Consider the following 55,757-nt stretch of genomic DNA (forward strand, 5'->3'; position numbering starts at 1 on the left):
CCTCCGTCGCGGCGGGCTCGTGGGGGGGGGCCGGGGGGGGGGGCTGGGGGGGGGGGGGGGGGGGGGGGGCGGGGGGGGGGGGGGGGGGCCCCCCCCCCCCCGGCGTTTCGATCCCGCCCTCCGGGGTGGAAGCCGGGGCGGTGGGTCATAGGTCTGATCTATGGGGCGACAGGGCGGACCCCCCTACCCGGGCAGCGCCGTGCCGCGAAGGGTGAGGCGGAGAGAACCGCCGATCCGGTCGAAAACACGATGGCCGAGGCCTGAGGCTCAAGCAGGAAGGACCAGCAGTGACGTGGAAATGCGCACTCCGCGCGGCGGCTGCCGCGCTCGCGACCGGAGTGCTGACGGTCGGCGGAACCGCGCCGACGGAGGCTGCCGCGGCGGACGGTGGTGCCGGGGGGACGGTCATCACGGCGGCCGAGGTCGTGGGACTCGGTGACTACATCCGGTTGGGCGAAGCGAAGGACGACGGGAGGATCGGGGGCCTGGTCAAGGTGACGACCGCCGACGGCGGCACGTTGTTCGTCTACTGCCTCGACGCCCGGACCGAACTGAACCCGGGTTCGGTCTACCGTGAGGGCGGTCGGTCCGACGTACCGACACTCCGGGCCAACCCCGATGCGGGGAAGGTCAACTGGATCCTGCAGCACGGGTACCCGGCGGTGTCCGAGGGCGAGCTGGGCGAGCTGGTGGGCGGCGAGATCTCCCCGCAGCGCGCGGCCGGGGCGACCCAGGCCGCGATCTGGCGCATCACCAACCACGTCACGGGCGTCCCGTGGGATCCGGTCGGAGCCAGGCTCGCCGACTACCTGGCGACGCATGCCGTCGACGCCCCTGAGCCGGCCGCTCCGCTCTCCCTCACCCCCGGCGCGGTGTCCGGGAGTGCCGGGTCGGTGCTCGGTCCGATCGGGATCACCTCCGCGGGGGATCCGGTGGACGTCTCGCTGGACCCGGCGGCGGTCGCGGCGGGCGTGGTGCTGACCGATCGGGCGGGGAAGGCCGTGTCCGACGGGGGAGGCCGGCTGAGTCCACCCGCCATGAGCGGGGACTCGGTCTTCGTGAAGGCTCCGGCGGGCGCCGAAGCCGGTAGCGCGACCATCAGGGCGACTGCGTCGGTCCCGGCGCCGGTGGGCCGGGCGCTGGTGAGCCCGGACAGTCAGGACCTGCTTCTGGCGAGTGGTGCCGACAAGGTCGTCACCGGCACCACCTTGGCGGTGAGTTGGACCTCGGCCACCTCCCCGCCGTCGCCCACCGCCACCCCGAGCGATTCGGCGAGCCCGAGTGCGGGCCCGACCGCGGGTCCGCCGCCGAGTACGGGTCCGACGCCGAGTACGGGCCCGGGCGTGACGCCGACTACGGGCCCGGGCGTGACGCCGAGTACGGGCCCGAGCCCGACGCCGAGTACGGGCCCGGGCGTGACGCCGGGTGTGAGCCCGAGCCCGACGCCGACTACGGGCCCGAGCGTGACGCCGGGTGTGAGCCCGGGCACGGCTCCGGGCGCGGGGCCCTCCGGGACCCCGGGGGGCGTGCTCCCCTCCACCGGCGCCAGCGGCGGCATCGTGGTGGCCGCCGGTGCCGGCATCGGGCTGCTGCTGGCGGGCGGTCTCGTGGTCGTGGTCCACGAGCGTCGCCGACGCCGCCGCAACGGTGTCTGAGTGCGTTCGCCACGGAGCGGGACGTCGCCCGGTTCGACTTCCCACTCCGTGGCGAACGCCCGACCGGACCCGGACTCCCCTACTCTGGCGGCATGCTGTCCGTGGTGGTGGCCCCCTGGGCGGGGGCGGAGCCGGTGTTCGTGCGTGCGCCGGACGAACTGCACGACGCCGCCAGCACGATGAAGGTGGCGGTGCTGGCGGCGCTCGCCCGGAGTGGGGTGGACCTCGACGCCGAGGTGTCGGTGGTGAACCGCTTCCGGTCCGTCGTCGGCGGGGAGTTCGGCAACGATCCGGACTGGGACAGCGATCCGCTGCCCTGGGAGCTGCTGGGCACCCACGTGCCGCTGCGGCTGCTCGCCGAACGGATGATCACGCACTCCTCCAACCTGGCCACCAACCTGTGCCTGGCGCGGGTCGACCGGGCGGCGGTCGCACAGGTGTGGCGCCGGGCCGGCGCGAGCCGCAGTGCGAGCCCGCGCGGCATCGAGGACTACGCGGCGCGCGACGCCGGGGTGCACAACCTGGTCAGCGCCCGTGACCTCGTGCGGCTCCTCCACTCGCTCGCCGGCGAGCCGGCGCTGCTGGAGCTGCTGGAGCGCAACTCCTTCCGGGTGGACTTGGCGGCGGGGCTGCCGCCCGGGACCCGGATCGCGTTCAAGAACGGGTGGATCCCGGGTGCCCGGCACTGCGTGGGCCTGGTGCACCCGCCGGACTGCCCGCCGTACCTGATCGCGGTCTGCTACTCCGGCCCGCTCGCCGACGGCAGCGACCGCGCCGATCCGGCGGCCCGGCTGCTGGCCCGGGTCTCGGCGGCGGTGTGGGCGCGCCGGCACGGGATCGGCGGCGCGCCGCCCGCGGGGCCGGTGGCACGAGGCCGGTGACGCGCCGCCGGCCCGGGCGGGCCGGCGGCGTGCGGGTGTGCGGCGGCCGCCGTCAGTACGGCTTGACGAGCACGTGGGCGGCGCCCGGGATGCCGATCTTCAGGAGCTCGTCCTCCTCCGCGGTGGTCGGCGTGCCGGTCTCCTGCTTGAGGACGGCGCGGGACAGCGACTGGACCCAGAGGGCGCGCGGGCGGCGGCGCTCCTCCCAGGCGGCGAGGGCGGCCGGGACGTCGTCGGCCGCGTCGAGGCTCTCGGCGAGGACGAGGGCGTCCTCGACGGCCATCGCGGCGCCCTGGGCGAGGTGCGGGGTGGAGGCGTGGGCGGCGTCGCCGGCCAGGGCGATGCGGCCGACGTGCCAGGGCTCCTCGACGGTGACCTGGGAGATCCGGGTGTAGACCACGGCGGCCGGGTCGGTGACCTGGGCGAGGGCCTCGGCGACGGGGCCGCCGAAGCCGTCCAGCCGCTCGTGGAGCTGCTCGTGGGCGCGCTCCCGGTCGGGGCGGAAGTCCTCGGCCTCGGCGAACACCGAGCCCAGGTACATCAGTTCCGTGCTGATCGGGGTGAGCAGCGCCTTGGCGCTGAGGTTCCCGGCGGACATCACCACGCCCTGCACCTCGGGCGAACGCGGCAGGGTGACGCGCCAGTTGGCGAAGCCGGTGTACTCGGGGGCGTAGGCGTCGCCGTACAGGTGCCTGCGCAGCGGGGAGCCGATGCCGTCGAAGCCGACGACGAGGTCGTAGCGGTCGTGGTGGCCGTCGGTGAGGGTGGCGTCGACCCCGTTGCCGTCGTCGGTGAGCTCCGCGATCGTCGTCCCGAAGCGGACGGTGGCGCCCGCCGCGGCGGCGGCGGTGGCGAGCACCCGGGCGAGCGCGGGGCGGGGGATGCCGTTGTTGGCGGGGGCGCCGTCCATCCGCGGCTGCGGGATCCTGGCGAGGGTGGCGCCGGCCGGGTCGCAGATGGTCAGCACCTCCCACTCGAAACCGGCGGCGAGGCAGTCGTCGAGGACGCCGATCGCGCGCATCACGTGCAGCGCGTTGGAGGGCTGGATGATGCCGACGCCGAGCGCCTCCGGGCGGTCGCGCAGTTCGGCGACGTCGACCCGGTGGCCGCGCCGGGCGAGGGCGGTGGCGAGCGTGAGTCCGCCGATGCCGCCGCCGTGGACGAGGACGCGCAGGGGTGGGGTCATGAGGTGGCTCCAGGGGGTGGCGGGTCAGCCGACGGGGGCGGCGGCGAGGTCCATCAGGTGGTCGACCAGGGCGAGCAGCAGGTCACGGCCGAAGGCGCGTTCCCGGACGTCGCCGAGCAGCATCGGGACCTGCGGGTCGAGGTCGAGGGCGGCCCGGATCTCGTCCGGGGTCCGGGTGTTGTGGCTGTGGAAGCAGTTGATGGCGACGACGAAGGGGATGCCGCGGCTCTCGAAGAAGTCGATGGAGGCGAAGCTGGTGTCGAGCCGCCTGGTGTCGGCGATGACGATGCCGCCGAGGGCGCCGTTGACCAGGTCGTTCCACATGAACCAGAACCGCTCCTGCCCGGGGGTGCCGAACAGGTAGACGACGAGGTCGGGGTTGACGGTGATCCGGCCGAAGTCCAGGGCGACGGTGGTGGTGTCCTTCTGGTCGACGCCGGACAGGTCGTCGACGCCGACGCTGGCCCGGGTCAGGTACTCCTCGGTGCGCAGCGGGGTGACCTCGCTGACCGAGCCGACCAGGGTGGTCTTGCCGACGCCGAATCCGCCGGCGATGAGGATCTTGACGGCGGCCGGCGCGTCGACGGCACTGCTGGAGTGGGGTGTCGCCATGGTTCAGAGTCTCCGGAGTCCTTCGCGAACGGCCGTGAGCAGGCCGAGGTCCACGCCCCCGGCGGCGCGGGCCACCGAGAGCGGCGCCCGGGCCCGCAGCAGGCCCTGGGCGACCAGGTCGCCCAGCAGGATCTTGGTGACCGAGACCGGGAGGTCCAGGCCGGCCGCCACCTCGGCGACCGCCGCCGGGCGCCGGCAGCGGTCGAGGATCGTCCGGTGCTCGGGCTGGAGGCCGCGGGCACCGGCGCGGCTGCCCCGCGCCAGGGCCCGGGCGGCCTCCTCCTCGACGGTGGTGAGCACGGTGATCAGGGTGAGGTCGTCGCGTTCGGGGGCGGTGCGGCCGCGGGTGATGGTGTAGGGGCGCACCATGACGCCCGACTCGTCCTCCGCGTCCTCGCCGGGCAGCTCGCTCCAGTGCGGTGCCCGGCCGTGCGCCGGCTCGCCGGCCCCGTGCGGTCCCACCGGCGTCAGCCCCGGTTCCGGGCCGCGAAGGCGTCGAAGGCGGCCGGGGCGCCGGGGCCGGCCGGGGCACCGGGGGCGGCGTCCTGACGCACCGGGGTGCTGAGCTTCTTGCCGACCTGCTGCACCAGGGTGTGCATGGCCACGGACATCACCTCGGCGTCCACCTCCTGCGAGGCGACGACGGCCAGGTGGGTGCCCTGGGCGGCGGCGATGATGAACAGCCAGCACTCGGCGAGCTCCACGATCACCTGGTGGACGGGCCCGCCGTCGAAGAGCTGGCCGACGCCGCGGGCGAGGCTCTGCTGCCCGGTGGCGACGGCGGCCAGGCGCTCGGCGTCGGCCCGTTCGATGCTGCGGGAGTGGCTGACGACGAGGCCGTCGTCGGAGAGCAGGACGGCGTTCCTGGTCCCGGGCACCGAGTCGACGAGTCCGTCCAGCAGCCAGTCCAGGTCCTGGTGGGTGGCGATCGTGCGGTTCATGACTGGTCATCCGTTCGTGTCGTTCGGGGGTCCGCGGCCGGCAGGGCCCAGGGGGAGGGGCCGGGCGCGGGCGTCGGGGGGCCGGCGAGGTCGGTGGGGGGAGCCGGCGGGGTCGCGGCCCGGGGCAGCGGGTGCTCGCCGCCGTCCTGGGCGCGGGCGGCGCGGGACTGGCGCTGGAAGGCGCCGATCGTCGCACCGGAGCGCCGGACGGGGCGCTGGAACGGGCCCCCGGCGGGGCCGCCGGCCGCTCCGGTGTCCGGTCCGGAGGCCTCGGGGCGGGGCCCGCCGGCCGGGTCGACCCACTCCTGCCGGGGCGGCGGCGGGACGCGCAGCTCGGCGGCCAGACTGGCCTGCCGCACCCGCTGCGGCAGCGGGGCCTGCCCGCCCTCGGCTGGCGAGAGCGGCACCGCGGAGGGGTACTCGCGGCGCCGGCGCTCGGCCAGCCGGTAGTGGTCGGCCGGGCGGTACTGCTCGTCGGCGTAGGGAGCCTCGGCGGCGGTGACCCGGGCGTAGGCGATGTCCGGGTAGGCGGGGGCGTCGTGCGAGGGGGCCCGCCCGGTGGGGGCCTCGGCGGCGGGGGAGCCGTGCTGGACGGGCCGTTCCGCCGGCTGCCCGGACGGCCCGAACAGCGGTGCGTCCGCGGCCTCGTCCGGCTGCCCGGCGGACGCGACGGGGAACGGCAGCGGCTCGGCGGCGGGGAGGTCCTCGGGCCGCAGGTACTCGACGTGCCCGAGCGGGTCGGCCGGGGCGTGGTGCGAGACCCCGGAGACCCGGGCGGCCGACGGGTCCTCCTCGAGGTCCGCGGTGTCGTGGGCGGGCCCGGCGGGGGCGTCCGGGACGGCCGCGGCCTCCGGCGGGTGCCCGGGCCGGTCGCCGAACCGCGCCCGGGTCCGCTCGCCGTACTGGGCCCGGCCGAACGCCTGGGCGTGCTCGCCGTCCGCGGCCCGGCCGAGCGGCTGGGCTTGTGACTGAGCCTGGGCCTGCGCCTGTGACTGGGCCTGCGCCTCGCCGAACGGCTGTGCCCGGCCGAACGGCCGCGGCTGCGGGCCGTCCTGGGCCAGACCGAAGGGGTCCACCTGCCCGAAGGCGTCCACCGGCCCGGGGGCGTCGGTGCCCCCGAAGGCGTCGACGGGGGCGACCGGCGGTCCGGTCGGGGCCGGCTCCGGCGCCTCGTCGGAGGCCGTCAGCAGGGCCTTGCGCGAGCGCCGCACCAGCGGGATCGGCTCCACCGGGGAGCCCTCGTCCGGCAGGCCCGCGTCGCCGTCGATGACGAGCTCGTCCGGGACGAGCACGACCACCCGGGTGCCGCCGAAGGCCGACGGCCGGAACTCGATCCGCAGCCCGGTGTTGGCGGCGAGCCGGGCGACGACGTGGAAACCGAGCCGGATGTCGTCCGCCCGGGCCAGCACGTCGGTGCGCGGCGGGCGGCTCATCAGCTCGTTGGCCGCGTCGTACTGCTCCGGGTCCATGCCGAGCCCGCGGTCCTCGATCTCGACGGCGAGCCCGCGCCCGACCATCGCGGCCCTGACCTCCACGGGGGTGGGGGGCTTGGAGAACGTGGTGGCGTTCTCCATCAGCTCGGCGAGGACGTGCGCGACCGGGCCGACGGCCCGCTCGGACAGCCACGGGTGCCCCTCGACGTCGAGCAGGATCCGGCGATAGTCCTGCACCTCGCCCTGGGCGGCGCGCAGCACGTCCAGCAGCGGGACGGGCTTGCGCCAGCGCCGCTGCGGCTGGCCGCCGGCCATGATGACGAGGTTCTCCTCGTAGCGGCGCAGCCGGGCGGTGAGGTGGTCGAGGTCGAACAGGCCCTCCAGGACCTCCGGGTCCTCGTGCCGGCGCTCCAGCTCGTCGAGCTTGCGCAGCTGGCGGCCGATCAGCAGCTGGGTGCGGCGGGCGATGCGCTGCAGCAGCCGTTCGAAGCCGCGGTGCTGCTCGGCCTGCCGGACGGCGGCCTCGACGGCGGCGGACCGGGCCAGGTTGAGCGCCTGGCCGAGCCGGGCCAGCTCGTCGGTGCCGTTGCCGTGCGGGCCGGCGGTGATGCTGCGGCTCTCGGCCTCGGCGTCGACCGGCTCGCCGCGGCCGAGGCGCTCCACCACCTCGGGCAGGGTGCGCTCCATCTCCTCGGCCTGCGTGTGCAGTTCCTTGATGCGGCGGCGCAGCGAGCGGCTGAGGCGCCAGGAGGCGGTGATCACCGCGACGACGGTGATCAGGCCGACCACCGTGGTCAGCACGACCCGGGTGAGCAGGGAGAGGATGGTGCCCTTGCCGACGTCGACGATTCCGCTGGTGCGGGTCTCGATGGCCTTGATCAGTTGCGGGTTGAGCTGGTCCACGGCCTGGCGCCACTGGTCCTGCGCGGCGGGGAGCCTGACGGTGCCGTTGGTCTCGGCGCCGGCGGGCCGGGTGAGCGACTGTTCGACGGCCGTCTTGGCCTGCCAGGCGGGGCTGTTCATCAGGTCGCGCCAGGCGGGCGCCTCGGCGTCCGGCACGTACGGGACGACCTGGACGGTGAAGAGGTGTTCCTGCGCGCCGATGGCCTGTTCGACCTGCTGGTAGTCGGCGGTCGCGAGCCGGCCGGTGGGCCAGCCGCGGGCCAGCAGGGCGTCCTCGCGGGCGAGCATCTCCTTGGCCCAGAAGGCGTTGACCAGGGTCTTGGAGATCCAGGTGACCTCGCCGGTGTCGACGTGGCTGAGCGCGGTGAACAGCCGCAGGTCGACGGCGATCAGGTCGGTGTAGTACGCGAACAGGGACTGCTGGTCGATCGAGCCCCGGTCGACGGCGGCGCGCTGCTCGGCGAGTCGGCCGAGGGCCTGGCGGGCCTCGGCGACGGCGGTGCGGACCTCTTCGGGGGCGTTGTCGGCGGTCTCGCCGGAGAGGGTCTGGAACTGGCGGACCGCGTCGTCGGTCTGCTGGCGCTGGCGGCGCAGCTGGTCGGCGTTGGCGCCGGGCCGGGCGAGCGCCTCGGCGCTGAGCCGGCGCTCCTCCTGGAGGTTGTAGTAGACGATGTTGGACGGCTGGCCGGCCTTCTGCGCGAGCAGTCCCTGGCCGGCCTGGCGCTGGAAGTCGAAGACCGTCTGGCCGCTGGTGACCGCCCACAGGACGGCGAGGGCGACGCTGGGGACGACTGCGAGGACGAGCAACGCCGTCCGCAGTGACAGGCGTGGACGCCTGCGGGGGGCCTTCGGCGTCGGGGGCCGCCGATTCGCACGCGCGCGCAGAGCAGACTCCTTGGGGCTGGCGGCCGGCCGGGTCGGGGCCGGGCCGTCGGGCACGGGCTTTTGACGAGGCGATACTAGTCATACCGTGTGATTGGAGTGAAAGTGTGTTCGCCGTCCGGACGGTCCACGCACACGCTCCCGACACAATGTCACCTGGTCGTTGACCGTGCGCACTCGAAGCATCCCAGTTCGCGGCCTGTTGACAGAGTGTCAGTGCTGGTCACCGCCCTGCGGGTGGACTCCGTGTGAAAACTCTGTGTCGTCACTTTCCGTGCCCGCCCCGCCATCACCCGCGGGGCCGCCCCGGAGAGGGGCCGCCCGCGCGGCTGCGGCACGATGGCGGCCATGACCGGCGAACCCCTGCACATCCCGACCGACGGCCTCCGCCGAGTCCTCGACCTGGCCCTGCGGCACGTGGAGGCCTCGACCGGCGACCGGGTGGCGCTCGACGAGGACTACTTCTGGTCCGTCCCCGGCGGCGAGCTCCACGAGGTGTACGCCGGGCCCCCGGCCCTGACGATCGGACAGCTCTCGGAGTCGTGGCAGCACCTGGAGGCCCTGCTCGCCGACCCGGACCGCGCCGTGGGCCACCACCTGGTCTGGCTCGCCGACGTCCTGCGCGCGATCGGCCGCGCCACCCCCTGACGGCCCGTGGGCTCCCCAGCGCCCCCGCGGGATCCGCACGTCCGGGCGCTCGCGGCGGAGGGGTGATCACCCCTCTCCACTCTCAACGTATAGCGCACGGGGGGTCTTGCGGCAAGGCCCCGGTGGTGCCGCAGAATCGCCGGGTCAAGATCGCTGCCTGGGGGAACGGGAGATTCACGGATGCGCGTGGTGCTGGCGACGTACGGGTCGCGGGGGGACGTCCAGCCGTTGGCCGGACTGGCGGTGCGGCTGCGGGAGCTCGGTGCGCAGGTGCGGGTGTGCGCGCCGCCGGACGAGGAGTTCGCGGCGCAACTGGACGCCGTCGGCGTGGAGATGGTGCCGACCGGCCTCTCGGTGCGCTCGCTGGTGACGGGGCCGCCGCCCGCGTCCTCGGAACTGCCCCGGCGCGCGGCCGACCTGGTCGCGCAGTTCTACGACGCGGTCTCCGCCGGGGCGGGGCCTGGGGACGCGGTGGTGGCGACCGGCCTGTTCCCCGCAGCGGCCGGGGCACGGTCGGCGGCCGAGAAGCTGGGCCTGCGCTACGCCTACCTGGCGCTCCAGCCGACCGTCCTGCCCTCCCCGCACCACCCGCCGTTCCAGTACCCCGGCCGGCCGTACCCGCCGGAGGTGACCGACAACGCGGAGCTGTGGGCGCTGAACGTCGGGACGATGAACGCGCTGTTCGGCGAGGCCGTCAACGGCCACCGGGTGTCGGTGGGCCTGCCGCCGGTGGACAACGTCCGTGACCACGTCCTCACCGCGCGGCCCTGGCTGGCGACGGACCCGGTGCTGGACCCGTGGCGGCAGGCGCCGGGCCTCGACGTCGTGCAGACCGGCGCGTGGATCCTGCCGGACGAACGCCCGCTCCCGGCCGACCTGGTGGCCTTCCTCGACGCCGGCGAGCCCCCGGTGTACGTGGGCTTCGGCAGCATGCCGATGCGCGGCGCGCAGGACGTCGCCGAGGTGGCCGTGGCGGCGGTGCGCGCGCAGGGCCGCCGCGTGGTGATCGCCCGTGGCTGGGCCGAACTGGGCCACGGCGACGGGCGGGACGACTGCTTCGTGGTCGGCGAGGTCAACCAGCAGGCCCTGTTCGGGCGGGTGGCGGCCGCGGTGCACCACGGCGGCGCGGGCACGACGACGACGGCCACCCGGGCGGGTGCGCCCCAGGTGGTGGTGCCGCAGATCGTGGACCAGCCCTACTGGGCGGGCCGGGTGGCCGCGTTGGGCGTCGGCGTGGCCCACGACGGGGCGACGCCGACGGTGGAGTCCCTGTCCGCCGCGCTCGGGGAGGCGCTGACCCCGGAGGTGCGGGCCCGGGCCGCCGCCGTGGCCGGCACCGTCCGCACCGACGGAACGGCGGTCGCCGCGGACCTCCTGGTCCGGCCCGGGGCCTGAGCGCCGCGGCGGAGTGGGAAGTCGGCGCGGGGTGGGCACCGCGGCGCGGGGCGGGGCTACTCGGTGAGCAGCTTCAGGCCGGAGTCCGGGATCCCGGTGCCGTCCTTGGCGAAGAACTGCCAGGACTGCACCTTCCGGCCCGGCTGCTCGGGCACCACCACGTGGCGGTACGGGGTGTCGCCGACCGGGACCAGCTGCGGTTCGAGGACGGTGCCGTCCGTCCAGGTCACCACGATCCGGCCGACGTTCGGGCCGGCGGTGACGCTGGCCAGCCGGATCGGGAGCGGGCCGGGGGTGCCGTCCTTGCTCCGGGGGCCGATGACGCCGCCCCCGATGTAGTCGCCGTCCCGCGGGTCGAAGTGGGCCGCGTCGGGGAAGCTGCCCTGGGAGTCGTACTTCTGGCGCACCCCGTCCAGCGTGGCGTACGTGTTGACCACGTCCTCCGTGGTCGACCAGTAGTGCTGGACGAAGTCGGTGGTCGGCTTCTCGACGGTCGGGTCGACGGCGTTGCGCTCCTGCCAGACGGCCAGGGCCTGCTCGTACGCCCGCTCCTTCGGGGCGGCCGGCCAGACCGCCTGCCACAGCTTCCACTCCTTGCCGTCGACGGTGCCCTGGCCGATGACCACCCGGACGGGGGTGAACGGGTCCTTCGCGGCGGGCGCGGTCGTCGGGGCCCGATCGGTGGCCGGGGCGGCCCCGGTGCCGGTGGCGGGGCCGGAGTTCGCCGCGACGAGCGGCTGCGGCGCCCCGCCGGGGCCCGGGTGCAGCGTGGCCGTCACGCCGCCGGCCAGCGCCACGGTGGCGGCCAGGGCGAGCGCGCCGACCATGGTGCGCCGGCGGCGCCGGATCCGCCGGCCGCCGGCCATGATGTCCGGCAGCGGGACGGAGCCGATCCTGGCGCCCGTCGCCGCGTCGGCCAGTCCGCGGCCGACCCACGCGTCGGTGCCGTCCGCCGCCGTGCCCGCGCCGAACGCCGCGTTGTCCCCGCCCGTGCTCATACCGCACCTCCGATGCGTGCCATGCCCTTGAGTTCCTTCAGTGCCGCGACCTCGCGCAGCTTGGCTATCCCCTTCGCCGCGTGGCTGCGCACGGCTCCCACCGAGCAGCCCATCGCGACGGCGGCCTGGCTGTCGCTCAGGTCCTCCCAGTGCCGCAGCACCACGGCCTCGCGCTGGCGGGCCGGCAGGGTGGCGAGCGCGGCCAGCAGTTCCCCGCGCTGTTCGGACCGCGCGAAGCCGTCCTCGACGCCGGGCGCGTCCGGCAGGACGTCGACGAGCAGTTCGGGCGGTCGGCGCCGCCAGCGGCGGGCGTGCTGGTTCACCAGGATCCGCCGCACGTAGGCGTACGGGTCCCCGGCCCGGCGGACCTTCGCCCAGGACGCGCAGGCCTTCTCCGCCGCGGACTGCACCAGGTCCTCCGCCGCGTACTGCTCGCCGGCCAGCAGGTAGGCCGTGCGGATCAGGCGTGGCCAGGCCCCGACGATGAAGGCCTGGAACTCCTCGTCCCGGTCGGTCTTCGTTTCTCCCATGAGCACCTCCTCACCCCCCTAGAGCCCGGGGGCGGGGGAAACCGCTTACTCCGGCGCCGGGGCGGGCCGGCGCGGCGTCGGCGGCGGTCCGGGGCCGAACCGGTGTCGGGGCCGGGGCAAGGCGGGGCGGGGCCCTTTCCCGTCCGCCCACCGGACGCGGGAGGAGCGTATCCGGGAACGCGAACGGCCTTCGACGCACGGTGGACACATTCCCGTCACACGGGCGGTCGGCGTCACCTCCGGAGGTGCGGGACGGGCGCCCGAATTGCCCGGGGGGTGGGGCTTCGTGGCGAATTCCCGGGCATGGCCACCTTCTCGTTCTCGACGGTCGCGAGTAAAACTTCGCAAAGAATGCACTCGGCCCGGACCGCCTCCGACCTGCCTCTTCAACAAAATGTTGCAGCTCAGAGGCGGGGTGATCACGCTTCGCCATACGGCTGTAACCGGTCGTGTGCAAGCATGTCGGCAATCCGCAGGAGTACGGTTCCGGAGGAATCGCCGGGCGGGGCTCGTGGGTAAGTCGAGCGGCTCGGAGGGATATTCGCCATGCCGTGGACTTTCGTAGCGGGAATAGATGCGACGTATGGGTCAGGAAAAGGGTGGGTCGGGGGATCCGGAGGTCGCCCGCCCCCGGTCGGTCGGATTGGTCGTCGAGGTACTGCGCGGCGTCGCCCAGGTCGATTTCATGCCGTCCGCCGTGTGCGGACTGTTCTTCGTGGCGGCGCTGTTCGCGGCCGGCTGGCGGTACGGCCTCTACGGCCTGCTGGGCAGTGCGGTCGCCACCGGCGCCGCGTACGGCCTCGGGCTGGCGCGGAGCACCGTGGCGGCCGGTCTGCAGGGGTACAACGGGTGCCTGGTGGCCCTGGCGTGCGCGGTGTTCCTCGGACCCGACCACCCGGCGACCGTGTTGGTGGCGGTGGTCGGGGCCGCCGTCGCGGTCGTCGTCACCGCGGGCCTCGGCGCGCTGCTCTCCGGCCGCGGCCTGCCCGCGCTGACCGCGCCGTTCTGCCTGGTCGCCGGTGCGATCACGGTCGCGGCGCCCGGCTTCCGGCGACTCTGGCACGGCGCCGCCGGCCCGGCGGCGCTGCCCGGCCCGGCGACCGGCACGACCGAACTGGGCTGGGAGGAGTTGTGGCAGGGGTTCTTCGCGAACATCGGTCAGGTCTTCTTCATGCCGCAGTGGTACGTCGGCCTGCTGTTCCTGGCCGGCATCGTCGCGGCCGACCGGCTCGCGGGCCTGCTGGCCTGCGCGGGCAGCGCGACGGGCCTGCTCACCGCCTGGGCGCTCGGCGCGCCCGCGGAGGCCGTCGGCCAGGGGCTGTACGGCTACAGCGGGGTGCTGACCGCGATGGCGCTGTGCGGGGTGTTCGTGGCCCGGAGCCGTTGGAGCGCGGCCTACGCCGTGCTCGGCGCGGCCGGCGCCACCGTCCTGACCCCGGCGCTCGCCGCGGCTTCCGCGCCCCTCGGTGGCCACGCCTTCACCTGGCCGTTCGTCCTGACGACCATGCTGTTCCTGGCGGCCGTCCCGGCCGTCCCCCGCCTGCGCAGGGCCTGACCGGCGACCGGCGGGGTCCGACCGCTCGTTCGCCGGGGATCGTCAACGCACCGCCAGCAACGCACCGTCAGCCACACATCTCAGCCACACATCGTTCAGTCGAAGACCTTCGGCCACGCGCCCGTTCGCCGAAGGCCCGTTCGCCATGGGCCCGTCCGTCCGGGCCGCATCCGGGAAGCGGAAAGGAAGAGTGGTTCCCCGTGAATCTCGCCCCGCGGGAGATGGACAAGCTCTACATCTACGTCGTGGCCGACCTGGCCCGGAAGCGCCGTGAGCGCGGCGTGAAACTGAACTACAGCGAGGCCTGCGCGCTGATCAGCGAGGCGATCATGGAGGGCGCCCGGGACGGCCGCACCGTCGCCGAGTGCATGGAGATCGGCAAGCAGGTCGTCGGCGGCGCGGACGTCATGCCCGGCGTCCGCGAGATGCTGCCGCTGCTCCAGGTGGAGGCGGCCTTCCTGGACGGCACGAAGCTGGTGTCCTGCCACGACCCGGTGGGTGCCTGAGCCATGACCCGACGCCACGCCGCGCCGGCCGCCACCGTGGTGCTGGCCGGCGGGCACGAGAGCGACGGCGGCCGGGACCTGGCCGCCCTGGTGGAGCGCGAGCCCACCGTGCACGCCGCGGCCGCCGTGGGCCGCCCGCTCGCCGAGGCCGTCCGCTCGGCGCTGGCCGCCGCCGACGGCCCGGTCTGCGTCGTCCCGATGACCCTCGGGCGTGACCCGGGGCTGGTCGCCGACGCCGCCCGGGCCCTGCGCTGGCTCGCCGACGGCGAGGTCCGGGGCCGGCTGGCCCTCACCGAACCGTTCGGCGGCCGGGACCACCTGGTCGGCTGGCTGCGGGCCGCGGCCGGTGCGCACGGCGCCGACGGACCGGGCCCCGGGGGCGCCCTGCTTGTCACCGCTCCGGCGGCCGGGCCGTTCGAGGACGCCGACCTGTTCCGGACCGCCCGGCTGGTCCGCCAGTACGGGCGCCACCGCTGGGTGGAGGTGGCCTTCGCGGGCGGCGACCCGGACCCGGCCGAGGGCGCGGAACGCTGCCGCCTGCTCGGCGCCCGCACCGTCACGGCCGTCCCGGCCTCCTTCGGGCCGGCCCTGCGCGCCGGACTGCCCGGGGTGCGGGACGGCGGGCCGCTGCTGGGGCCGGCCGCGATCGCGGGCGTGGTCGCGGCCCGCACGGCGGCGGCGCTGCACCTGCTGGGCCACGGCGAGGACGGCATCCTGGCCGGCCCCGACGCCGAGCACGGGCACGGCTACGCGCACAGCCACGGGCCGGGCGGCGCGCACACCCACGGTCACGGCCCCGGAGGGACCCACGGCCACACCCACACCCACGGCCACCGGCTCCAAGCACCCGTCCCCGTTCCCGCCGCCGTTCCCGTCCCCTCCGGCGGCCGCCTCCCGGCCCCACTCCCGCACGGGCACCGCCACGTCCACACCCAGCCCCCACAGCACTGAACCGACAGAGAGGAAGGGCCCGCCATGTCCGGTGGAGCCGCGTACCTGTACGGCGAGGACCCGGTGGAGATCAACGCCGGGCGCGCCAAGGTCACCATCACGGTCAGCAACACGGGCGACCGCGCGATCCAGGTCGGTTCGCACTACCACTTCTTCGAGGCCAACCGGGCCCTCGACTTCGACCGCAACGCCGCCTTCGGCAAGCACCTGGACATCCCGGCCGGCACCGCCGTGCGCTTCGAGCCCGGCGACAGCAAGGACGTCACGCTCGCCGAGTTCGGCGGCCACGGCCGGCTGGTCGGCTTCAGCAATCTCGTCAACGGCGGCATCACCTCCCCCGACACCCGCGCCCGGGCGATCGACCAGGCCCTGGCACGCGGCTTCAAGGGCACCAACCTCGACCTCAAGGAGACCAGCCGCTGATGGCCGTCCTGTCCCGCAAGCAGTACACCGACCTCTTCGGGCCGACCGTCGGCGACCGCTTCCACCTCGCCGACACCAACCTGGTCGTCGAGATCGAGAAGGACTTCAACGAGGGCCACTACGGCGACGAGGCCGTCTACGGCGGCGGCAAGGGCATCCGCGACGGCATGGCCCAGGACCCGGCCGCGACCTCCGTCCAGGGCGCCCTGGACCTGGTGATCACCAACGTCGTGGTGCTGGACGCGGTGCTCGGCGTCGTCAAGGGCGACATCGGCGTCAAGGACGGCTTCATCGCCGCCGTCGGCAAGGCCGGCAACCCGCACACCCAGAGCGGGGTGCACCCCAAACTGGTGATCGGCCCCGGCACCGAGGTGATCTCCGGCGAGCACCTGATCGCCACCGCCGGAGGCATCGACACCCACATCCACTTCATCGCCCCGCAGCAGGTGCAGGAGGCGCTGAGCAACGGCATCACCACGCTGATCGGCGGCGGCACCGGCCCGTCCGACGGCACCAACGGCACCACCTGCACGCCCGGCCCGTGGAACATCGGGCGGATGTACCAGGCGGTCGAGGACCTGCCGGTCAACGTGGGCCTGCTCGGCAAGGGCAACGGCTCGCTGCCGGGCGCGCTGCGCGAGCAGGTCGAGGCGGGCGTCTGCGGCCTCAAGGTGCACGAGGACTGGGGGAGCACCCCGGCCGCGATCGACAGCGCGCTCGGCGTCGCCGACGAGTACGACGTCCAGGTGGCGATCCACACCGACACCCTGAACGAGTCCGGCTTCTTCGAGGACACCCTCTCGGCGATCGACGGACGCACCATCCACACCTTCCACACCGAGGGCGCGGGCGGCGGCCACGCCCCCGACATCATGCGGATCGCCGGCGAGCCCAACGTCCTGCCGTCCTCCACCAACCCGACGCTCCCCTACACCGTCAACTCGGTGGACGAGCTGCTGGACATGGTGATGGTCTGCCACCACCTCAGCCACGACATCCCCGAGGACGTCTCCTTCGCCGACTCCCGGGTGCGCGCCGAGACGATCGCCGCCGAGACCGTCCTGCACGACGAGGGCGTCATCTCGATCTTCTCCTCCGACTCGCAGGCGATGGGCCGGATCGGGGAGTCCTTCACCCGGGCCTTCCAGACCGCCCACCACTGCAAGGACCAGCGCGGAAAGCTCGCCGGCGACACCGCGCGCAGCGACAACTTCCGGGTGCTGCGCTACCTCGCCAAGCTCACCATCAACCCGGCCGTCGCCTCCGGCACCGCCGACCACATCGGCTCGCTGGAGCCCGGCAAGCTCGCCGACATCGTGCTGTGGCCGATCAACTCCTTCGGCGCCAAGCCCAAGACGGTGATCAAGGGCGGCGTCATCAACTGGGCCCTGATGGGGGACCCGAACGCCTCGCTGCCCACCCCGCAGCCGGTCTACTACCGGCCGATGTACGGCGCGCTCGGCCGGGCGCGGCAGGCCACCCGGGTCTCCTTCATGTCCCAGGCGGCCGTCGACCTGGGCGTCCCGGACCGGCTCGGCCTGGAGAGCCGGGTCCTGCCGGTGCGGCGCTGCCGCTCGGTCGGCAAGCAGCACATGGTCCGCAACGACGCGCTGCCGAAGATCGCGGTCGACCCGGAGACCTACAAGGTCACCCTGGACGGCGAGCCCGCCACCATCGAGCCGGCCCGCGAACTCCCGCTCAACCACCTGTTCTACCTCACGTGAGCGGCGACCGGCCCCCGGCCGCCGGGGGCCTCGGGGCGCTGCTGGTCAGCCTCCAGCTGACCGACTCCGCCTTCCCCAGCGGCTTCTACACCCTCTCGCACGGCCTGGAGGGCTACGCCCAGGCCAGGGCCGTCACCCCGGACACCCTGCCCGAGCTGCTCGCCGACCTGCTGCGGCACGGCGTCGGCCCGTCCGACGCCACCGCGCTCGCCCTGGCGCACCGCGCGGCCCGGGCCGGGGACTGGGAGCACCTGGCCGAGGTGGACCAGCGGCTGCACGCCACCCGGCTCAACCGTGAGCTGCGGCTGGCCGCCACCCGGACGGGCCGCCAACTCCTCGACATCGCGCGGGAGTCGGTGGGCGGCGAGGCGCTGGAGCGGTACGCCGCGCTGGTCGCCGACAAGCGGGCCCCCGGCTCGCAGGCGGTGGCCGCCGGGGTCGTCTACGCGGCGGCCGACGTGCCGGTCGACCAGGCCGTCGCCAGTGACCTGTTCGCCTTCTGCGCCAGCTTCGTCGGCGCGGCCCTGCGGCTGCGGCTGACCGACCACCGCCGGGCGCAGGTGGTGCTGCGGGCGACGGCGCCGGTGATCGAGGAGACCGTCGCGGCCGCGCTCACCCGGGAACTCGCGGACCTCGGGGGGTGCGTGCCGGTCGCGGACGCGATGTCCGGCCGGCACGAACGGGCCGAGGCCAGGCTGTTCGCCAGCTAGGGCCCCACCCGGGCCCACCCGGGCCCGTCCGGGGCCGTCCGGGGGCCGCGGTGCGCGGCGCCGCGCCCCCGGACCGGTCCGACCACATGACCCTGCAGCAGAGGAGGAAGGCATGACCGACAACGTGCTCCGGGTGGGCGTCGGCGGGCCCGTCGGGTCCGGCAAGACGGCGCTGATCGAGGCGCTGGTGCCGGTGCTGATCGAGCGCGGCCACCGCCCGGCCGTCATCACCAACGACATCTACACCCAGGAGGACGCGGAGCACGTGCGCCGGACCCTGGCCGGCGTGCTCGACCCCGAGCGGGTCGTCGGCGTCGAGACCGGGGCCTGTCCGCACACCGCCGTGCGGGACGACCCGACGATGAACCTCGCGGCCGGCGCCGAGATCCTGGAGCGCTTCCCGGACGTCGACACCCTGCTGTACGAGTCCGGCGGCGACAACCTGACCCTGACCTTCAGTCCGGTCCTGGTCGACCTCTTCCTGTTCGTGCTGGACACCGCCGAGGGCGAGAAGATGCCCCGCAAGCGCGGCCCGGGCATCACCGAGTACGACCTGCTGGTCATCAACAAGATCGACATCGCCCGGTACGTCCGGGCGGACCTCGGCGTCATGGAGGCCGACGCCCACCGGGTCCGCGAGGGCGGACCGGTCGTGCTCACCAACTGCCTGACCGGGCACGGGCTGGAGGAGATCGCGACCTTCCTGGAGACCTTCCGCAAGGTCCCGGCATGACCGTGACCACCGGCGGGGGAGTCCCGGCCCCCGCCGGCGGCCGGTCCGCCCCGCCCGCGCCGCGGCCGCCGGCCCGCCCGGCGGGGCAGGAGCCGCCGGCCGGGCCGGAGCCGCCGGCCGGACGAGGCCGCCCGGTCCGCCCGGTCCGCCCGGCGCGGCGGGACCGGCTGGATCCCGCGCACTACGAGCCGGCCCGCGTCCCGGAGGCCGTCCGCCGGCACGCCGGCACCCCCGACACGCTGGCGGTCGGACGCCCCGGCAAGGTCGGCCTGCTGGAGCTGGCCTTCGAACGGATCGGCGCCCGCACCGAACTCACCGGCCACTACCAGAAGTCGCCGCTGCAGATCATGCGCCCGCTCTACTACGACCCGGCCCGCCCGGACCTCGCCATCACGCTCCTGATGTCCACCGGCGGCGGGATCCTCCAGGCCGACCGGCTCCGCACCGACCTGCGGTGCGGCGCCGACACCGCCACCCACCTCACCACCCAGGCGGCGACCAAGGTCTACCGGATGGAGTTCGACTACGCGACGCAGCTGGTGAACCTGGAGGCCGGCCCGCGCGCCTACGTCGAGTACCTGCCCGAGCCGGTCATCCCCTTCGTCGACTCCCGGCTCTACCAGCGGACCGTGCTCACCGTCGACCCGACCGCCACCGTGCTGGCCGGCGAGACCGTCCTCGCCGGGCGCCTGGCCCGGGGCGAGCGCAACGCCTACCGGGTGTTCGCCTCCGACCTCGAGGTGCGGCGCCCGGACGGCCGGCCGGTCGCCGTCGACACCGTCCGGCTGGAGCCCGCGGCGGCCGGGGTGACCGGCCCGGCGGTGCTGGGCGGGCACGACGTGATGTCGACGCTGTACGCGGTCAGCCCGCTCGCGCCGGCGGCGCTGGTCGCCGACACCCTGCACGGGGCGCTGGCGGACTGCGGTCTGCTGTACGGGGTGAGCGTGCTGCCGCACGACGCCGGGGCCTGGGTGCGCCTGCTCGGCTCGGACACCCGGGCGTGCGCGGCGGCGCTGCGCGCGGCCTGGGACGCCGTGCGGCGGCTGCTGATCGGGGCTCCGGCGCCGGCGCTGCGCAAGACCTGACCGGACGGGCCCGGGGGCCCGCCGCCGTCAGGCGGGCTCCAGGCCGTTCGCCAGCCGGGCGATCTGGCGGTGGCTGAGGTCCACGACGCGGCGCATGTGGTGCAGCAGGAAGGCCAGTTCGGCCTCGCTGTCGTCGGCGTAGACGGCCGCCCAGTCGGTGCCCAGGGTGCGCCACACCCGGCCGAAGTGCTCCAGGGCGTCGGGGAGGACGGCGACCAGGACGCGGCGGCGGTCGGCCTCGTCGCGGCGGCGGGCGACCAGGCCGGCCTTCTCCAGGCGGTCGACGAGCCGGGTGGCGGAGCCGCTGGTGAGGCCGGTGAGCTCGGCGATCCGGCCGGTGGTGACCGGGCCGTCCTCCAGGGTGAGCAGGCTGAGGCACTGGACGTCGGTCGGGTGCATGCCGAGGTGGTCGGCGACGGCCTGGTTGAACAGCACGTACGAGGCCAGGTAGCGGCGGGAGGCCGGCCAGAGCTCGGCCATCAGGTCGTCGCGGGTCGTCATGCGGCCAGGGTATCCGGCAGCGCCGAAATAAGTTGTGCGACGCAGAGACTTCCTTCTACATTGTCTGCATGACACAGGTAAACACTGCGCAGCCGCCCCGGCTCCCCGTCGCCGTCACCGGCGCCACCGGCGCCCAGGGCGGTGCCACCGCCCGGGCCCTCCTACGGGCCGGCCGGCCGGTCCGCGCCCTCACCCGCGACGTCACCTCGCCCGCCGCGCTCCGGCTCGCCGCCCTCGGGGCCGAACCCGTGCGAGCCGACTTCGACGACCCGGACTCGCTCGCCGCCGCCCTCGACGGCGCGGGGGCGCTGTTCGCGATGTCCACCCCCTTCGGCACCGACGTCGACACCGAGGTCCGCCAGGGCGTCGGCCTGCTCGACGCGGCCGCCGCCGCCGGCGTCCGGCACCTCGTCCTGACCTCGGCGAGCAACGCCGACCGCGCCACCGGCATCCCGCACTTCGAGAGCAAGCACCTGATCGAGCGCCACCTCGCCGGTCTCGGCCTGCCGTGGACCGTCCTCGGCCCGGCCGTGTTCCTGGACAACTACGCCAACGGCTGGACGCTCCCGTCCCTGCGCGACGGCTGGTTCCCGCTGCCCATGCCGCCCGGCGCCGCGCTCCCGGTGATCGCCTCCGACACCATCGGTGCCTTCGCCGCCCACGTCCTCGCCCACCCGGACGCGTACGCCGGCCGGCGGGTGGACATCGCCTCGCAGTGGTGCACCGGCGAGCGGATCGCCGCCGCGATCAGCGCGGCGAGCGGGCGGACGGTGCGGTACCGGGAGGTCCCGCTGTCCGTCGTCGAGGGCTACTCCGGCGACCTGGCGGCGATGTTCCGCTACTTCCGGGAGACCGGCCTCGACATCGACACCGAGGCGCTGCACCGCGAGCACCCCGGCATCCACTGGCAGGGCGTCGAGGAGTGGGCCGCCGCCCGCACCTGGGAGCCGTGAGCCGTCACCCGGTCCCCCGGGGGCCCTGGGGTGCACCCTGGCCCGGGAAGAGCAGCTCCGCCGCGCGGTCGAGGACCTCGGCCCGGGTGCGCCCCCCGTGGTCGGCGGCGAGGGAGTGCCGGGCGACGGCCACGCACATGGCGATCAGGCTGCGGGCCTCGACCTCGTCCGGGTCGGTGCAGAGGGAGCCGATCACCTCGCGCAGCAGGTCCATCCGCCGGTTGTCGACCCGGCGCAGGCGCTCGGCGACGGCCTCGTCCCGCCGGGCCCAGTCCCGGACGGCGAGGTCGAGCGGCAGCAGGCGCTCGCCGGAGAAGGTGAGCGCGCCGGCGGGCCGGGCCCTGGTCCGCGGGTCGCCGCCCTCGCGCTCGACCCGGTCGACGACCTCGTCGGTGCTCTCCCGCTCCCAGGTGTCCAGCATCTCGGCGAGCAGGGCCTCGCGGTCGGCGAAGTGCCCGTAGAACCCGCCCTTGGTGACGCCGAGCCGCTTGGCCAGGGGTTCGACCCGGACGGCGTCCGGGCCGCCCGCGGCGAGGGCCCGCAGCCCTTCCTCCACCCATGCCCCGCGCGGTGTGCGAGCAGTGCCCACGATGTGACCCGCCTCACTCGTCCGGTGAATATACGGCACCGTATATTCGGCCTAGCCTCGATGTGTACGCCAGCGTATACAAAGGGGGGCGAAGCCATGAGGCTTCCGACGACGGCACACACCGGACGGCCGTGGCGCATCCACGGCTTCGCGGCAGACTTCCGGGTCGAGGACGTCTGGTCCTACCGCACACCCGGCGCCGGGCCGGACGACTTCCCGGTCATGCTCGCCGCCCTGCGGGCCGGCACCGGCGGCCGCCGGCCGCTGCCCGTCCGGGCCCTCTTCGCGGCCCGCCGCGGCCTCGGTGCGCTGCTCGGCTGGGACCGGCCCGACGCCGGCCCCGGCCGAGCGCTCCCCACCCTGCGCGACCGGCTGCCGGACGGCCTGCGCGCCACCGCCGACCCCGCCCGCGACGACGGCCTGCCGCTCGCCCCGGTCTACGAACTCCCCGACGAGGCCGTCCGCGAGGTGGCCAACCGGACGGTCCACGCCCTCATGCACCTCGGCTGGGTGCCGACCGGCGACGGCGGCCACGAGCTGCGGATGGCCGTCCTGGTCAAGCCCCGCGGCCGCCTCGGCCGCCGCTACATGGCCCTCATCGCACCGTTCCGCCACCTCGTCGTCTACCCCGCCCTGACCCGCCAGTGGGAGCGCGCCTGGCGCGACCGCCCCCGGCCACCCGCCCGCGGCTGAGGCACGCCCGGGGCGTATCGTCGCCGGATGGCCCTCAGGACACCGCGCGCCCTCCACGTCGACGGCCGCGACTACCGCTGGGTGGTGCGGCACCTGGACGCCGACCACGTGGCCGTCCGGGTCTGGCCCGACGGGCCCGGGCGCGCGCCCCGCCCGCTCGAGGTCGTCCGCCGCTTCGACGACCCCTGGCTCAACTTCGGGGTGCTGCTCACCGCCCCCGCGGAGCGGATCGCCGAGGTCTTCCAGCTGGACCCGGTCACCCCCGCCCTCGCCGCCGACCTGGTCCGCGCGGCCCTGGCCGCCGGCTGGCGCCCCGAGGAGCCCGGCCCGGTGCTGCGCCTCGTCATGCACGGCGACCGGGCGGACTTCACGCTCACCCCTCCCGCGTGAGCAGGGCCGCCACCTGGAGCCCCGCCTCGGCGGCGCCCCGCACGTAGGGGCTGGGGTCCTCGCCCGCCGCCCGCCGCAGGGCCGCGACGGTCTCCCGGCGGCCCGGCCACTGCCAGGCGAGCATGGTCAGTGCCTGGCCGCGCACCTCGGGGCTCGGGTCCTCGGCGGCGCAGCCGCGGACCACCGCCTCGCCCTCCTCTCCGGCCAGCACCGCGAGACTGCTGAGCGCCTCGCAGCGGACCTCCTGGTCCGGGTCCGCGCGGGTGCGGGCGCGGAGGAAGGGGACCGCCTCCGGGCGCCGCCCGCCGAGTTCGGCCAGCAAGCCCAGGGCGGTGGTGCGCAGCCGGGTGGAGTACGGGTCCACCGCGGCCCGGTGGAGCAGGTCGACGGTCTCCGGCGCCCCGGGCCGTCGGGCGGCGAGCGCCTGCAGCGCGTGGCGCCGCGCGGCCTCCCCCGGATCGTGCTCCGCCCGGTCGATCAACACCTCCACCACGGACGGGTGTTCGGGCCACCCGGCGGCCAGTTCACGGATCGCGGTGGCGCGCACCGAGTCGTCCGGGTCGCCGGCGGCCCGCGCCAGCAGCAGCGCCGGGGCCTCGGCGCGCAGCGCCCGGGAGCGGGCCACGCCCTCGATCGCGCTGGAGCGCACGTTCGGGCTGGGGTCGTCGGTCATCCGCTCGCGCAGCACCCGCAGCACGTCCGGGTCCTCGCAGCCGTCCAGGGTCAGCTGGCGCAGGGCCAGTTGGCGGGGGTAGTCGGCCGGGTCGCGGGCGATCCGGTCGAGCAGCAGCGGGAGCACGCCCGGGTGGTGCAGCCAGCGGCCGGCCAGGTTGCGCAGTGCGGTGGCCCGGACCGAGGCCGGCGCGTGCACGGCCTGGTCGAGGGCCAGCGGCAGGACGTCGGGGTGCTCGGGCCGGTGCTGGACGAGCAGGTTCAGCGCGACCTCGCGCGGGAAGCGGTCCGGATCCCCGGCGGCCCGCTCGAACAGCAGCGGCAGCACGTCCGGGTGCTCGGGCCAGCGGCGGGCGAGTTCGGTGAGGGCGGCGGAGCGCACCGTCGACGAGGCGTCGAGGACGGCGGCCGACAGCAGCAGCGGCAGCACCTCCGGGTGCCCGGGCCAGTGCGTGGCCAGCCGGACCAGTGCGGCCTCCCGGGTGAGGCTGTCGCGGTCGCGGACGGCCCGCTCGCGCAGGACGGCGAGGACCTCGTCGCGGGTGTTCCAGTGCTGGGCCAGCGCGGTCAGGGCCACGGTGCGCAGGTAGCCGTCCGAGCTGGTCTCGGCGTGGCCGAGCAGCAGCGGCAGCACCGCCGGGTGCTCGGGCCAGCGCTTCGCCACCTCGTTGACCACGGTGTAGCGGTCCAGCGAGACGCCGTCGTCGACGAGCCGCAGCAACAGCGGCAGCACCTCGGGCCGTCCGTGCCAGCGCTGGGCCAGGGCGGACACCGCGGAGGCCCGGCTGCCGGACTTGAGCCCGTGGACGGCGAGCGCCAGCGCCGGCCGCACGTCGTCGTGCAGCGTGCAGGCGACGGTGGTGGCGTCCTCGGCCAGCGGCAGGAACTGGCCGCGCAGGCGGAACCAGCGCAGGTAGCGCTCCCGCCCGGACCACCCGGCGCCGAAGCCGGCCAGCGCCGTCAGCGCGGCGAGCAGCGGATTGCTCCCGGGGTGCCCGGCCGCGCCGGTCAGGGCGGCGGTCATGCCGTCGATCGCCCGGTCGCTCTGCGCGGTCAGCAGGCCGATCTTCCGGACCTCGGCCAGCGCACGGATCGCCAGGACCAGCGAGGCGGCGTCCCCCCGGTCGAGCAGGTGGTCGACCACCCGGCCGGCGTCCGCCTCGCTCAGCTCGTTGACGACCAGCAGCAGCACCTCGTGCCAGGTCGGGTCGTCGACCCGGCGGGCGAACACCTCCTCGATCAGCTCCTGCGGCGTCCACTCCCGGTCGACCGTGTAGCGGCGGACGACGTCGGCGGCCGCCAGGTACTCCAGGAACGCCCGGTGCACGAAGCCGTACACCTCGCCGCCGTACCGCGCCAGGATGAAGTTGCGCTCCCGCAGCTGGTCGCGCAGTGCCCGGGCGGCCGCCAGGCACTGGTGGGCGGGCAGGCCGAACTGGGCGAAGTAGTCGCGGAAGACCGTCTCCAGGTCGTCGGCGTGGATGTGGTTGCCCGCGATGCCGCCGATGCCCTCCTGCATCCGCCGGGCCAGCAGGCGCAGCAGTTCCAGGAGTTCGCGGTCGTCGAGCAGGTCGAGGGCCTCGGCGGCGGCGGGGGTCAGCGGGGCGCGCAGGTGCTTGGTGTCGCGGTCCAGGTGGGCGACGAGCACCCGGACGGCGTGCTCGTAGACGCCCCGGCGGTCCCGGGGCAGGGTCTGGCGCCGGCCGATGATCGCGAGGATGGTCAGCAGCAGCGGGTTGCCGGCGAGTTCGCGGATCGGCCGGGACGCCTCGACCGCGCCGCCGATCCGCTCGACCAGCCGGGCGGCGAGCTGCGGGTCGCTCGGGCAGGCGATGGCGTACCAGCGGCGGGCGAAGGCGGTGATCCGGACGGGGTCGAGGTCCTGCAGCATCAGGTGGGTGAAGCCGGCGCCGCCGAGGGTGGCGCGCTGGTAGCCGATGACCCGGGAGGTGACCACGACGCGGATCCGGTCGTAGCGGGCGGCGAAGGCGGCGATCCGCTCCGCGGTGGCGGCGCGCGTCCCCGGGTCGAACAGCTCGTCCAGGCCGTCGAAGACGACCACGGCCCGCCCCTCGGTGAGCAGCCGGCGCAGTTCGGGGCCGGGGACGGACATCCCGGTGGTGCGGTGGCGGTGGTCCAGGAAGTCCTCGAAGGTGCGCTCGCGCCACTGCTCCTCGGCGTACTGGCGCAGTTCGACCACCAGGGGCAGCCGGCCGGCGAGCCGGGCGAGCGGTCCGGAGTCGTCGCCCCGGGTGAGGGCGAGCGCGAGGTAGCGGGCCACCGTCGACTTGCCGGAGCCCGGGTCGCCGAGCAGCACGACCCGTTCGCCGCGCGGCCCGGCGAGGACGTCGAGCACGTCCTCGCTCGGGCGGCTCAGGTACCCGGTGCGCAGCCGTTCGACGGTGGACTGCCGCAGGCCCGGCGGGAGTTCGTCCTCCGCGGTGGTCTGCTCGCCGTTCGCGAGCAGGCGCTGCACCAGCTCGCGAGGGAGCTCGACCGGGGGCGGGTCCTCCCGCACCTGCGGGGTGACGAACACCTCGCGCAGCTCCACCACCGGGTGCTCGCCCTGCTCGGAGAGCGGGGTGAGCACCTCCAGGTCCAGTCGCCCGAACGTCTCCCGCACCCGGCGTGCGTACCCGGCGCAGGCGGCGGCCAACGACTCGGCGGTGACCGGGCGTTCGCCGGTGCCACCGCCCTGGTGGACCGTCCCGGCCTGGATGAGGTCGCCGTGCACGACCACGGCGTCCGCCCGGTTGTTCGTCGTCCGATCAGGTTCCCCGCCCATCCGGTCAGGGTAGCCGCCGGTGCCGGTCAGGGCAGGCGTCGCACGAACCGCCGCTGCCACGGGGTCTCCACGGCGTGGCGGTCGTAGTGGTCGCGCACGTACCGGACGGCCTCGGCGGGCGGCACGCCGTCGAGGACCGCGATGCGGGCCAGCGCGGTGCCGGTGCGGCCGCGGCCGCCGGCGCAGCCGACCTCGACGCGTTCGGTCGCCGACCGCTCCCAGGCCTCGCGGAACGCGGCCGCGGCGTCGGCGCGGTCGGCGGGCAGCCGGAAGTCGGGCCAGCGCACCCACCGGCTCTCCCAGGTGACGGGGCGCGGCGGGCGGCCCAGCAGGTGGAGGGCGAAGTAGGGGTGCGGGCCCGGCGGCAGCGGGCGGCTCAGGGCGCGGCCGCGCAGCAGCCGCCCGGAGGGCAGCCGCAGGACGCCGGGGGCGGTCGGGTCCCAGGTGGTCGGTCCGGTCACGGCGTTCCTCGGGGTCGGCGGCGGGGCGGCGGTCAGGGCCGGGGCGGGCGGGTGGTCAGGGCCGGGGCGGCGGTCAGGGCCTCGGCGGGCGGGTGGTCAGGAGGCCACGTGCAGGGCCGGGGAGCCCGGCATCCCCGCGCGGTGCGCCAGCGCCGCCGCCTCGCCGCGCGAGGAGACGCCCAGCTTGGCCAGGATGTTGGCGACGTGGAACTTCACCGTCGACTCGCTGATGTGCAGCGCCGCGGCGATGTCCCGGTTGCGGCGGCCGTGCGCCAGCTGGTCGAGCACCTCCAGCTCGCGCGGCTGGAGCCCGTCCAACGGGTCGCCCGCGACCGGCTGCCCGGGGAGGGCGAGCGGCAGGTCGACCGTCACCGTGGTGCCCCAGCCGGCGACCGCCTCGACGGCGCAGGTCCCGCCCAGTGCGGCGATCCGGTCGGCGGTGCGGTGGACGGCGAGCGCGTCGGCGGCGAGCAGCCCCGGGCCGTCGTCGCGCACCACCGCGCGCAGCGTGTCACCGCTGAACCGCCAGCTCACGTGCAGCCTGCTCAGCCCCTCCTGCTCCAGCATGACCAGCACCGCCGCCCGGACGGCCTCCCGGGCGGTGTGGGCGGTGTCCGCCGGCACGGACCGGTCCGCCTCCGCCGGCGGCGCCACCTCCAGCCGCACCCCGGTGTGCCGCAGCAGCGGCCGCAGCTCCCGGTCGAGCCGGGCGAACGCGGCGTCGGCGCTCTGCTCGCTCAGGGCGCGGTCCAGGTCCGCGCCGCGGCGCAGGTCCAGCAGGGCCGTCACCGCGAGTTCGGTGGCGCTGCGGCGCGCCGTGGCGTCGTCCAGCGCGGCCGAGCGCAGCGGCGCCAGGACGGCGGTGAGCGCCGCGTTGTGCATGCCGGTGAACTCGGCGATCGCCCGGGCCCGGGCCGCGGCCGAGGCGCGGGAGACCGCGGCGTGCTTGGGGGCGGCGTCGACGGCCCGGTGGTCGCCGTGGGTGACGACCAGCTCCCACAGCTGCTGGAGCAGGGCCAGCGCCCCCTCGGGGACCGGCTCGGCGCTCTCCCGGATCAGCACCAGCAGCGCGCTGCCGCCGCCCTCCGGGGCCGCCGCGGCGACCACCACCGGCCGCCGCCGGCCCGCCAGTTCGGCCTCGCCCTGCCAGGGGCGGCCGGTCGCGGTGGTCGCGGCGACCGCCCCGGCCAGCCGGTCCAGCTCCACGCTGCCGACGGCCCCGGCCAGCTCGGGCGGGCCGTGGGTGTACGCGGGGGAGACCGTGCAGACGCCGCTGAGCTGGGCGACCGCCACGTGCGGCACGAGCGTGGCGAGCACCTCGGAGAGGCGGTGCAGGAGCTCCGGCCTCGGGGTGCGCAGCACCTCGACGGCGCGCGCCAGGGCGTCCTCCGGGCGGCCCCAGTCCCGCTGCCGTCGTGCGTCCGCGTGCCGTCCGTCGGTTCCGTCCATGCCGTCGAGCCTACGGGCTGCCGGCCGGTCCGCGCCTGGCCGTTCGGCCGGGTGGAACCGGCCGAACGGCGGGCCGGGCCGCCGCCGTCCGCGCCGCAGGATGGAACGGTCGGAGCGACCGACCACACCGGACCACGAGGACCTTCCATGACCAAGGCGATCGCCTTCCCCGAGTACGGCGGCGCGGACGTGCTGCGCCCGATCGACGTCGAACTGCCCGCCCCGGGCCCCGGCCAGGTCCTGGTCGAGGTCCGCGCGGCGGGCTTCAACCCGCTCGACCACAAACTGCGCAGCGGCGCCGTCCGGGAGTTCTTCCCGGTCGCCCTCCCGGCCGTGCCCGGATTCGAGGTGGCGGGCGTGGTCGCGGCGGTCGGCGCGGACGTCACCGCCTGGGCGCCCGGCGACGAGGTGTTCGGCGCGCTGATGGGCGGCGGCCACGCCGAGCGGGCGCTCGTCGAGGCCGCGCTGCTGGCCCGCAAGCCCGCCTCGCTGGACTGGGCGCAGGCCGCGGCGATCCCGGTCGCCGCGGAGACCTCCGAGCGGGCGCTGGACGTGCTGGGCGTGCGCGCCGGGGAGACGCTGCTGGTGCACGGCGCGGCCGGCGGCGTCGGCACCCTGCTGCTGCAGTTCGCCCGGGCCCGCGGGATCGCCGTGATCGGCACCGCCGGCCCGGCCAACCACGCCTACCTGGCCGAACTCGGCGCCGTCCCGGTCGCCTACGGCGAGGGGCTGGCCGAGCGGGTGCGGGCGCTCGCCCCGGGCGGGGTGGACCGGGTGCTGGACCTGGCCGGACTGGGCGGGGTGCTGCCGCTCTCCGTCGAGCTGGCCGGCTCCGCCGAACGGGTGCTCACCATCGCGGACTTCGCCGGCGCGGCCGAGCACGGGGTCCGCATCACCACGGGGGACGAGGGCGTGCCCTACCACCAGCGCGCCTACGCCGCCGCGCTCGCGCTGCACGAGGCCGGCACGCTGCGGCTGCCGCTGCACCGGGTGCTCCCGCTGGCGGAGGCCGCCGAGGCCCACCGGATCAGCGAGCAGGGCCACCTGCGCGGCAAGATCGTGCTCACGGTCTGACGCATCGTCAACGCAGGAGCCGTCCCGGCTGGACTCCCCGGCGTGCCGCCCAACTGTGCGCCTTGCCAGGAAATCTGACGGACGATCGGTAGAGTCCGGCGTCATGGTGACTGTGAACGAGACCGGAGGCGCGGTGGGCCGGCTGGCCGGCCGGGTCTGCGTGGTGACCGGCGCGGCCAGCGGCATCGGCAGGGCCGTCGCCGAACGCTTCGCCCGCGAGGGCGCGTCGGTGGTCGCCACCGACGTCGACGCCGCCGGTCTGCGCCGGCTCGCGGACCGGCTGCCGCACGCCGTCAGCACCGTGGTCGGCGACGTCTCCCTCGACCAGGACGCCCGCCGGATGGTCGAGGCCGCCGTCGAACGGCACGGCCGCCTCGACGTCCTGGTGGCCAACGCCGGTGTCCTCCCGCTGATGGAGGTCACCGAGGCCACCGCCGAGGACTGGGACCGCGTGATGGCCGTCGACGGCCGCGGCATGTTCCTCACCTGCAAGTACGCGATCCAGACGATGGCCGCGCAGGAGCGGCCCGGTGGCGCGGTCGTCTGCGTCTCCTCCATCTCCGGCGAGGCCGGCCAGCGGGGCCAGGCCGTCTACGGCCCGGCCAAGTTCGTGGCCTCGGGCATCACCAAGCACCTCGCCGTCGAGTGGGCGGACCGCGGCATCCGGGTCAACGCCGTCGCGCCCGGCACCATCACCACCGAGCGCGTCGCCCGGCTCCGGGACGAACCGGGCGGCGCCGAGTACCTCGCCGGGATCGAGCGGCTGCATCCCATGGGGCGCCTCGGGACCCCGGCCGAGGTCGCGGCGGCCGTGCTCTTCCTCGCCTCCGACGACGCCTCCTTCGTCACCGGCGCCGTGCTGCCCGTCGACGGCGGGTACCTGGCGCAGTAGCGCGGTCACCGCGCGGCGGCGGGTCCTCGGTGAGCGGCGCGGCCGTCGGTGAGCGGCGCGGTCACCGCGCATCGGCGCCGTCACCGCGCGGTGGTCCAGGAACCCGCCAGCTCCGCGGGCTCGCCGGAGAACACCACCTCGCCCCGGTGCAGGACGTGCACCACCGACGCCGTGGCGAGGGTGCGCGGCAGCGCCCGCGCGGTCAGCACCACCGTCCGGCCGGCGGCCGTGCCCGCCAGCAGGTGGGCGTGCAGCCGGGCCGCCACGGCGGGCGCCAGCCCGCGCTCCGGCTCGTCGAGCAGCAGCAACGCCGGGTCGGCCGCCAACGCCCGCCCGATCGCGACCAGTTGCTGCTGGCCGCCGGAGAGGGTGCCCGCCCGCCGGTCCAGCAGCGCGGTCAGCTCCGGGAACAGCGCCGTCGCCCGCGACCGGGCGGGGCCGCCCAGACCCAGGTGCTCGGCCACCGTCAGCGACCCGAACACCCCCCGCTCCGCCGGCACCAGCGCCAGCCCCGCCCGCACCCGCCGGTGCACCGACCACCCCGTGACGTCCCGCCCCCGCCACAGCACCCGCCCGCCCGACAGAGGCACCAGCCCGGCCACCGCGTGCAGCACGCTCGTCCGCCCGGCCCCGTTGCGCCCGAGCAGCACCGTCACGCCGCCGCCCGGCACGGCGAGCCCGACGCCGTGCAGGGCCTCCAGCGGCCCGTACCGCACCCGGGCGCCCTGCAGGGCGAGCTCGACGCTCACCGGGCGCCGCCTGCCCGGGCGGCCCGGGGGCGTGCCGCGGACATCAGCCGGCCCCCCGCCAGGCGCGGGTGACCCGGGGGTCGGCCAGCACGGTGCGGGTGGGCCCGCCGGCGACGAGCCGGCCGTCCGCCAGGGCGTAGACGGAGTCGGCGAGTTCGGCGACCAGCTCGGCGTCGTGCTCGACCAGCAGCAGGGCCATGCCGCGGTCGGCGAGGCCGCGCAGGACGGTCACCAGACGGGCCGTCTGTGCGGTGTCCAGTCCGGCGGCCGGTTCGTCCAGGAGGAGCACCCTGGGTCCGCCGGCCAGGGCCCGGGCCAGCTCCACCAGCCGGAGCACGCCGGTCGGCTGCTCCGCGGCCGGCTCGGCGGCGACGTCCTGCAGCCCGAACAGTCCGAGCGCCCGGGCCGTGCGCTCCGCGGCTGCCCGGGGGTCGGGCCGGCCGCGGTGCTGCTCGGCGCCGACCCGGACGTTGTCGGCGACGGAGAGCGTGGGGAAGACGGCGATCTGCTGGAAGGTCCGGGCCAGCCCGAGCCGCACCCGCCGGTGGGCGGCGAGCCGGGTGACGTCCCGCCCGCCCAGCAGCACCCGGCCCGCGTCGGGGCGGACGGTGCCGGCGAGGCAGTCGAAGAGGGTGCTCTTGCCGGCGCCGTTGGGGCCGATCAGTGCGGTGATCCGGCCCGGCGGCGCCAGCAGGTCCACCCCGGCGACGGCCTCGATCCCGCCGTAGCGGTACACGATGCCGCGCGCGGTGAGACGGGCGGTGGCCGTGGTGGCGGCGGTGGTCACGGCGGACCTCCGTCCGCCCGGGAGGGCCGGTGCCGCCGCTCGTCGGCCGGCCGAGCGGCGACCAGGGCCCGGACGCGCCGGCCGGCCGGGCTGAGGCGGGACGCGGGCAACGGGGGCGCCGTGGCCCGCGGCCGGCGGGCGGGAAGGGCGGCGAGGCCGCCGGGCAGACGGCCGATCGCGACGGCGAGGGCGCCGACGGCGACGGCGGAGACGCCCGCGGTGGTGCCGGCGTCGAGGCCGGTGAGCAGGGCGGCGACGAGGACGGCGCCGAGCGCGCTGTCGGCGCCGGCGACGACGACGGCGGCGAACCAGAGCAGACCGCGGACGGGGTCGAAGGCGGCGGGGTCGAAGGCCCGGCCGGCGAGGCCCATCAGGCCGCCGCCGAGCGCGGCGAGCGCGGCGCCGGCGACGAAGGCGAGCAGCTTGAGGCCGGGGACGTCCACCCCGGCCGCGGTGGCGCCCGCCTCGTGGTCGCGCACGGCGGTGAGGGCGCGGCCGGTGCGGCCCCGGTGCAGGGCGCGGACGGTGAGCAGGCCGAGGCCGAGCAGGAGGAGTTCGGCGAGGTAGAAGGCCCGGTCGCCGCTGAGCAGGGCGGGGCGGTCCAGGGTGAGCCCGGTGGTGGCGTAGGGCTGCTGGAAGACGAAGCGGCTCATCGCGGTGCCGACGGCGAAGGTGACGAGGGCGAGGGCCAGGCCGCGGCGCCGGATCGCGGGCCAGCCGGTGAGCAGGCCGAGCGGCGCGGTGGCCAGGACGGCGAGCAGCAGCGCGGGCAGGGCGGGCAGCGGTGGGACGCCGGGGATCCGGCCGGACATCAGCAGCCCGGTACCGAGCGCGCCCAGGCCCGCGTACCCGGCCTGGCCGAGCGAGATCTGCCCGCCGTAGCCGGTCACGACGACGACGGAGAGCAGGACGAGGGCGAGCGCGGGCACCAGCAGGGCGCTGCGCAGGTCGTTGCCGCGGAAGCCCAGCGGCAGCAGGAGCAGGACCAGGCAGACCGCCCCGGCGACCCGGCCGCCGCGCCCGCCGCCACCGGGCCCGCCCCCACCGGGCCCGCCCCCACCCGGCCGGGCCCGGCGGGCGGCCAGCGGCGCGAGGTCGTGGCTGCCGCCGGTGATGTGCGGGCCGGCCAGCAGGGCGGTGACGAGCAGCGCGATGACGAACAGGTTGGACTGCACGGCCTGGACCAGCGGCAGCAGTTGGCCGGACGGCCGGAGCCGGGTGAGTTCCGCCTGGGCGACGCCGAGGCCGAGCCCGGTCGCGACGGCCACCGGGATGCTGCGCAGCCGGGCGGCGACGGCCACCGCCATGGTCTCCATCACCAGCAGCGGCAGCCCGTACGGGTCGAGCAGCAGGTAGGGGGCGAGGGCGACGCCGACCAGCCCGGCGGTGAAGGTGCCGAAGGCCCATCCGGCGGCGGAGAGCCGGTCGGCGTCGACCCCGGCGAGGGCGGCGAGGCGGCGGTCGTCCACGACGGCCCGCAGCCGCAGGCCGAAGCCGGTCCAGCGGGTGACGGCGGTGACGCCGAGACCGAGGACGAGGATGGCGGCCAACTGGGCGACGGTGTCCGGCCGCAGGGTGTGCCCGCCGGGCAGCCGGATCGGGGTGCCGCCGAGCGGGGAGGGGGCACCGGCCAGCGGGGCCGGGCCCCAGAGCAGCACGACCAGGCCGATGAGCAGCACGAAGACGCCCAGCCCGGCGACCATGGTCTCGGCCGGTCCGGCGCCGCGCCGCTGCAGGGGGCGGTGGACGAGGACGTCGAGCAGGACGCCGAGCGCCGGGGCGACCAGCAGCAGGCAGCAGGCGACGGCGGGCCACACCGGCCAGTGCCGGACCACGACGAGGTCCCGCAGCAGGTAGGCGACGGCCATCGCCTGGGCGCCCTGGGCGATGTTGAGCACGCCGGTGGCGCGGTGGCAGACGACCAGGCCGATGCCGCTGAGCGCGGCGGCGCAGCCCACGGTGAGCCCGGCGAGGGCGAGGTCGACGGTGAGCCCGAGCGAGTCGGCGGGCGCGGCGAGCAGGACGTCCACCGGTTCACCCGCCGGGCGGGGCGGATTCGCCCGGACGGGTGGCGGGCCCGTCCGGGTCGCCGTCCGGCTCGCAGACCGGGCAGGGCGTCAGCGAGCGGTCCCGCACGGCCGCCGCGTCCACCGCCCCGGCCCGCTCCTTGCCGGAGACCAGCGGGCAGTCCGGCCGGTGGTAGTGGGTGCCCCCGGGGAGGGCGCACCGCCCGGTGGCGGCCCCGCCGCCGCCCTGCGGCTCGTCCGGTTCGACCAGCAGCTCGTACAGCCGGGCCACCCGTCGGCCGGTGACGTCCCCGGGCCCGTCCGGCGGCGGCGGGCGCACGGCCACGATCACCGCGCCGGAGACGATGAGGGCCGCGCCGGGAACGGTCGAGGAGGCCAGGTAGGGGATCTGCTGTTCGGCGAAGCGCTCGCCGGAGACCCCGTACCAGCCGAGCACGCACAGCACCGCCCCGACCGCCAGGAGGATCCAGCCGGCCCACTCCCGCCCGCCCCGGACGGCCCGCAGCCGGCGGGCACCGCGCCGGACGGGGGAAGCCCCCGCCGCGGGGCGGGTGGTCCCTCCGCCGGATTGCGATTCGTCCATGGATCCGCCTTGATGGTGTCACTTGCGACGTTTCCAGGATCGGCCTGGAACAGCATCCGGGACACCGCGAGCGGGACCGGGCGGCGCAGTCGAGAGGGAACACCATGCGCGTGACGCGAAGCGGCACCCCCACGGGCGGCGGCCCGGCCCGGCGGACGGCGGGCGCGCTGCTCGCCCTGCTGCTGGTGGCCACGGCGGCCGCGTGCAGCAGCAGCACGTCCGGGTCCTCGGCGACCACCTCGGCCGCCGCGAGCCCGAGCGCCTCCGCGAGCGCCACCTCCGGCGGTTCGCCGACCGCGTCCGGCGGCACGGCGCCCGCCGATCCGGCTGCCGCGAAGACGGAGGTCACCGCCAACTGGGAGAAGTTCTTCGACCCCGCCACCCCGATCCCGGACAAGGCCAAACTGCTCCAGGGCGGTGACGCGCTGCTCCCGGCGCTGCAGGGCTTCGCACAGGACCCGCGGGTCGGCCAGGTGCAGGCGAAGGTCACCGACGTCGCGTTCACCGACGCGAACGACGCCACCGTCACCTACTCGCTCTCCCTGCAGGGCACCGTCGTCGAGCCCGCCGCGACCGGCCAGGCCGTCCTGGAGAACGGCACCTGGAAGGTGTCCCGCTCGACCCTGTGCGGCCTGATCACCCAGGCCGGCGGCGCCAGCGGCACCCCGATCCCCGGATGCAGATGACGGCCCCGACGCTCCGCCGGGCCGTCGACGCGACGCCGCGCCGGCGGCCCGGCGGCGCCCCGGGGGTGCCGGGGCTCGCGGCCGTCCTGACGGTCCTGGCGCTGCTGCTGCCGCTCGCGGGCTGCGGGACCCGGCTGCCGGCCGACGCCTTCTCCGCCCGGTCGACCCCGGCCGGCGGCACCGGCAGCCCCGGCAGCACCGGCGGGAACCCGGCCTCGGACACCGGCGTCAGCGCCACCGAGATCCGGGTCGGCATCGTCACCTCGACGACCAGCCCCGTCGGCGGCGACGTGTTCAGCGGACCGCGCTACGGAGCCCAGGCCTTCTTCCAGGCCCTCGACGACCGCGGCGGCCTGCACGGACGCACCGTCCGGATCCTCACCTGCGACGACGGCGGCAGCGGCATCGGCAACCAGGACTGCGTGCACCGGCTGATCGACCGGGAGCACGTCTTCGCCTTCGTCAGCGGCAGCGTCCTGGACTACGCGGGCGCCCCCTACGTGAGCGCCCAGGCGGTGCCGGACGTCGGCGGCCAGCCGATCGGCACCGCCTACGACCGCTGGCCTCACCTGTACGGGATCTACGGCAGCAGCGCCCCGCGCGACGGACGGGCCGTCGGCTGGAACGGCACGCTCTACCAGAGCACCGAGGTGTTCCGGTTCTTCCGGGAGCGGCTGGGCGCGGGCACCGCCGCCGTGGTCGCCTACAACCAGGCCGACTCGGCCCGCTACGCCGGTCAGCTGAAGGCCGGGCTGGAGGCCGAGGGCTACCGGGTGCTGCTCCAGACGGTGGACTTCGCGCTGCCGAACTTCCAGGCGGTCGCCGCGGCCGTGCGGGCGGACGGCTCACAGCTGCTGTTCGACGCCATGGACACCCGGGGCAACGTGGCGCTGTGCCGGGCCCTGGACGACGCCGGGGTCGGGCTGACGGCCAAGGTCACCAACGTGCAGAACTGGTCGGAGTCGGTGCGCACCGACTACCAGGCCGTGCCGAACTGCCGCGACGTCCTCTGGGCGACCTCCTCCAGCCTCAACTACGCGGACGAGCAGTACCCGGCGGTGCACGAGTTCCGCACCGCGATGGCCCGGTACTACCCGGACCGCGGGTCGCAGCTGTCCGCCTGGGAACTGGAGGGCTGGGCGGGCGCGCAGTGGCTCGCCGACGCGATGGCGTCCTGCGGGGCCGCGCTGACCCGCTCCTGCACGGAGGCCTTCATGAACCGCGTCGAGCCCTACGACGCGCACGGCCTGATCCTGCCCGCCTCCTTCGTCCCGCAGCCGCCGCCCAGCGGGCCGACCAGGGCCTGTCTGAACGCCGCCCGCTGGCAGGACGCGGCGCAGTCGGGCCGGGGCGGCTGGGTCACCCAGGTGCCGTCGATGACGACCACCTGCTTCGAGGTCCCGCAGCTGCCGTACCGGCCGTGACCGGGGTGGTGCAGGGGCGGATCCGGGGCGGCGTCGGGGGCGGTTCAGGGGCCACGGGGGCCGTACCGGGGCCCGGGCCGCGGGGCTCCGGGGCCGATCAGGGCAGCCGCTCGACCACGACCATCGCCGCGTCGTCGCCCAGCCGGCCGCCCGCGTGGGCGAGCAGGTCCCGGTGCAGGTGGTTCAGCAGCACGGCCGGGCTCTCGCCCTGCCGGGCCGCGAGGCGTTCGGCGAGCGGGTAGAAGTGCCCGTGCGCGTCCCTGGCCTCGATCACGCCGTCGGTGTAGATCAACAGCCGGTCGCCAGGGTGGAAGGGGAAGGTCTCCGTCTCGTACCGGACCGGGGCGAGGTCGCCCAGGCCGAGCGGCGGCGCCGGGTGGCGGGCCGCCAGCGTGGTGATGCCGTCGGGGCGCAGCAGCAGCGGCGGCGGGTGGCCGCAGTCGATCAGGCGGACGGCCGAGCCGTCGTCGGGGATGTCGAGCAGCACGGCGGTGATGAAGGACTCCCCGCCCTCCTCCGCCGCCGCGTCCGCCTCCTCGCCCGGCGCCCGCTGCGGGCGGGACTGCTCGGCCGGCTGGGCGAGGCCCCAGCAGACGGTGCCGTCCAGGTAGGCGGCGAGGCCGGGCAGATCGGGGTACAGGTGGGCGGCGGCGCGGAAGGCGCCGAGCAGCAGGGCCGCGTCGCCCAGCGAGGGCAGGCCCTTGCCGCGGACGTCGCCGACCAGCAGCCGGGTGCCGGTGGTCGTGCGGGCGGCCGCGTAGAGGTCGCCGCCGACCTGCGCCTCGGCCTCGGCGGCCAGGTAGACGGAGGCCAGGTGCAGCGGGCCGATCCGCTCCGGCAGCGGGCGCAGCAGCACCCGCTGGGCGGCCTCGGACACCGAGCGGACCTGGGCCAGCTCGCGCTCGTGCCGGGCGCGCAGCACCCGCAGGCCGACGATCAGCACGGAGACGGCCAGCTGGGCACCCAGCTGGGTCTCGTGGTTGGCGGTGGTCACGCCGTCCCGGGCGAGGCCGATCACGGTGAGCCCGGCCAGGGCCAGCAGGGCGACGGCGGCGGTGGCCCGGGGCCCGGCGACGGAGGCGGTGAGCGCGGGGGCGACGATCAGCAGCGGGCCGAGGTGGATGTCCGGCGGGGAGACGATGTCGACGACGGTGATCACGACGATCAGCGCGAGAGACAGGGCCGTCATCACCCGGCTGTCGGGCCGCCAGGAACGGCGGCGGTCGCGGGGGCGGTCGCGCGGGCGCGGGTCACGGGGACGCTGCCGGAGTGGCACCCCTCCTCTGTACACCGTGCGGGCGGTGCGGCGCACCCGGAGCCGGCGGGCGGGCCCGGACGGCGCCGCCCCGCCGTCAGCCCTCTTCGCCGTAGCGGGCCAGGTAGTCGGCGAAACGGGCGACGTCCGCGTCGGACCAGTCGGTGAAGCGGGCCGTGAAGGCCAGCCGGCGCTGCTCGTTGGCGTCCCGCAGCAGGGTCAGTCCGGCCTCGGTGGCCCGCAGGATCTGGCCGCGCTGGTCGTCCGGGTCGGCCTCGCGGCGCAGCAGGCCGAGCTTCTCCAGGGCGGTGACCTGGCGGCTGACGGTGGACTTGTCGAGCATGAAGTGGGCGGCCACGTCGGCGGCCCGGCAGCCGCCGCGCTCGGTGATCAGGTCGAGGATGCTGTAGGTGACCAGGGAGAGGTCGGGGTGCAGCTGGGAGGCCTTGTGCCGGGCACGGCGGGCGAAGGCGGTCAGCTCGCGCTGGATGGTGTCGATGGACGACTGGCGGCCGGGCACGGGGTTCCTACCTCCTCGAGATTTGTTGCACTATACAACGGAATCACTCGGGCCCGTGCGCCGCACCCCCGACGGCCGACCGGCCCGGGCCGCTTCCCAGGCGCGGGCTGCGGCGATCCGGCGGGTCGTACTCGGGTGAGTGGCGAACAGTAGCTCAAGCACCCTCGGCGGGTCGACATCGGAGACGTTCGCCAGAGCCAGTCTGCGCTGCATCGCGACGAACTGCTCGGGGTCCGCCGTCAGTTCGAGCGCGTGCCGGTCCGCCCTGGCCTCGATCCGGCGGCTCACCGCACACTGCGCCGGGCCCGACAGCGCGCCCAGCAGCGCCGCGCACGCCGCCAGCAGCGGCAGCGCCCGCGGATCCGCGGCGTCCGTCGCCCCGGCCGCCGACAGCAGCGGCGCCCAGCCGCTCAGCACGCCCAGCACCGCCACCGCCACCGCGGCGCCCAACGCGCCCAGCACGGTGCCCGTCAGCACGTCCCGGTGCTTCACGTGGCCCAGCTCGTGCGCCACCACCAGCTCCACCTCGCGGGGCTGCGCGGTCGACACCAGGGTGTCGTAGGCGACGATCCGCCGGGTCGCGCCCAGCCCCGAGACGTAGGCGTTGAGCGCGGTGGTCCGCCGCGAGGCGTCCGCCACCAGCACGTCCCGCACCCGCACGCCGTCCCGCTCCGCCAGCGCCAGCAGGGCGGTGCGCAGCCCGCCCGGCGCCATCGGGGCGAAGCGGTTGAAGACCGGCTCGATCAGCAGCGGGTGGAGGAAGGAGAGCGCCACGGTGAGCCCGGCCGCGGCCGCGGCCCCCGGCACCCACCAGTACCGCGGCGACCACGCGGTCAGCGCGAACAGCCCGAGCGCGAGCGGCAGCACCAGCGCGAGGCCCAGCGCCAGACCGCGCAGCGCGTCCAACAGCCACCCGGCCCAGCCCTGCGTCACCAGCCCGTACCGGGCCCGGACCACCCGGACCCGGGCGCCGAACGGCAGCTGCAGTGCCTGGCCCAGCACCAGCAGCGCCGCCGCGCCCGCCAGCACCTGGGCCGTCCGGGAGCCGCCGAACCAGCCCCCGACGGCGACGACCAGGCCGGCCCCGGCCGGGGTGAGACCGAGCAGCAGGGTCAGCGCCAGCCCGGCGAGCCGCCCGCCCAGCGCCCACGGCAGCTGGGCGCGGCGCAGCGCGCGGCCGCGGGCGAGCTCGGCGGGGGTGAAGTCGCCGGGGCCGGCGTCGGCTCCGGCTCCGGGATCGGGGTCGGGATCGGCCGGCGGGGTGGTCACGGTCTCGTCCATGGGCGGCTCGCGGCTCCGGGTTCGGGCGGACGGGGTGGTCGGGGTGGTCGGGGCTCCAGGATCCCGCACCACGGGCGGTCGGCGCCCGGCCCCCGGTCTCGGGGGCGGCCGGTGCGGTGCTCCGCGGGCCACATCCGGCGCTCCCCGGCCGGGCCTCCCTCAGTCCTCGGCCGGGCCGGTGGCGCCGTGGACGCCGGCCCGCAGCAGCTGGTGGCCGAGGTCGACCAGGGCGCGGCCGGCCGCGAACTCGTCCCCGACGGCGGGCGCCGGGGCGTCGAACGGGCCGCGGCGGGCGAGGGCGTCGCTGTGCAGCACGGTGCCGTCGGCGTCCAGCACGGCGTGCACCCGGGTGGTGCCGCCGTCCTCGACCACGTGCAGGCTGAGCTGCCAGTCCTTGGTGCGGACGGGATCGGGGCCCGGTCCGCCGGGCTCCTCGCCGACCGTCGACCGCGCCGCGACGGGCGCCTCCGGCCGGACCGCCGCCCCTGCCGCCTCCGCCGCCTCCGCCGGGACGCGCGGTGCGGCCGAGGCCGTCCCGTCGGCGCGCACGATCACCACCGGGCAGGTCCCGTGCACGGCGCAGCGGACGCTGACCGACCCGAGCAGCGTCCGGGCGAAGGTGCCGCGCCCCCGGCTGCCCAGCACCAGCAGGTCCGCCTCCTCGGCCGCCTCCAGCAGCACCTCGGCGGCGTGCCCGGGCAGCAGGCTCTCCCGGACCTCCACCGGGCGGTCGCGCCCCAGCACCTCGTCCACCTCGGTGGTCAGGGTGCGCCGGGCCGTCTGCTCGAAGCCGTCGTCCACCACCGGCATGTACCAGCCGTACAGCGACGGGTACTCCCAGGCCGCGACGGCGTCCACCACCGCCCCGGTCAGCGCGGCCTGGTCGACCGCCCAGCGCAGTGCGGCCCTCGACGGCGCCGAACCGTCGATGCCGACCACGATCCGGCGCGAGCGGCCGGCGACGGCCTCGATGCTGCCCATGACGAACCACCTCCGGAACGGGCCCGCCGCCCGTGTCGGGCGGCCCCCTCCTCCACGCTGCCCGCCCGGGCGGGCGGAGCGCCAGGGACGGGACGGCCCGGTCCGCGTGCCGGTCGGGACGGACGGGCCCACTGGGGCCGGAGCGGGTCGCCGTGTCGGCCTGTGTCCGAAATGTTGCGGATCCGGGGCGGAGGGGTGGCGGAGCCGTGGCGTAGGCTGACCGCGCTCGGATCGACCTCGGGGGGAACCACTCATGCGCCGTGCCGCGGCCGCCGTCGCGCTGCTCGTCGGGCTGACCGCCGTCACCGCCTGCGGCCCGGACGACCCCGACCCGGCACCCGCCGCCGCGAGCCCCGCCGCCTCCGCCGCGGCGAGCAGCCCGGCCGCCACCCCCGGCGCCGCCCCCACCGGGAGCACCGGCGGGAAGGACACCACCACGCCCCGGCCCGACGGCAGCATCACCGTCGCCTTCGCCGGGGACGTCCACTTCGAGGGCCGCACCGAGGCCAGGCTCGCCGTCCAGCCGCCCGAGCCGGCCCTCGGCCCGCTCTCCCGGACGCTCGCCGACGCCGACCTCTCCGTGCTCAACCTGGAGACCGCGATCACCGATCGCGGCGCCCCCGAGCCGAAGACCTACACCTTCCGCACCTCGCCCAAGGCGCTCTCGGCGCTCAAGGACTCCGGCGTCGACGTCGTCTCGATGGCCAACAACCACGCCGTCGACTTCGGCGCCGACGGCCTCGCCGACACCCTCGCCGCCAAGGACTCCTCGCCGATCCCGGTCGTCGGCGTCGGCCACGACGCCAAGGAGGCGTACGCCCCCTACGTCACCACCGTGCGCGGCGTGAAGGTCGCGGTGGTCGCCGCCAGCCAGGTGGAGGACCTCACCAACCAGAAGTGGCGGGCCGGCGCCAACAAGCCGGGCATCGCCTCGGCCCTGGACGTCCCCGCCGTGGTCAAGGCGGTCGAGGCGGCGAAGCGGCAGGCGCCCGTCGTCCTCGTCTACCTGCACTGGGGGGACGAGGGCAAGGCCTGCCCGACCGGCCCGCAGACCACCATCGCCAAGAAGCTCGCCGCCGCCGGCGCCACCGCGGTGGTCGGCACCCACGCCCACACCATGGTCGGCTCCGGCATGCTGGGCAGCACCTACGTCGGCTACGGCTTCGGCAACTTCCTCTGGTACGGCACCTCCAACTACGCCTTCTCCAACGAGACCGGCGTCACCACCCTCACCATCGGCAAGGACGGCAAGGTGGACGGGGAGGCCTTCGCCCCGGCGACCATCGACGACAAGGGCGTTCCGCAGCCCGTCACGGGTGCCGCCGCCGAGGCCGCCCTCAAGCGCCGGGACTCCCTGCGCGGCTGCGCCGGCCTCGCCCCGGCCCCGGCGGCACCCGGGGCCGGCGCGGCGTCCGGGGCCGGCGCGGCGCCGACCGGGTCGGGTCCGGCGACGCCCCGCCCGACGGGGGCGGGCCGGGCGACCGGGGCTCCCGCGGCCGGGGCGCCGGCGACACCGGCGCGCTGACCGCGGCCGAGGGCGCGCGTTCTCCGCCCGCGCCGGTCCTGCGGCGGCCCGTCGCCGCCGGACCGGGAGCGCCGCAGGCGGGACCCGGCCCCGGACAGCGGTGTCAGAGCGGGCGGCCGTGCCGCCAGTAGCCCTTGGCGTGGAGCAGCTCGCGGGGGACGGCCCGCCCGGCGAGCAGGTGGCGACGGACGTCGTCGACGGCCGAGGCCTCGCCGGCGACCCAGGCCGCGGAGCCGGGCGGCGGCTCGGCGGCGGTGGCGGAGCGGGCGAACAGACGGCCCTTGTCGCCGGGAACGCCGTGGCCGCCGCCCGCGTCGCGCGGCAGCCAGCGCACCGTCAGATCGGCACGGGTGGCGAGGGGGAGGGCGTCCGCGGCGGTGGCGATCTCGAAGTGGGCGGACACCCGGGTGCCCGCCGGGAGCTGTTCGAGCAGGCTGAGCGCCGCGGGCAGGGCGCTCTCGTCGGCTGCCAGCAGCAGGTGCGCCGCGCCGTCGAGCGCGGGGCGTCCACCGCGCGGCCCGACCAGCCGGGCGCGTGCGCCGGGCCTGGCGACGGAGGCCCACCGGGAGAGCGGCCCGCCGCCGTGCAGCACGACGTCCAGGTCGACCTCCTGCTGCGCGGGGCGGTGGTGGCGGATGGTGTAGGCCCGGGACTGGCCGTCGGGGATCGCCAACTTCACCCACTGGGTGGGGAACTCGACGCCGAGGGCGGCCAGGGTGGGCCCGGCGAAGGTGAGCCGGGTGAGGGTGGGGGTGAGCGGGGTGACGGCGGTCAGCACCACGTCGTGCGTGGGGCGCAGGCGTCGGAACACGGCGACTCCTGGATCGGCCCGGGGCGGTCGCGCGCCGGGCTGGAGGAAGGTGGGGTCAGCGCGGGAGGTGGCGGTCGACGAGCGCGGACACGAAGGCGGTGTCCAGCGGGCGGCGCAGCACCAGGGCGCGGTGGTAGAGCGGGGCCAGCAGCGCGTCGAGCAGCGCGGCGGCGTCGTCCTCGGTCAGGCCGAGCTGCTCGCGGACCAGGGAGACGTCCCGGGCGCGCAGCCCGTCGAGGAATCCGGTGTGCAGCAACTCGGCCGTTCGGGCGTCGAGTTGGGCGTGCCCGAGGAGGGCGAGCAGGACCTTGCCGGCCGGTTCCTCGGCGAGGAAGCGGGCGTGCAGGTGGACGTAGCCGCGCAGGTCGGCGGGCTCGGGCCAGGCGAGGGCGCCTTCGGCGTCCAGCACCAGGTTGTCGAAGAGGATGTCGACCTTCGACTTCCACCAGCGGTAGATGGTCTGCTTGGCGACCCCCGCGGCCGCCGCGATGCCCTCGATGGTGAGCGCCTCGAAGCCGTGCTCGACCAGGAGGTCGTCGGCGGCGTTCAGGACGGCCAGGCGCGCGGCCTCGCTGCGGCGGCCGCTGGTGGCGCGGGTGCCGGCGGTGGCGGGGCTGGGCTGGCTGGCGATGGTGCTGGGGTCCTCACGCGGGCGGGGGTACGGCTCGGCCGGGGTCATCCTCTCACGCGTCCCTGCGGTGCCCGGGCCGCGTCCTCCCGGTGCCCGGGTGCAGCGGTGCCACCGCTGCGGAGCAGCCCGGCGGCGACCGCGAGCGCCAGGAGGGCGACGACGGCGCTGAAGACGACCCCGGCCGTGCGCAGGTCGGTGGCCCGGATCAGCAGGCCGACGCCGACCACCGGCACCGACAGCATGGTGTAGAGCACCGCGAAGAACGCGGAGACCGCCTCGCCGCGCCGCTCCGGCGGGACCCCGCCGTTGACGGTGCCGAGTCCGGTCGCCACGGCCGTCCCGGTGGCCAGGCCGTTCACCCCCGCACCGAGCAGCAGCGGCGTGAGCGAGGAGGTGAGCAGGGCCGTCGCGACGAGCGCGGCGGCCAGCACCAGTCCGGCGCAGGCGGCGGGCAGGGCGCGGGCCTTCGGCAGGCTCCGGGCGAGCAGTTGCCCGACGGCCGTGGCGGCGAAGGCGAGGCAGACCACCAGCCCGGCCAGCGCGTGGTCGTGCAGTCCGAGGACGGTCGCCAGGAAGAGCCCGCTGACCGCGGTCAGCACGCCGAGCACGGCGAAGCCGGAGCCGCCGGCGACCGCCGCGCGCCGGAACGCCGGGCGGACGGCGGCGGGCACGCGCAGCGGCTGGAGCCGCGGCCGGAAGCCGACCGGCGCGGTGACGGTCTCCGGCACCGCGAGCAGGCCCACCAGGGCCACGCCCGTGAGGACCAGCATCACCGTCCACGGCAGCCGCAGCGGGGAGCCGGCCCACTCGGCGAGCAGTCCGGCCAGCAGGGTGCCGCCGGCCAGGCCGCCCATGTTCGCCGCGAGGGCGACGGTCTGGGCGCGCAGCCGACGCTCCGGCGGGGCGAGGTCGAGCAGGGCGGCGGTGGCGGCGCCGGTGACCAGGGCGGCGGCGAGGCCGGACAGCACCCGGGCGGCGAGCAGCCAGGGCAGCGAGTCGGCGGCCTCGAACAGGCCTGCGGCACCCGCGGCGAGCAGCAGGCCGAGGGCGAGGACGGGGCGGCGGCCGATCTCGTCGGAGAGCCGGCCCAGGGCGACCAGCCCGGCGACCACTCCCGCCGCGTACACCGCGAAGATCACCGTGACCGTCAACGGGGTGAAGCCCAGAGCGTGTTGGTAGAGCGGGTAGAGCGGGGTCGGCACGGTGGTGCCGGCCATGGTGGTCCAGAAGGCGAAGGCCAGGGCGGCCCGGGCGAGGCGGCGGCCCGGGGCGGCGGGGCCGGCGCTGTGGGGGTCGGGGCCGGGTGTGCGGGGGTCGGGGCCGGCGCTGTGGGGGTCGGGGCCGGGCGTGCGGGGGTCGGGGCCGGCGCTGTGGGGGTCGGGGCCGGGTGTGCGGGCGCCGGTGGTGCCGCCGGTTCCGGTGGCGGGGGTGGGTGGCCCTGAGGGCATGAGGGTGCTCCCTTCGGAGCGGAAAGTGGACGCAACGTTGCGTTGCGCTTCGATGGGTCGGAAGCTAGCACTAGACGCAACGTTGCGTCCAGATTCGATGCCGCATCGGGCCGAGGCGGGGTGGAGTCGGTCGGCGAGGTGGGGAGTTGACGGTCGCGCAGACTCTCGGTGCAGGCGAACAAATGTGTTAGGTTAGGCTTGCCTAATCTTGCTGGTCGGAGGGGATGTCCCGTGCAACAGTCCGAATTCGCCGGTACCGTCGCGATGGTCACCGGAGCCGGGCAGGGCATCGGTGCCGCCGTCGCCCGGGCGCTCGCCGCCGAGGGAGCCGTCGTCGCGGCGGTGGACCGCAACCCCGGCGCGCTCGCGGCGCTCGCGGAGCACACGGCCGCCGTACACCCCTACGAGCTGGACGTCTCGGACGCCCGCGCGGTGGAGGCCGCCGTCGACGGCATCGAGCGCCGACTCGGGCCGGTGGACGTGCTGGTGAACGTCGCCGGCATCCTGCGCACCGCGCCCGCCGTCGAACTCACCGACCAGGACTGGGCGGACACCTTCGCGGTCAACACCACCGGGGTCTTCCACACCTGTCGCACCGTCGGCGGCCGGATGGCCGGCCGCGGCCGCGGCGCCGTGGTCACCGTCGGCTCCAACGCCGCCGGGGTGCCGCGGGCCGGCATGGCCGCGTACGCGGCGTCCAAGGCGGCGGCCACCATGTTCACCCGCTGTCTCGGGCTGGAGCTGGCCCGCTCCGGTGTGCGCTGCAACATCGTCTCGCCCGGCTCGACCGACACGGCGATGCAGCGGGCGCTCTGGGGCGAGGACGCCGAGGCCGCCGAACGGCGCGTCGTCGAGGGCGACCCGGGCTCCTGGCGGGTCGGCATCCCGCTCGGGCGGATCGCCGCACCAGCCGACATCGCCGAGGCCGTCGTCTTCCTCGCCTCGGACCGCGCCCGGCACATCACCATGCACGACCTGTACGTCGACGGCGGCGCCACCCTGCGGGCCTGACCCGTCGCCGGGCCCGCTCCGGGCCCGTCCTGCCCCGTTCCCCTCCTCCCCGTTCCCCCCGCTCCTCGCCCGCCGGCCGGCCGGGGGTGCCCCGGCGGCCGCTGCGGCGGCCGTCCCCGCGGTGTGCCCGGCGCCCGGGCCGCCGTGCGGGGGCAGGGGCCGGGGCCCGGCGCATCCGGCAGGCCGAGGCCCCCGGTGGCGCCGGCACGCCGGCACACCCCGACCGTCCCGACCGTCCCACGACTGGAGAAACCACGGTGACCACGGTGCACCACGCCCCCGCCGGGCCCGCCGCGCTCGCGGACCCCGCCGCCGCCCCCGCGCAGCGCCCCGACCAGGGCCCCGACCACGCGGTGATCGGCGCGGCCAGCGGTCTGCTAGGCCAGTACCGGGCCGCCACCGACGAGGCGTTCTTCGCCTCGCCGACCCGGACCCTGCTCACCACCGGCGTGCACGCCAGGGTGCCGCAGGACGGACGCCCGCTGCCCGAGCGGGTCGCCGCGACACTGGCCGAGGCGCGCCGCGCCGGGGTCGAACGGCCGCTGGTGGTCGGCGCGGTGGCCTTCGACCACGACAGCCGGGCCGAGCTCGCCGTCCCGCTGAAGGTCCGTAGAGCCGGGGCGCTGCGCGACGACCCGCTGATCGCGCTGCCCGCCCCGCCGGCCGAGCAGGTCGCCTGGCGGATCCGCCCGGTGCCCGAGCCGGCCGCGTACGGCGCGGGGGTCGCGGCGGCCGTCGAGCGGCTGCGCGGCGGGGAGCTGAGCAAGGTGGTGCTGGCCCGCACCGTCGAGCTGAGCGCCGACGGCGCCCTCGACCTGCCCGCGATCCTCCAGCGGCTCGGCCGCCGGGACCCGGGCGGCTACACCTTCGCCGTCCCGGCCGGCGGCGGCCGCACCCTGATCGGCGCCAGCCCCGAACTCCTGCTCTCCCGGCGCGGCACGACCGTGCTGGCCAACCCGTTGGCGGGCTCGGTGCCGCGCAGCGCCGACCTCGGCGAGGACGTCCGGCGCGCCGCCGCGCTGCTGGAGTCGCCCAAGGACCTGCACGAACACGCCGTGGTGGTGGACGCGATCCGCACCGCGCTGGCGCCGTACTGCCGCACCCTGGACGTACCGGACCGGCCCACCCTGGTGCGGACCGCTGCGATGTGGCACCTCGCCACCACCATCGGCGGCGAGCTGGCCGACCCGGCGGTCTCCGCCCTCGAGCTGGCCACCGCGCTGCACCCGACCCCGGCGGTCTGCGGCACCCCGACCGACGTGGCCCGGCGGGTGATCGGCGAGGTCGAGCCCTTCGACCGCGGCCTCTACACCGGCATGGTCGGCTGGAGCGACGCGGACGGCGACGGCGAGTGGGTGGTCACCATCCGCTGCGCCGAGGCCGACGAGCGGACCCTGCGGGTCTACGCGGGCGCGGGCGTCGTGGACCGCTCCCGCCCGGAGGACGAACTGGCCGAGACCAGCGCCAAGTTCCGCACCTTCCTGGACGCGGCGGGGGTGCCGCAGTGACGCTCCCGGACGGATTCACCCCGTACCCCGCCGAGTTCGCCGAGCGCTACCGGGCCGCCGGGTACTGGCGCGGCGAGACCTTCGGGCGGATGCTGCGCGAGCGGGCCGCCGAGCACGGCGAGCGCATCGCCGTCGTGGACCCGGCCGGCGCCGGGCGCCGCTGGACGTACGCCGAACTCGACCGCCGCGCCGACCGGATGGCCGCCGGGCTGCTCGCCCGGGGGATCCGCCGGGGCGACCGGGTGGTGGTCCAACTGCCCAACGTGGCCGAGTTCTTCGAGGTGGTCTTCGCGCTCTTCCGGATCGGCGCGCTGCCGGTCTTCGCGCTGCCCGCGCACCGGGCCACCGAGATCGGCCACTTCTGCTCCTTCACCGGCGCGGCCGGCTACGTCGTCCCGGCCGTCGAGAACGGCTTCGACTACCGCGAACTCGCCAGCCGGGTGCAGGCGGAGAACCCCGCGCTGCGGCTGGTCCTGGTGGCCGGGGACGACCCGGGGGAGCACCTGCGGCTCGCCGACGTGCCCTGCGACGGGCCCGACCCGACCGAGGCGCCCGGCCCGGCCGACGTCGCCTTCCTGCAGCTCTCCGGCGGCAGCACCGGCGTGCCGAAGCTCATCCCGCGCACCCACGACGACTACATCTACTCGCTGCGCGGCTCGGTCGAGCTGTGCGCCCTCGACGCGGACAGCGTCTACCTGTGCGTGCTGCCCGCCGCCCACAACTTCCCGCTCAGCTCGCCCGGTTCGCTCGGCACGCTGTACGCGGGCGGCCGGGTGGTGCTGTGCCCGCAGCCCAACCCGGAGACGGCCTTCCCGCTGATCGAGCGCGAGGGCGTGACCGTCACCGGGCTGGTGCCGCCGCTCGCCCTGCTCTGGCTGGACGCCGCCGAGCGCGGCGCGGCCGGGCCCGGCGGGAACGACCTGGACAGCCTGGAGGTGCTGCTGGTCGGCGGCGCCAAGTTCAGTGAGGAGGCCGCCCGCCGCGTGCGGCCGGTGCTCGGCTGCACCCTCCAGCAGGTGTTCGGGATGGCCGAGGGCCTGGTCAACTACACCCGTCTGGACGACCCGGACGAGCTGATCACCACCACGCAGGGCCGGCCGATCTCCCCGGACGACGAGATCCGGGTGGTCGACGACCAGGACCGCGACGTCCCCGAGGGCGCCACCGGACACCTGCTCACCCGCGGCCCGTACACCATCCGCGGCTACTGGAACGCGCCCGGGCACAACGCCGCCTCCTTCACGGCGGACGGCTTCTACCGCACCGGGGACCTCGTCCGCCGCACCCCCACCGGCCACCTGGTGGTCGAGGGGCGGGCCAAGGACCAGATCAACCGGGGCGGCGAGAAGGTCGCCGCCGAGGAGATCGAGAACCACCTGCTCGCGCACCCCGCCGTGCACGACGCGGCGGTCGTCTCGATGCCCGACCCGTACCTCGGCGAACGCACCTGCGCGTACGTCGTGCTGAGGCCCGAGCACGCCGAACGGCCGCCGAAGTCCGTCGAGTTGAAGCGCTTCGTGCGCGGACGCGGGCTCGCCGAGTACAAGGTGCCCGACCGCGTCGAGTTCGTCGACGCCTTCCCCGCCACCGGGATCGGCAAGGTCAGCAAGAAGGACCTGCGCGCCGCGATCGCGGCCGCGCTGCCTGCCCCCGCCCCCTCCATCCACCCCGTCCCCTAAGGAACCACCGCCGTGGGCCTGCCCCGCATTCCCTCCTATCCGATGCCCGCCGCCGAGGAGCTGCCCGCCAACCGGGTCGCCTGGACGGTGGACCCGGCGCGCGCCGTGCTGCTGGTGCACGACCTGCAGAACCACTTCCTGGACGCCTTCGACACCGCCGCCCCGCCCGTCCCCGAACTGTTCGGGAACGTCGCCCGGTTGGCGAAGCTGGCCGCCGTCCACGGCATGCCGGTGGTCTACTCGGCCCAGCCCGGCGGGCAGAGCCCGGCCGAACGCGGCCTCCAGCAGGACTTCTGGGGCCCCGGCATCCCGGACGACCCGCGGGCGACCGCGATCGCCGAGGCCGTCGCCCCGGCGCCGGGCGACACCGTGCTCACCAAGTGGAAGTACAGCGCCTTCGTGCGCACCGACCTGGAGCGGCTGCTGCGCGCGCAGGGCCGCGACCAGCTGGTGATCACCGGCGTCTACGCGCACATCGGGGTCCAGGCCACCGCCTGCGACGCCTGGATGCGCGACGTGCAGGCCTTCGTGGTGGCCGACGCGGTCGCCGACTTCGGCCCGCAGGAGCACCGGGCCGCACTCGCGTGGGTGGCCGGCCGCTGCGGACTGGTGACGACCGCGGACGCCGTGTCCGCGACGCTGGAAGGGAAGTGACGGGCATGGCCTTCACGGTGGAGCGGATCCGGGCCGAGGTCGCCGACCTGCTCGGGGAGGACCCGGCGGACATCCCGCTGGACGAGAACCTGGCCGACTGGGGCCTGGACTCGGTGCGGCTGATGGCGCTCGCCGAGCGCTGGCGGGCCGAGGGCGCCGAGGTCGGGTTCGTGCAGCTGGCCGAGCGCCCGGCCGTCGAGGCCTGGGCCGCGCTGCTGGGCGCGGCCTGATGGAGGCGCTCGCGGTCCAGAGAGCCGCGGGGGGAGCGGCGGGGGCGACCCCGGCGGCGGAGGCGGTGGGAGCGGTGGGGAGCGCGCCTGGGAGCGCGGCCGTGCGGCCGGCCGGCGGTGTGCTGACCCTGGCTCCGCCGTCCGGGCCCGGTGCGCCGGACCCCCGGGCGGCCCGGGCGCCGAAGCACCCGCCGACCACCGCGGTGGGGCCTGTCGAGGCCCAGGCGGCGCGGACGCCGGAGCTGCCGGCCCTGGTGATCGCGGGCGGAGCCGTCGTCACCTACCGGGAGCTGAACGCCGCGGCCAACCGGCTGGCGCGGGTCCTGACCGCGCGGGGCGCCCGCCCGGGTGCGGTGGTGGGCCTGGCGGCCGCCGGCCGGCCGGCGGACCTGCTGACCTCGCTGCTGGCGGTCGCCAAGTCCGGTGCGGCCTACCTGCCGTTGGACCCGGCGGACGCGCCCGGGCGCCGGGAGCTGCTGCTGGCCCGCACGGCGCCGGTGTGCGTACTGGGGGAGGGGGTGCCGGGGGCGCTCGCCGGGCTGGACGCGGCGGGCGAGCTCGCCACCGACCCGCCCCGGGCGCTCACCCCGCAGCACCCGCTCTGCATCGGGTTCGGGCCGGGCGGGCGACCGGAGGAGGTCCGGCTCACCCACGGCGAGGCGGACCGCCGGGTGCGCGAGCTGCAGGCCGCCCACCCGCTCGGACCGGGCGACCGGGTGCTCCAACTCGGTCTGCCGCTCTGGGAGTTCCTGTGGCCGCTGCGGACCGGCGCCGCCGTGGTGCTGGCCGATCCGCACTGGCCGGGGGACGTCGGAACCCTGGTCCGCGACCTGGGCGTGACGGCGGTCCGGGCGACCTCGACGGCACTGCTCGGCGGGTGACGGGCGGCGGGGGACAGGTGGCGGGGGGCGGATGACAGATTTCAGATGACAGATGATGAAATCTGTCATCTGAAATCTGTCGGCTGAAATCTGAAAGTTGTCAGCTGTCACCCCGCCCGTCCGCTCACCCCGCCCCTCCGCGCCGCCGCGAGGTCGGCGGCCGTCCAGGCCAGGGCGACCGCGCCGTCCAGGACCGCCCGGTCCGCCTCCGGCCCCACGGCGGCCTCGGCGAACGCGGCCTCGTGCGGGGTGCAGGCGCCGCCGGTGATGTCGAGGACGGGGTGGATGGCCGGGACCGCGTGCGACACGTTGCCCATGTCGGTGCAGGCGAAGGGTCCGCTCTCGATCGGCTCCGGCCGGCCGAGGGCCGCCGCGTTCGCCCGCCAGAGGTCGAGCAGGGCGGGGTCGGAACGCATGTCCAGGTAGTCCGGCTCGGGTCGTTCGAGCAGCACCTCGCAGCCGGTGGCGAGCGCCCCGGCCCGGAAGCAGTCCTCGACCCGGGCGCGCAGCTCCGCGAGGTCCTCGGCCGCCGGGGTGCGGATCTCGTACTCGGCGCTGGCGCTGTCCGGGATGAGGTTGGGCGCCGTGCCGGCCGCGGTGGTGATGCCGTGCACCCGCCAGTGCGGCGGGAGTTGCTGGCGCAGCAGCCCCAGGGCGACCTGGGCGACGGTCAGCGCGTCCGCGGCGTTGCGCCCCTCGTGCGGGTTGAGGCTCGGGTGGGCGGCGCGGCCGGTGTAGCGGACGGAGAGCGTGCCGAGGGCGAAGGAGCGGAAGTCGGCGACCTCGACCGGGCACGGGTGCACCATCATCGCGGCGTCCACCCCGTCGAAGGCGCCGTCGGCGAGCAGCAGTGCCTTTCCGGCGCCGCGTTCCTCGGCGGGTGCGCCGATCACCCGCACGGTGAGCCCGAGCCGGTCCGCGTACGGGGCGAGTCCGAGGGCCGCGCCGAGGCCGGCGGCGGCGATCAGGTTGTGCCCGCAGGCGTGTCCGAGGCCGGGCAGCGCGTCGTACTCGCAGACGAGGGCGACGGTGGTGGGCCCGTCGCCGAGGCTCGCGGTGAACGCGGTCGCCAGGCCGTGCGCGGGTGCGGTGACGGCGTAGCCGTGGGTGCGCAGCAGTTCGGCGCACCAGGCGGCGGCGCGGTGTTCCTCGAAGGCCGTCTCGGGGTGGGCGTGGATGCGGCGGCTGAGCGCGAGCAGCTCGTCGCGGTGGGCGTGGACGCGTGCGCGGACGGCCTCTTTGGCGTCGCTCGGGGGCATGGGCGGCGTCTCCGGGGTGTCAGGGCCGTGGCCCCGGGGGGCCGTTGACCAGATCATATGAAGTTAGATTAGGCTAACCTAAGTATGGCGTTTCGTTCGCCGGACCCCGAGGAGCTCTCCGAACCATGCCTGCCGTCGACACCCAGGCCGCCGACGTCCCGCTGCTCGCCGCCCAGGCCGCCATCTGGTACGCCCAGGCGCTCGACCCCGACAGCTCGGCCTACAACACCGGCGACGCCGTCGAGATCACCGGACTCCTCGACGAGGACCTCTTCGAGGAGTCCCTGCGGCAGGCGGTCGACGAGGCCGAGGCGCTGAGCGCCGTCGTCGTCACCGGCCCCGACGGAACGCCCCGTCAGCGGCTGAGCCCAGGCCCGCGCTGGCCGCTGCACCGCCTCGACCTGCGCGCCGCCCACGACCCGGACGCCGAGGCCGAGGCCTGGATGCGCGCGGACCTCGCCCGCCCGGCCGACCTCACCCGCGGCCCGCTGTTCACCCAGGCCCTGATCCGCCTCGCCGACGACCGGACCTGGTGGTACCGGCGGATCCACCACCTCGCCGTCGACGCCTACGCGCTGACCCTCCTCGGCGAGCGGGTCGCCGAGCTCTACACCGCGCACGCCACCGCCACCGAGCCCGCCGCGCGCCCCTTCGCGGACCTCGCCGAGGCCGCCGCCGAGGAGGCCGCCTACCGGGACGGCGAGGAGTACCCGGCCGACCGCGCCCACTGGGCCGCCCGCCTGGCCGACGCCGGCAGCCCCGCCACCCTCCCCGGCACGCCGGCCACGACCCCGGGCCCGACCCCGCCCTCAGCCACAGGCGATGACACCGCGTCACCCGCCGCACCCCCGCTGCGCCTCACCGCCGACCTGCCCGCCGGCACCCGCGACCGCCTGGAGCGGGCCGCCGCCCCCGCCCGCGCCACCTGGGCCGAACTGCTCCTCGCCGCCACCGCCGGCTACCTGCACCGGCTGGCCGGCACCGAGGACGTCGTGCTCGGCCTGCCGCTGGCCAACCGCCGCGGCCCGGCCGCCCTGCGCACCCCCGTCGCCACCGCCAACGTGCTCCCGCTGCGCGTGGCCGTCCACGCCGCCGACCCCGCCGAGGAGCTGCTGCGCCGCGTCGTCCGCGAGCTGCGCGCCGTCCGCCGCCACCAGCGCTACCCGCTCGAGGACCTGCGCCGCGACCTCGGGCGCACCGGCGACCGCCGCGCCGTGTTCGGACCGATGGTCAACATCAAGGCCTTCGAGGGCGACCTCGACCTCGCCGGACTGCCCGGCGTCGTCCGCAACCTCGCCGCCGGCCCCGTCGACGACCTCGCGGTCGGCGTGTCGCCGGCCCCCGGCGGCGCCCTGCGCCTCGTCCTGGACGCCGACCCCGCCCGCTACGACGCCGCCTCGCTCGCCGCCCACCGCGACGGCCTGCTGCGCTACCTCGACGCCCTCGCCGAGTTGCTCCTCACCGCCCCGCGGACGCCGATCGCCCGGATCGACCTGCTCGACCCGGCCGCGCTGCGCCGGGCCACCGCCGGCCGCACCGAGGCGCCGGTCGACCGGACGGTGCCCGAGCTCTTCGCCGCCCAGGCCGCCCGCACCCCGGACGCCGTCGCCGTCCGCAGCGGCCGCAGCGCGCTCACCTTCGCCGAGCTGGACGCCGCCGCCAACCGTCTCGCCCACCGCCTGGCCGCCCTGGGCGTACGGGCCGGCGCGCCCGTCGCGATCGCCCTGCCGCGCGGCACCGACACCGTGGTCGCGCTGCTCGGCGTGCTCAAGGCCGGCGGCGCCTGCGTGTCGCTCGACCTGGCCCACCCCCGCCCGCGCCTGGCGGCCGTGCTGGCCGAGGCCCGCCCGGTCTGCGCGATCGGCACCCCCGAGGCCCTGGCCGCGCTGGACCTGCCGGCCGGGCTGTCCGCCGTCCTGCCCGGCGACGCCGACGGCGAGCCCGCCTCCGCGCCGCCCGCCCCCCGGCTCCAGGACGCCGCCTACGTGCTGCACACCTCCGGCTCCACCGGCCGCCCCAAGGGTGTGCTGGTCACCCACGCCTCGCTCGCCAACCTGTGCGCGGGCCACGGCGAGGACCACATCGCCCCGGCCGTGCGCCGCACCGGCCGCGAGCGCCTCAAGGTCGCCCACAGCGCCTCGTTCGCCTTCGACGCCAGCTGGGACCCGGTGCTCTGGATGGTCCACGGCCACGAGCTGCACCTGCTCGACGACGCCACCTACCGCGACCCCGCCGTGCTGGCCGGCCACCTCCACCGCGAGCGCGTCGACTACCTCGACGTGACCCCCTCCTACCTCGAAGTCCTGCTCGCCGAAGGCATCCTGGACGACGAGTGGCACCGCCCCGCCGTCGTCGCGGTCGGCGGCGAGGCCACCCCGCCCGCGCTCTGGCGCCGGCTGACCGCCGTCCCCGGGCTGCACCCGATCGACCTCTACGGCCCGACCGAGACCACCGTCGACGCCTACGCCTGGACCCCGGGCCCGGACGGCGCCCCGGTCGGCCGGGTGGTGCGCGGCTCCCGCGCCTACGTGCTGGACGGCTCGCTGCGGCCCGCCCCCGACGGCGCCACCGGCGAACTGTACGTGGCCGGCGCCTGTCTGGCCCGCGGCTACCTCGGCTGCCCCGACCTCACCGCCGAGCGCTTCCTCGCCGACCCCTTCGGCCCGCCCGGCGCGCGGATGTACCGCACCGGCGACCTCGCCCGCCGCAGTCCGGACGGCACCCTGGAGTTCCTCGGCCGCGCCGACGACCAGGTCAAGATCCGCGGCTTCCGGATCGAGCCCGGCGAGATCGCCGCCGTCCTCGCCGAACTGCCCGGCGTCGCCCAGGCCGTGGTGATCGCCCGCCCCGGCCCGCACGGCAAGCGGCTGCTCGGCTACGCCGTCCCCGCGCCCGGCGCCGCCCCGGACCCGGACGCGCTGCGCGCCGCGCTCGCCGAGCGGCTGCCCGGGCACATGGTCCCGGCCGCCGTCCTGCTCCTCGACGAACTGCCGCGCACCGCCCACGACAAGCTCGACCACCGTGCCCTGCCGGAACCCGCCGCCGCCCTCCCGGCCGCCGGAGCACCGGCCGCCACACCCCGGGAGGAGCTGGTCTGCGGGCTGTTCGCCGACGTGCTCGGCCTGCCCGCGGCCCCCGGGCGGGACGACTCCTTCTTCGACCTCGGCGGCCACTCGCTGCTGGCCGGCCGGCTCGCCGCCCGGCTGCGCGAGACCTTCGCCACGCCCGTCGGCTTCGCCGACGTCTTCCGCCACCCGACCCCGGCCGGGCTCGCCGACCTGCTGGACGGCTCCGCCGACGCCGCCCCGGAGGCCCGCCCCGCCCTCGTCCCGGCGCCGCGCACCGAGCGGATGCCGCTCTCCGCCGCCCAGCGCGGACTCTGGTTCCTGAACCGGCTCCAGGGCCCGAGCGCCACCTACAACATCCCGCTCGCCCTGACCCTGACCGGCCCGCTCGACCGCGCCGCGCTCACCCTCGCCCTCGGCGACGTCAGCGCCCGCCACGAGGTGCTCCGCACCGTCTACGGCGAGCAGTCCGACGGCACGCCGTACCAGCGGATCCTCCCGGCCGCACCCGTCGAGCTGCACGAGGGCGGCGCGGGCGGCACGGGCGGCGCG

At 76.4% G+C, this 55,757-nt stretch carries 51 protein-coding genes (1 of these 51 running past the window's edge); 27 read left to right on the top strand and 24 right to left on the bottom strand.

The genetic code is table 11. The features are described from left to right. The first annotated feature begins 449 nt into the window (after positions 1-449). Together ACIA8Q_RS02690 and ACIA8Q_RS02695 are read left to right on the top strand one after the other, a co-directional pair. A complete protein-coding gene (locus ACIA8Q_RS02690) occupies positions 450-1,655 on the top strand; it encodes a Cys-Gln thioester bond-forming surface protein (protein WP_396316659.1) in 1,206 nt (401 codons plus the stop codon). Positions 1,656-1,747: 92 nt separating this feature from the next. Then, on the top strand, positions 1,748-2,536 hold the full coding sequence (locus tag ACIA8Q_RS02695) for a serine hydrolase (RefSeq protein WP_360205022.1): 789 nt from the start codon (positions 1,748-1,750) through the stop codon (positions 2,534-2,536). 52 nt (positions 2,537-2,588) lie between these two features. Here ACIA8Q_RS02695 and ACIA8Q_RS02700 read toward each other — a convergent pair whose 3' ends face one another. The 5 genes from ACIA8Q_RS02700 to ACIA8Q_RS02720 all read right to left on the bottom strand — a co-directional run bounded on the left by ACIA8Q_RS02700 (position 2,589) and on the right by ACIA8Q_RS02720 (position 8,418). Continuing rightward, positions 2,589-3,722, bottom strand: a complete 1,134-nt coding sequence (locus tag ACIA8Q_RS02700) for an FAD-dependent monooxygenase (RefSeq protein WP_360205024.1) — start codon at positions 3,720-3,722, stop codon at positions 2,589-2,591. 24 nt (positions 3,723-3,746) lie between these two features. Next, positions 3,747-4,334 (bottom strand): ATP/GTP-binding protein, encoded by a 588-nt coding sequence (locus ACIA8Q_RS02705; RefSeq protein ID WP_360205026.1) that lies wholly within the window; start codon positions 4,332-4,334, stop codon positions 3,747-3,749. 3 nt (positions 4,335-4,337) lie between these two features. Continuing rightward, a complete protein-coding gene (locus ACIA8Q_RS02710; RefSeq protein ID WP_360205450.1) occupies positions 4,338-4,703 on the bottom strand; it encodes a DUF742 domain-containing protein in 366 nt (121 codons plus the stop codon). A gap of 98 nt (positions 4,704-4,801) precedes the next feature. Then, positions 4,802-5,275, bottom strand: coding sequence for a roadblock/LC7 domain-containing protein (locus ACIA8Q_RS02715; RefSeq protein WP_360205029.1), 474 nt, complete (start codon positions 5,273-5,275; stop codon positions 4,802-4,804). After that, the gene (locus ACIA8Q_RS02720) at positions 5,272-8,418 is read right to left on the bottom strand and encodes a nitrate- and nitrite sensing domain-containing protein (protein ID WP_396316660.1); all 3,147 of its coding nucleotides are present in this window, start codon (positions 8,416-8,418) and stop codon (positions 5,272-5,274) included. Before ACIA8Q_RS02720 ends, ACIA8Q_RS02715 begins: the two co-directional genes overlap by 4 nt. 423 nt (positions 8,419-8,841) lie before the next feature. Here ACIA8Q_RS02720 and ACIA8Q_RS02725 point away from each other — a divergent pair, with 423 nt between their 5' ends. Continuing rightward, positions 8,842-9,141: a hypothetical protein gene (locus ACIA8Q_RS02725; protein ID WP_360205033.1), complete on the top strand. Its 300-nt coding sequence runs from the start codon at positions 8,842-8,844 to the stop codon at positions 9,139-9,141. Between the two features lie 180 nt (positions 9,142-9,321). After that, a complete protein-coding gene (locus ACIA8Q_RS02730) occupies positions 9,322-10,536 on the top strand; it encodes a glycosyltransferase (RefSeq protein WP_360205035.1) in 1,215 nt (404 codons plus the stop codon). A 56-nt stretch (positions 10,537-10,592) separates the two neighbouring features. Here the strand turns inward: ACIA8Q_RS02730 and ACIA8Q_RS02735 are convergent, their stop codons facing one another. Both ACIA8Q_RS02735 and ACIA8Q_RS02740 read right to left on the bottom strand, forming a co-directional pair. Next, positions 10,593-11,534: a hypothetical protein gene (locus ACIA8Q_RS02735; RefSeq protein WP_360205038.1), complete on the bottom strand. Its 942-nt coding sequence runs from the start codon at positions 11,532-11,534 to the stop codon at positions 10,593-10,595. Further along, a complete protein-coding gene (locus tag ACIA8Q_RS02740; protein ID WP_360205041.1) occupies positions 11,531-12,064 on the bottom strand; it encodes a SigE family RNA polymerase sigma factor in 534 nt (177 codons plus the stop codon). The genes ACIA8Q_RS02735 and ACIA8Q_RS02740 overlap by 4 nt, the downstream gene beginning before the upstream one ends. A 685-nt stretch (positions 12,065-12,749) precedes the next feature. On the opposite strand from ACIA8Q_RS02740, the gene ACIA8Q_RS02745 reads away from it, so the two are divergent. The 8 genes from ACIA8Q_RS02745 to ACIA8Q_RS02780 all read left to right on the top strand — a co-directional run bounded on the left by ACIA8Q_RS02745 (position 12,750) and on the right by ACIA8Q_RS02780 (position 19,751). Next, the gene (locus tag ACIA8Q_RS02745) at positions 12,750-13,619 is read left to right on the top strand and encodes an urea transporter (RefSeq protein ID WP_396316661.1); all 870 of its coding nucleotides are present in this window, start codon (positions 12,750-12,752) and stop codon (positions 13,617-13,619) included. Between the two features lie 200 nt (positions 13,620-13,819). Next, positions 13,820-14,125 carry an urease subunit gamma gene (locus tag ACIA8Q_RS02750; RefSeq protein ID WP_360205047.1) on the top strand — a complete coding sequence of 102 codons (306 nt, stop codon included), beginning with the start codon at positions 13,820-13,822 and terminating at the stop codon, positions 14,123-14,125. Between the two features lie 3 nt (positions 14,126-14,128). After that, positions 14,129-15,076 carry a cobalamin biosynthesis protein CbiX gene (locus ACIA8Q_RS02755; protein ID WP_396316662.1) on the top strand — a complete coding sequence of 316 codons (948 nt, stop codon included), beginning with the start codon at positions 14,129-14,131 and terminating at the stop codon, positions 15,074-15,076. A gap of 24 nt (positions 15,077-15,100) precedes the next feature. After that, positions 15,101-15,499 carry an urease subunit beta gene (locus tag ACIA8Q_RS02760; RefSeq protein ID WP_360205052.1) on the top strand — a complete coding sequence of 133 codons (399 nt, stop codon included), beginning with the start codon at positions 15,101-15,103 and terminating at the stop codon, positions 15,497-15,499. Next, positions 15,499-17,223, top strand: coding sequence for an urease subunit alpha (gene ureC / locus ACIA8Q_RS02765; RefSeq protein ID WP_396316663.1), 1,725 nt, complete (start codon positions 15,499-15,501; stop codon positions 17,221-17,223). Before ACIA8Q_RS02760 ends, ureC begins: the two co-directional genes overlap by 1 nt. Continuing rightward, positions 17,220-17,933, top strand: coding sequence for an urease accessory protein UreF (locus ACIA8Q_RS02770; protein ID WP_396316664.1), 714 nt, complete (start codon positions 17,220-17,222; stop codon positions 17,931-17,933). Before ureC ends, ACIA8Q_RS02770 begins: the two co-directional genes overlap by 4 nt. 112 nt (positions 17,934-18,045) lie before the next feature. Continuing rightward, positions 18,046-18,666, top strand: coding sequence for an urease accessory protein UreG (gene ureG / locus ACIA8Q_RS02775; RefSeq protein WP_396316665.1), 621 nt, complete (start codon positions 18,046-18,048; stop codon positions 18,664-18,666). Further along, positions 18,663-19,751 (top strand): urease accessory protein UreD, encoded by a 1,089-nt coding sequence (locus tag ACIA8Q_RS02780; RefSeq protein WP_360205062.1) that lies wholly within the window; start codon positions 18,663-18,665, stop codon positions 19,749-19,751. Before ureG ends, ACIA8Q_RS02780 begins: the two co-directional genes overlap by 4 nt. Positions 19,752-19,778: 27 nt before the next feature. Here ACIA8Q_RS02780 and ACIA8Q_RS02785 read toward each other — a convergent pair whose 3' ends face one another. Continuing rightward, positions 19,779-20,252 carry a MarR family winged helix-turn-helix transcriptional regulator gene (locus tag ACIA8Q_RS02785; protein WP_360205064.1) on the bottom strand — a complete coding sequence of 158 codons (474 nt, stop codon included), beginning with the start codon at positions 20,250-20,252 and terminating at the stop codon, positions 19,779-19,781. Between the two features lie 68 nt (positions 20,253-20,320). On the opposite strand from ACIA8Q_RS02785, the gene ACIA8Q_RS02790 reads away from it, so the two are divergent. After that, a complete protein-coding gene (locus ACIA8Q_RS02790) occupies positions 20,321-21,205 on the top strand; it encodes an NmrA family NAD(P)-binding protein (protein WP_396316666.1) in 885 nt (294 codons plus the stop codon). A gap of 4 nt (positions 21,206-21,209) precedes the next feature. Here ACIA8Q_RS02790 and ACIA8Q_RS02795 read toward each other — a convergent pair whose 3' ends face one another. After that, positions 21,210-21,794 carry a TetR/AcrR family transcriptional regulator gene (locus ACIA8Q_RS02795; protein ID WP_396316667.1) on the bottom strand — a complete coding sequence of 195 codons (585 nt, stop codon included), beginning with the start codon at positions 21,792-21,794 and terminating at the stop codon, positions 21,210-21,212. A gap of 96 nt (positions 21,795-21,890) precedes the next feature. Between ACIA8Q_RS02795 and ACIA8Q_RS02800 the strand changes: the two genes are divergently transcribed. Then, entirely contained in the window at positions 21,891-22,487 is a 597-nt protein-coding gene (locus ACIA8Q_RS02800) for a DUF2867 domain-containing protein (protein WP_360205072.1), read from the top strand. A 27-nt stretch (positions 22,488-22,514) separates the two neighbouring features. Then, the gene (locus tag ACIA8Q_RS02805) at positions 22,515-22,877 is read left to right on the top strand and encodes a hypothetical protein (RefSeq protein WP_360205075.1); all 363 of its coding nucleotides are present in this window, start codon (positions 22,515-22,517) and stop codon (positions 22,875-22,877) included. Here ACIA8Q_RS02805 and ACIA8Q_RS02810 read toward each other — a convergent pair. The 3 genes from ACIA8Q_RS02810 to ACIA8Q_RS02820 form a co-directional block, all read right to left on the bottom strand. Then, the gene (locus ACIA8Q_RS02810) at positions 22,861-26,334 is read right to left on the bottom strand and encodes a HEAT repeat domain-containing protein (protein ID WP_360205078.1); all 3,474 of its coding nucleotides are present in this window, start codon (positions 26,332-26,334) and stop codon (positions 22,861-22,863) included. The genes ACIA8Q_RS02805 and ACIA8Q_RS02810 overlap by 17 nt on opposite strands. A 26-nt stretch (positions 26,335-26,360) precedes the next feature. Then, positions 26,361-26,795 carry a protein phosphatase gene (locus ACIA8Q_RS02815; protein ID WP_360205080.1) on the bottom strand — a complete coding sequence of 145 codons (435 nt, stop codon included), beginning with the start codon at positions 26,793-26,795 and terminating at the stop codon, positions 26,361-26,363. Positions 26,796-26,891: 96 nt separating this feature from the next. Then, on the bottom strand, positions 26,892-28,244 hold the full coding sequence (locus ACIA8Q_RS02820; RefSeq protein WP_360205083.1) for a LuxR C-terminal-related transcriptional regulator: 1,353 nt from the start codon (positions 28,242-28,244) through the stop codon (positions 26,892-26,894). 147 nt (positions 28,245-28,391) lie between these two features. On the opposite strand from ACIA8Q_RS02820, the gene ACIA8Q_RS02825 reads away from it, so the two are divergent. Both ACIA8Q_RS02825 and ACIA8Q_RS02830 read left to right on the top strand, forming a co-directional pair. Next, positions 28,392-29,318, top strand: coding sequence for an NADP-dependent oxidoreductase (locus ACIA8Q_RS02825; protein WP_360205085.1), 927 nt, complete (start codon positions 28,392-28,394; stop codon positions 29,316-29,318). Between the two features lie 103 nt (positions 29,319-29,421). After that, a complete protein-coding gene (locus tag ACIA8Q_RS02830) occupies positions 29,422-30,210 on the top strand; it encodes an SDR family NAD(P)-dependent oxidoreductase (protein WP_360205088.1) in 789 nt (262 codons plus the stop codon). An 80-nt stretch (positions 30,211-30,290) separates the two neighbouring features. On the opposite strand, the gene ACIA8Q_RS02835 is transcribed toward ACIA8Q_RS02830, so the two are convergent. The 4 genes from ACIA8Q_RS02835 to ACIA8Q_RS02850 are packed head-to-tail and all read right to left on the bottom strand — an operon-like array spanning position 30,291 to position 34,356. Then, positions 30,291-30,959 carry an ATP-binding cassette domain-containing protein gene (locus ACIA8Q_RS02835; protein WP_360205091.1) on the bottom strand — a complete coding sequence of 223 codons (669 nt, stop codon included), beginning with the start codon at positions 30,957-30,959 and terminating at the stop codon, positions 30,291-30,293. Positions 30,960-31,002: 43 nt separating this feature from the next. After that, on the bottom strand, positions 31,003-31,746 hold the full coding sequence (locus ACIA8Q_RS02840) for an ATP-binding cassette domain-containing protein (RefSeq protein WP_360205094.1): 744 nt from the start codon (positions 31,744-31,746) through the stop codon (positions 31,003-31,005). Then, a complete protein-coding gene (locus tag ACIA8Q_RS02845) occupies positions 31,743-33,776 on the bottom strand; it encodes an ABC transporter permease (RefSeq protein ID WP_396316668.1) in 2,034 nt (677 codons plus the stop codon). Before ACIA8Q_RS02845 ends, ACIA8Q_RS02840 begins: the two co-directional genes overlap by 4 nt. Positions 33,777-33,780: 4 nt before the next feature. Then, positions 33,781-34,356: a hypothetical protein gene (locus ACIA8Q_RS02850; protein WP_396316669.1), complete on the bottom strand. Its 576-nt coding sequence runs from the start codon at positions 34,354-34,356 to the stop codon at positions 33,781-33,783. 104 nt (positions 34,357-34,460) lie between these two features. Here ACIA8Q_RS02850 and ACIA8Q_RS02855 point away from each other — a divergent pair, with 104 nt between their 5' ends. Continuing rightward, positions 34,461-35,042: a hypothetical protein gene (locus ACIA8Q_RS02855; RefSeq protein ID WP_396316670.1), complete on the top strand. Its 582-nt coding sequence runs from the start codon at positions 34,461-34,463 to the stop codon at positions 35,040-35,042. Next, entirely contained in the window at positions 35,039-36,466 is a 1,428-nt protein-coding gene (locus ACIA8Q_RS02860) for an ABC transporter substrate-binding protein (RefSeq protein WP_396316763.1), read from the top strand. The genes ACIA8Q_RS02855 and ACIA8Q_RS02860 overlap by 4 nt, the downstream gene beginning before the upstream one ends. A gap of 97 nt (positions 36,467-36,563) precedes the next feature. Here ACIA8Q_RS02860 and ACIA8Q_RS02865 read toward each other — a convergent pair whose 3' ends face one another. The 4 genes from ACIA8Q_RS02865 to ACIA8Q_RS02880 form a co-directional block, all read right to left on the bottom strand. After that, positions 36,564-37,655 carry a PP2C family protein-serine/threonine phosphatase gene (locus ACIA8Q_RS02865; protein WP_396316671.1) on the bottom strand — a complete coding sequence of 364 codons (1,092 nt, stop codon included), beginning with the start codon at positions 37,653-37,655 and terminating at the stop codon, positions 36,564-36,566. A 163-nt stretch (positions 37,656-37,818) separates the two neighbouring features. Then, complete coding sequence (locus tag ACIA8Q_RS02870; RefSeq protein WP_360205111.1) at positions 37,819-38,241, bottom strand: MarR family transcriptional regulator; 423 nt, start codon at positions 38,239-38,241, stop codon at positions 37,819-37,821. 30 nt (positions 38,242-38,271) lie between these two features. Continuing rightward, positions 38,272-39,522, bottom strand: coding sequence for a M48 family metalloprotease (locus tag ACIA8Q_RS02875; RefSeq protein WP_360205114.1), 1,251 nt, complete (start codon positions 39,520-39,522; stop codon positions 38,272-38,274). A 159-nt stretch (positions 39,523-39,681) separates the two neighbouring features. After that, positions 39,682-40,503, bottom strand: coding sequence for a universal stress protein (locus ACIA8Q_RS02880; RefSeq protein WP_360205116.1), 822 nt, complete (start codon positions 40,501-40,503; stop codon positions 39,682-39,684). A 253-nt stretch (positions 40,504-40,756) separates the two neighbouring features. Between ACIA8Q_RS02880 and ACIA8Q_RS02885 the strand changes: the two genes are divergently transcribed. Next, positions 40,757-42,028, top strand: a complete 1,272-nt coding sequence (locus tag ACIA8Q_RS02885) for a CapA family protein (protein WP_360205119.1) — start codon at positions 40,757-40,759, stop codon at positions 42,026-42,028. Positions 42,029-42,131: 103 nt separating this feature from the next. On the opposite strand, the gene ACIA8Q_RS02890 is transcribed toward ACIA8Q_RS02885, so the two are convergent. The 3 genes from ACIA8Q_RS02890 to ACIA8Q_RS02900 are packed head-to-tail and all read right to left on the bottom strand — an operon-like array spanning position 42,132 to position 44,918. Continuing rightward, positions 42,132-42,839 (bottom strand): siderophore-interacting protein, encoded by a 708-nt coding sequence (locus ACIA8Q_RS02890; protein ID WP_360205122.1) that lies wholly within the window; start codon positions 42,837-42,839, stop codon positions 42,132-42,134. A 55-nt stretch (positions 42,840-42,894) separates the two neighbouring features. After that, the gene (locus ACIA8Q_RS02895) at positions 42,895-43,518 is read right to left on the bottom strand and encodes a TetR/AcrR family transcriptional regulator (protein WP_360205125.1); all 624 of its coding nucleotides are present in this window, start codon (positions 43,516-43,518) and stop codon (positions 42,895-42,897) included. Continuing rightward, on the bottom strand, positions 43,515-44,918 hold the full coding sequence (locus ACIA8Q_RS02900; protein ID WP_396316672.1) for an MFS transporter: 1,404 nt from the start codon (positions 44,916-44,918) through the stop codon (positions 43,515-43,517). The genes ACIA8Q_RS02895 and ACIA8Q_RS02900 overlap by 4 nt, the downstream gene beginning before the upstream one ends. A gap of 264 nt (positions 44,919-45,182) precedes the next feature. Between ACIA8Q_RS02900 and ACIA8Q_RS02905 the strand changes: the two genes are divergently transcribed. The 6 genes from ACIA8Q_RS02905 (at position 45,183) to ACIA8Q_RS02930 (ending at position 50,881) form a co-directional block, all read left to right on the top strand. Then, positions 45,183-45,929, top strand: a complete 747-nt coding sequence (locus ACIA8Q_RS02905) for a 2,3-dihydro-2,3-dihydroxybenzoate dehydrogenase (protein WP_387897481.1) — start codon at positions 45,183-45,185, stop codon at positions 45,927-45,929. A 353-nt stretch (positions 45,930-46,282) separates the two neighbouring features. Beyond that, on the top strand, positions 46,283-47,437 hold the full coding sequence (gene dhbC / locus ACIA8Q_RS02910; protein ID WP_360205452.1) for an isochorismate synthase DhbC: 1,155 nt from the start codon (positions 46,283-46,285) through the stop codon (positions 47,435-47,437). Further along, positions 47,434-49,116 (top strand): (2,3-dihydroxybenzoyl)adenylate synthase, encoded by a 1,683-nt coding sequence (locus ACIA8Q_RS02915; RefSeq protein WP_396316673.1) that lies wholly within the window; start codon positions 47,434-47,436, stop codon positions 49,114-49,116. Before dhbC ends, ACIA8Q_RS02915 begins: the two co-directional genes overlap by 4 nt. 12 nt (positions 49,117-49,128) lie before the next feature. Beyond that, on the top strand, positions 49,129-49,770 hold the full coding sequence (locus ACIA8Q_RS02920) for an isochorismatase family protein (protein WP_396316674.1): 642 nt from the start codon (positions 49,129-49,131) through the stop codon (positions 49,768-49,770). Between the two features lie 5 nt (positions 49,771-49,775). Then, a complete protein-coding gene (locus ACIA8Q_RS02925; protein WP_360205138.1) occupies positions 49,776-50,000 on the top strand; it encodes a phosphopantetheine-binding protein in 225 nt (74 codons plus the stop codon). Positions 50,001-50,203: 203 nt separating this feature from the next. Then, a complete protein-coding gene (locus ACIA8Q_RS02930) occupies positions 50,204-50,881 on the top strand; it encodes an AMP-binding protein (RefSeq protein ID WP_396316675.1) in 678 nt (225 codons plus the stop codon). A 107-nt stretch (positions 50,882-50,988) separates the two neighbouring features. Here the strand turns inward: ACIA8Q_RS02930 and ACIA8Q_RS02935 are convergent, their stop codons facing one another. Beyond that, entirely contained in the window at positions 50,989-52,140 is a 1,152-nt protein-coding gene (locus tag ACIA8Q_RS02935) for a M20 family metallopeptidase (RefSeq protein WP_360205142.1), read from the bottom strand. 125 nt (positions 52,141-52,265) lie between these two features. Between ACIA8Q_RS02935 and ACIA8Q_RS02940 the strand changes: the two genes are divergently transcribed. Continuing rightward, positions 52,266-55,757: the start of an amino acid adenylation domain-containing protein gene (locus ACIA8Q_RS02940; RefSeq protein WP_396316676.1), read on the top strand. The gene runs 3,747 nt beyond the window's last position; the window shows 3,492 of its 7,239 coding nt (coding positions 1-3,492); its start codon is at positions 52,266-52,268; its stop codon lies beyond the right edge, outside the window.

The sequence above is a fragment of the Kitasatospora sp. NPDC051705 genome, from assembly GCF_044453265.1.
In the GTDB taxonomy this organism is placed as follows: domain Bacteria; phylum Actinomycetota; class Actinomycetes; order Streptomycetales; family Streptomycetaceae; genus Kitasatospora.

Coding starts and splice junctions, on each gene's coding strand:
- ACIA8Q_RS02695 (WP_360205022.1), top strand. CDS start 1,748: ATGCTGTCCGTGGTGGTGGCCCCCTGGGCGGGGGCGGAGCCGGTGTTC.
- ACIA8Q_RS02700 (WP_360205024.1), bottom strand. CDS start 3,722: ATGACCCCACCCCTGCGCGTCCTCGTCCACGGCGGCGGCATCGGCGGA.
- ACIA8Q_RS02705 (WP_360205026.1), bottom strand. CDS start 4,334: ATGGCGACACCCCACTCCAGCAGTGCCGTCGACGCGCCGGCCGCCGTC.
- ACIA8Q_RS02710 (WP_360205450.1), bottom strand. CDS start 4,703: ATGGTGCGCCCCTACACCATCACCCGCGGCCGCACCGCCCCCGAACGC.
- ACIA8Q_RS02715 (WP_360205029.1), bottom strand. CDS start 5,275: ATGAACCGCACGATCGCCACCCACCAGGACCTGGACTGGCTGCTGGAC.
- ACIA8Q_RS02725 (WP_360205033.1), top strand. CDS start 8,842: ATGACCGGCGAACCCCTGCACATCCCGACCGACGGCCTCCGCCGAGTC.
- ACIA8Q_RS02730 (WP_360205035.1), top strand. CDS start 9,322: ATGCGCGTGGTGCTGGCGACGTACGGGTCGCGGGGGGACGTCCAGCCG.
- ACIA8Q_RS02735 (WP_360205038.1), bottom strand. CDS start 11,534: ATGAGCACGGGCGGGGACAACGCGGCGTTCGGCGCGGGCACGGCGGCG.
- ACIA8Q_RS02740 (WP_360205041.1), bottom strand. CDS start 12,064: ATGGGAGAAACGAAGACCGACCGGGACGAGGAGTTCCAGGCCTTCATC.
- ACIA8Q_RS02745 (WP_396316661.1), top strand. CDS start 12,750: ATGCCGTCCGCCGTGTGCGGACTGTTCTTCGTGGCGGCGCTGTTCGCG.
- ACIA8Q_RS02755 (WP_396316662.1), top strand. CDS start 14,129: ATGACCCGACGCCACGCCGCGCCGGCCGCCACCGTGGTGCTGGCCGGC.
- ACIA8Q_RS02760 (WP_360205052.1), top strand. CDS start 15,101: ATGTCCGGTGGAGCCGCGTACCTGTACGGCGAGGACCCGGTGGAGATC.
- ureC (WP_396316663.1), top strand. CDS start 15,499: ATGGCCGTCCTGTCCCGCAAGCAGTACACCGACCTCTTCGGGCCGACC.
- ureG (WP_396316665.1), top strand. CDS start 18,046: ATGACCGACAACGTGCTCCGGGTGGGCGTCGGCGGGCCCGTCGGGTCC.
- ACIA8Q_RS02780 (WP_360205062.1), top strand. CDS start 18,663: ATGACCGTGACCACCGGCGGGGGAGTCCCGGCCCCCGCCGGCGGCCGG.
- ACIA8Q_RS02785 (WP_360205064.1), bottom strand. CDS start 20,252: ATGACGACCCGCGACGACCTGATGGCCGAGCTCTGGCCGGCCTCCCGC.
- ACIA8Q_RS02790 (WP_396316666.1), top strand. CDS start 20,321: ATGACACAGGTAAACACTGCGCAGCCGCCCCGGCTCCCCGTCGCCGTC.
- ACIA8Q_RS02800 (WP_360205072.1), top strand. CDS start 21,891: ATGAGGCTTCCGACGACGGCACACACCGGACGGCCGTGGCGCATCCAC.
- ACIA8Q_RS02805 (WP_360205075.1), top strand. CDS start 22,515: ATGGCCCTCAGGACACCGCGCGCCCTCCACGTCGACGGCCGCGACTAC.
- ACIA8Q_RS02810 (WP_360205078.1), bottom strand. CDS start 26,334: ATGGGCGGGGAACCTGATCGGACGACGAACAACCGGGCGGACGCCGTG.
- ACIA8Q_RS02820 (WP_360205083.1), bottom strand. CDS start 28,244: ATGGACGGAACCGACGGACGGCACGCGGACGCACGACGGCAGCGGGAC.
- ACIA8Q_RS02825 (WP_360205085.1), top strand. CDS start 28,392: ATGACCAAGGCGATCGCCTTCCCCGAGTACGGCGGCGCGGACGTGCTG.
- ACIA8Q_RS02830 (WP_360205088.1), top strand. CDS start 29,422: ATGGTGACTGTGAACGAGACCGGAGGCGCGGTGGGCCGGCTGGCCGGC.
- ACIA8Q_RS02850 (WP_396316669.1), bottom strand. CDS start 34,356: ATGGACGAATCGCAATCCGGCGGAGGGACCACCCGCCCCGCGGCGGGG.
- ACIA8Q_RS02855 (WP_396316670.1), top strand. CDS start 34,461: ATGCGCGTGACGCGAAGCGGCACCCCCACGGGCGGCGGCCCGGCCCGG.
- ACIA8Q_RS02860 (WP_396316763.1), top strand. CDS start 35,039: ATGACGGCCCCGACGCTCCGCCGGGCCGTCGACGCGACGCCGCGCCGG.
- ACIA8Q_RS02865 (WP_396316671.1), bottom strand. CDS start 37,655: ATGACGGCCCTGTCTCTCGCGCTGATCGTCGTGATCACCGTCGTCGAC.
- ACIA8Q_RS02875 (WP_360205114.1), bottom strand. CDS start 39,522: ATGGACGAGACCGTGACCACCCCGCCGGCCGATCCCGACCCCGATCCC.
- ACIA8Q_RS02880 (WP_360205116.1), bottom strand. CDS start 40,503: ATGGGCAGCATCGAGGCCGTCGCCGGCCGCTCGCGCCGGATCGTGGTC.
- ACIA8Q_RS02885 (WP_360205119.1), top strand. CDS start 40,757: ATGCGCCGTGCCGCGGCCGCCGTCGCGCTGCTCGTCGGGCTGACCGCC.
- ACIA8Q_RS02895 (WP_360205125.1), bottom strand. CDS start 43,518: ATGACCCCGGCCGAGCCGTACCCCCGCCCGCGTGAGGACCCCAGCACC.
- ACIA8Q_RS02900 (WP_396316672.1), bottom strand. CDS start 44,918: ATGCCCTCAGGGCCACCCACCCCCGCCACCGGAACCGGCGGCACCACC.
- ACIA8Q_RS02905 (WP_387897481.1), top strand. CDS start 45,183: ATGGTCACCGGAGCCGGGCAGGGCATCGGTGCCGCCGTCGCCCGGGCG.
- ACIA8Q_RS02925 (WP_360205138.1), top strand. CDS start 49,776: ATGGCCTTCACGGTGGAGCGGATCCGGGCCGAGGTCGCCGACCTGCTC.
- ACIA8Q_RS02935 (WP_360205142.1), bottom strand. CDS start 52,140: ATGCCCCCGAGCGACGCCAAAGAGGCCGTCCGCGCACGCGTCCACGCC.